55 protein-coding genes, 1 pseudogene and 1 other annotated feature (1 of these 57 cut by a window edge) are annotated in these 57,671 nt (G+C 41.9%); of the genes and pseudogenes, 2 read left to right on the top strand and 54 right to left on the bottom strand.

Annotated elements, in window-relative coordinates:
* Positions 1-54: 54 nt before the first annotated feature.
* Positions 55-243 (top strand): 50S ribosomal protein L28, encoded by a 189-nt coding sequence (gene rpmB / locus ACZ5AE_RS09590; protein WP_007087786.1) that lies wholly within the window; start codon positions 55-57, stop codon positions 241-243.
* A 137-nt stretch (positions 244-380) separates the two neighbouring features.
* Here rpmB and spoVM read toward each other — a convergent pair whose 3' ends face one another.
* The 17 genes from spoVM to ACZ5AE_RS09505 form a co-directional block, all read right to left on the bottom strand.
* Positions 381-464 (bottom strand): stage V sporulation protein SpoVM, encoded by an 84-nt coding sequence (gene spoVM / locus ACZ5AE_RS09585; RefSeq protein ID WP_042356285.1) that lies wholly within the window; start codon positions 462-464, stop codon positions 381-383.
* Positions 465-575: 111 nt separating this feature from the next.
* A complete protein-coding gene (locus ACZ5AE_RS09580; RefSeq protein ID WP_464571682.1) occupies positions 576-1,223 on the bottom strand; it encodes a thiamine diphosphokinase in 648 nt (215 codons plus the stop codon).
* Positions 1,224-1,274: 51 nt separating this feature from the next.
* The gene (gene rpe / locus ACZ5AE_RS09575; RefSeq protein WP_464571680.1) at positions 1,275-1,919 is read right to left on the bottom strand and encodes a ribulose-phosphate 3-epimerase; all 645 of its coding nucleotides are present in this window, start codon (positions 1,917-1,919) and stop codon (positions 1,275-1,277) included.
* 2 nt (positions 1,920-1,921) lie between these two features.
* Entirely contained in the window at positions 1,922-2,803 is an 882-nt protein-coding gene (rsgA, locus tag ACZ5AE_RS09570; RefSeq protein ID WP_464571678.1) for a ribosome small subunit-dependent GTPase A, read from the bottom strand.
* 37 nt (positions 2,804-2,840) lie between these two features.
* On the bottom strand, positions 2,841-4,820 hold the full coding sequence (gene pknB, locus ACZ5AE_RS09565; RefSeq protein ID WP_464571676.1) for a Stk1 family PASTA domain-containing Ser/Thr kinase: 1,980 nt from the start codon (positions 4,818-4,820) through the stop codon (positions 2,841-2,843).
* The gene (locus ACZ5AE_RS09560) at positions 4,820-5,572 is read right to left on the bottom strand and encodes a Stp1/IreP family PP2C-type Ser/Thr phosphatase (RefSeq protein ID WP_464571674.1); all 753 of its coding nucleotides are present in this window, start codon (positions 5,570-5,572) and stop codon (positions 4,820-4,822) included. The genes pknB and ACZ5AE_RS09560 overlap by 1 nt, the downstream gene beginning before the upstream one ends.
* A gap of 4 nt (positions 5,573-5,576) precedes the next feature.
* Positions 5,577-6,665 (bottom strand): dual-specificity RNA methyltransferase RlmN, encoded by a 1,089-nt coding sequence (gene rlmN, locus ACZ5AE_RS09555; protein WP_464571672.1) that lies wholly within the window; start codon positions 6,663-6,665, stop codon positions 5,577-5,579.
* Between the two features lie 3 nt (positions 6,666-6,668).
* On the bottom strand, positions 6,669-8,021 hold the full coding sequence (gene rsmB, locus ACZ5AE_RS09550) for a 16S rRNA (cytosine(967)-C(5))-methyltransferase RsmB (protein WP_464571670.1): 1,353 nt from the start codon (positions 8,019-8,021) through the stop codon (positions 6,669-6,671).
* A 1-nt stretch (position 8,022) separates the two neighbouring features.
* Positions 8,023-8,967 carry a methionyl-tRNA formyltransferase gene (fmt, locus tag ACZ5AE_RS09545; RefSeq protein WP_464571668.1) on the bottom strand — a complete coding sequence of 315 codons (945 nt, stop codon included), beginning with the start codon at positions 8,965-8,967 and terminating at the stop codon, positions 8,023-8,025.
* Positions 8,964-9,449 (bottom strand): peptide deformylase, encoded by a 486-nt coding sequence (def, locus tag ACZ5AE_RS09540; RefSeq protein WP_464571666.1) that lies wholly within the window; start codon positions 9,447-9,449, stop codon positions 8,964-8,966. The genes fmt and def overlap by 4 nt, the downstream gene beginning before the upstream one ends.
* Positions 9,450-9,628: 179 nt before the next feature.
* Positions 9,629-12,040, bottom strand: coding sequence for a primosomal protein N' (priA, locus tag ACZ5AE_RS09535; RefSeq protein WP_464571664.1), 2,412 nt, complete (start codon positions 12,038-12,040; stop codon positions 9,629-9,631).
* The gene (gene coaBC / locus ACZ5AE_RS09530) at positions 12,037-13,251 is read right to left on the bottom strand and encodes a bifunctional phosphopantothenoylcysteine decarboxylase/phosphopantothenate--cysteine ligase CoaBC (RefSeq protein ID WP_464571662.1); all 1,215 of its coding nucleotides are present in this window, start codon (positions 13,249-13,251) and stop codon (positions 12,037-12,039) included. Before coaBC ends, priA begins: the two co-directional genes overlap by 4 nt.
* A gap of 152 nt (positions 13,252-13,403) precedes the next feature.
* Positions 13,404-13,622, bottom strand: a complete 219-nt coding sequence (rpoZ, locus tag ACZ5AE_RS09525) for a DNA-directed RNA polymerase subunit omega (RefSeq protein WP_464571660.1) — start codon at positions 13,620-13,622, stop codon at positions 13,404-13,406.
* Between the two features lies 1 nt (position 13,623).
* Positions 13,624-14,238: a guanylate kinase gene (gmk, locus tag ACZ5AE_RS09520; protein WP_464571658.1), complete on the bottom strand. Its 615-nt coding sequence runs from the start codon at positions 14,236-14,238 to the stop codon at positions 13,624-13,626.
* Between the two features lie 12 nt (positions 14,239-14,250).
* On the bottom strand, positions 14,251-14,514 hold the full coding sequence (gene remA, locus ACZ5AE_RS09515) for an extracellular matrix/biofilm regulator RemA (RefSeq protein WP_213116381.1): 264 nt from the start codon (positions 14,512-14,514) through the stop codon (positions 14,251-14,253).
* Between the two features lie 60 nt (positions 14,515-14,574).
* Complete coding sequence (locus tag ACZ5AE_RS09510) at positions 14,575-15,450, bottom strand: YicC/YloC family endoribonuclease (RefSeq protein WP_464571656.1); 876 nt, start codon at positions 15,448-15,450, stop codon at positions 14,575-14,577.
* A 96-nt stretch (positions 15,451-15,546) separates the two neighbouring features.
* The gene (locus ACZ5AE_RS09505; protein ID WP_464571654.1) at positions 15,547-18,225 is read right to left on the bottom strand and encodes a calcium-translocating P-type ATPase, SERCA-type; all 2,679 of its coding nucleotides are present in this window, start codon (positions 18,223-18,225) and stop codon (positions 15,547-15,549) included.
* Between the two features lie 217 nt (positions 18,226-18,442).
* Here ACZ5AE_RS09505 and ACZ5AE_RS09500 point away from each other — a divergent pair, with 217 nt between their 5' ends.
* Positions 18,443-20,152 (top strand): Rqc2 family fibronectin-binding protein, encoded by a 1,710-nt coding sequence (locus ACZ5AE_RS09500; RefSeq protein ID WP_464571652.1) that lies wholly within the window; start codon positions 18,443-18,445, stop codon positions 20,150-20,152.
* A gap of 432 nt (positions 20,153-20,584) precedes the next feature.
* Here the strand turns inward: ACZ5AE_RS09500 and pyrE are convergent, their stop codons facing one another.
* The 37 genes and pseudogenes from pyrE to ACZ5AE_RS09315 all read right to left on the bottom strand — a co-directional run.
* Positions 20,585-21,217 carry an orotate phosphoribosyltransferase gene (gene pyrE, locus ACZ5AE_RS09495; protein WP_464571650.1) on the bottom strand — a complete coding sequence of 211 codons (633 nt, stop codon included), beginning with the start codon at positions 21,215-21,217 and terminating at the stop codon, positions 20,585-20,587.
* Complete coding sequence (gene pyrF, locus ACZ5AE_RS09490; RefSeq protein ID WP_464571648.1) at positions 21,214-21,930, bottom strand: orotidine-5'-phosphate decarboxylase; 717 nt, start codon at positions 21,928-21,930, stop codon at positions 21,214-21,216. The genes pyrE and pyrF overlap by 4 nt, the downstream gene beginning before the upstream one ends.
* A gap of 1 nt (position 21,931) precedes the next feature.
* Positions 21,932-22,843, bottom strand: a complete 912-nt coding sequence (locus ACZ5AE_RS09485; RefSeq protein ID WP_464571646.1) for a dihydroorotate dehydrogenase — start codon at positions 22,841-22,843, stop codon at positions 21,932-21,934.
* On the bottom strand, positions 22,840-23,613 hold the full coding sequence (locus ACZ5AE_RS09480) for a dihydroorotate dehydrogenase electron transfer subunit (protein WP_464571644.1): 774 nt from the start codon (positions 23,611-23,613) through the stop codon (positions 22,840-22,842). Before ACZ5AE_RS09480 ends, ACZ5AE_RS09485 begins: the two co-directional genes overlap by 4 nt.
* Positions 23,610-26,816 carry a carbamoyl-phosphate synthase large subunit gene (gene carB, locus ACZ5AE_RS09475; protein ID WP_464571642.1) on the bottom strand — a complete coding sequence of 1,069 codons (3,207 nt, stop codon included), beginning with the start codon at positions 26,814-26,816 and terminating at the stop codon, positions 23,610-23,612. Before carB ends, ACZ5AE_RS09480 begins: the two co-directional genes overlap by 4 nt.
* Positions 26,783-27,900 (bottom strand): annotated as a pseudogene (locus ACZ5AE_RS09470) (carbamoyl phosphate synthase small subunit). The gene carB and the pseudogene ACZ5AE_RS09470 overlap by 34 nt, the downstream one beginning before the upstream one ends.
* The gene (locus ACZ5AE_RS09465; RefSeq protein WP_464571640.1) at positions 27,897-29,183 is read right to left on the bottom strand and encodes a dihydroorotase; all 1,287 of its coding nucleotides are present in this window, start codon (positions 29,181-29,183) and stop codon (positions 27,897-27,899) included. The pseudogene ACZ5AE_RS09470 and the gene ACZ5AE_RS09465 overlap by 4 nt, the downstream one beginning before the upstream one ends.
* A complete protein-coding gene (locus ACZ5AE_RS09460) occupies positions 29,143-30,087 on the bottom strand; it encodes an aspartate carbamoyltransferase catalytic subunit (protein ID WP_464571638.1) in 945 nt (314 codons plus the stop codon). Before ACZ5AE_RS09460 ends, ACZ5AE_RS09465 begins: the two co-directional genes overlap by 41 nt.
* A 155-nt stretch (positions 30,088-30,242) precedes the next feature.
* Entirely contained in the window at positions 30,243-31,550 is a 1,308-nt protein-coding gene (locus ACZ5AE_RS09455) for a solute carrier family 23 protein (RefSeq protein ID WP_464571636.1), read from the bottom strand.
* Positions 31,551-31,727: 177 nt separating this feature from the next.
* Complete coding sequence (gene pyrR, locus ACZ5AE_RS09450; RefSeq protein WP_464571634.1) at positions 31,728-32,270, bottom strand: bifunctional pyr operon transcriptional regulator/uracil phosphoribosyltransferase PyrR; 543 nt, start codon at positions 32,268-32,270, stop codon at positions 31,728-31,730.
* 170 nt (positions 32,271-32,440) lie between these two features.
* Positions 32,441-33,352, bottom strand: a complete 912-nt coding sequence (locus ACZ5AE_RS09445) for an RluA family pseudouridine synthase (protein WP_464571632.1) — start codon at positions 33,350-33,352, stop codon at positions 32,441-32,443.
* Entirely contained in the window at positions 33,324-33,815 is a 492-nt protein-coding gene (gene lspA / locus ACZ5AE_RS09440; RefSeq protein WP_464571630.1) for a signal peptidase II, read from the bottom strand. Before lspA ends, ACZ5AE_RS09445 begins: the two co-directional genes overlap by 29 nt.
* A gap of 79 nt (positions 33,816-33,894) precedes the next feature.
* The gene (locus ACZ5AE_RS09435) at positions 33,895-34,188 is read right to left on the bottom strand and encodes a hypothetical protein (RefSeq protein WP_464571628.1); all 294 of its coding nucleotides are present in this window, start codon (positions 34,186-34,188) and stop codon (positions 33,895-33,897) included.
* 216 nt (positions 34,189-34,404) lie between these two features.
* A complete protein-coding gene (gene ileS, locus ACZ5AE_RS09430; protein ID WP_464571626.1) occupies positions 34,405-37,176 on the bottom strand; it encodes an isoleucine--tRNA ligase in 2,772 nt (923 codons plus the stop codon).
* Positions 37,177-37,248: 72 nt separating this feature from the next.
* Positions 37,249-37,488 (bottom strand) — a binding site (T-box leader).
* A 48-nt stretch (positions 37,489-37,536) separates the two neighbouring features.
* Positions 37,537-38,052: a DivIVA domain-containing protein gene (locus ACZ5AE_RS09425; protein ID WP_213116399.1), complete on the bottom strand. Its 516-nt coding sequence runs from the start codon at positions 38,050-38,052 to the stop codon at positions 37,537-37,539.
* 81 nt (positions 38,053-38,133) lie between these two features.
* On the bottom strand, positions 38,134-38,907 hold the full coding sequence (locus ACZ5AE_RS09420) for a YlmH family RNA-binding protein (RefSeq protein WP_464571624.1): 774 nt from the start codon (positions 38,905-38,907) through the stop codon (positions 38,134-38,136).
* A 28-nt stretch (positions 38,908-38,935) separates the two neighbouring features.
* Positions 38,936-39,199: a YggT family protein gene (locus ACZ5AE_RS09415; RefSeq protein ID WP_464571623.1), complete on the bottom strand. Its 264-nt coding sequence runs from the start codon at positions 39,197-39,199 to the stop codon at positions 38,936-38,938.
* A gap of 5 nt (positions 39,200-39,204) precedes the next feature.
* The gene (locus ACZ5AE_RS09410) at positions 39,205-39,657 is read right to left on the bottom strand and encodes a cell division protein SepF (RefSeq protein ID WP_464571621.1); all 453 of its coding nucleotides are present in this window, start codon (positions 39,655-39,657) and stop codon (positions 39,205-39,207) included.
* Positions 39,658-39,667: 10 nt separating this feature from the next.
* Positions 39,668-40,345, bottom strand: a complete 678-nt coding sequence (locus ACZ5AE_RS09405; protein WP_464571619.1) for a YggS family pyridoxal phosphate-dependent enzyme — start codon at positions 40,343-40,345, stop codon at positions 39,668-39,670.
* Positions 40,346-40,353: 8 nt separating this feature from the next.
* Positions 40,354-41,172: a peptidoglycan editing factor PgeF gene (gene pgeF, locus ACZ5AE_RS09400; RefSeq protein WP_464571617.1), complete on the bottom strand. Its 819-nt coding sequence runs from the start codon at positions 41,170-41,172 to the stop codon at positions 40,354-40,356.
* Between the two features lie 81 nt (positions 41,173-41,253).
* Positions 41,254-41,517, bottom strand: a complete 264-nt coding sequence (locus tag ACZ5AE_RS09395; RefSeq protein WP_213116407.1) for a YlmC/YmxH family sporulation protein — start codon at positions 41,515-41,517, stop codon at positions 41,254-41,256.
* Between the two features lie 580 nt (positions 41,518-42,097).
* The gene (gene sigG, locus ACZ5AE_RS09390) at positions 42,098-42,877 is read right to left on the bottom strand and encodes an RNA polymerase sporulation sigma factor SigG (RefSeq protein ID WP_149869517.1); all 780 of its coding nucleotides are present in this window, start codon (positions 42,875-42,877) and stop codon (positions 42,098-42,100) included.
* Positions 42,878-43,046: 169 nt separating this feature from the next.
* Positions 43,047-43,766 carry an RNA polymerase sporulation sigma factor SigE gene (sigE, locus tag ACZ5AE_RS09385; RefSeq protein WP_464571614.1) on the bottom strand — a complete coding sequence of 240 codons (720 nt, stop codon included), beginning with the start codon at positions 43,764-43,766 and terminating at the stop codon, positions 43,047-43,049.
* A 45-nt stretch (positions 43,767-43,811) separates the two neighbouring features.
* Positions 43,812-44,750 carry a sigma-E processing peptidase SpoIIGA gene (gene spoIIGA, locus ACZ5AE_RS09380; RefSeq protein WP_464571612.1) on the bottom strand — a complete coding sequence of 313 codons (939 nt, stop codon included), beginning with the start codon at positions 44,748-44,750 and terminating at the stop codon, positions 43,812-43,814.
* Positions 44,751-45,214: 464 nt separating this feature from the next.
* A complete protein-coding gene (gene ftsZ, locus ACZ5AE_RS09375; RefSeq protein ID WP_464571610.1) occupies positions 45,215-46,366 on the bottom strand; it encodes a cell division protein FtsZ in 1,152 nt (383 codons plus the stop codon).
* 41 nt (positions 46,367-46,407) lie between these two features.
* Complete coding sequence (ftsA, locus tag ACZ5AE_RS09370) at positions 46,408-47,703, bottom strand: cell division protein FtsA (protein ID WP_464571608.1); 1,296 nt, start codon at positions 47,701-47,703, stop codon at positions 46,408-46,410.
* 121 nt (positions 47,704-47,824) lie between these two features.
* The gene (locus tag ACZ5AE_RS09365) at positions 47,825-48,187 is read right to left on the bottom strand and encodes a small basic family protein (protein ID WP_464571606.1); all 363 of its coding nucleotides are present in this window, start codon (positions 48,185-48,187) and stop codon (positions 47,825-47,827) included.
* Positions 48,187-48,903 carry a DUF881 domain-containing protein gene (locus ACZ5AE_RS09360; protein ID WP_464571604.1) on the bottom strand — a complete coding sequence of 239 codons (717 nt, stop codon included), beginning with the start codon at positions 48,901-48,903 and terminating at the stop codon, positions 48,187-48,189. Before ACZ5AE_RS09360 ends, ACZ5AE_RS09365 begins: the two co-directional genes overlap by 1 nt.
* A gap of 57 nt (positions 48,904-48,960) precedes the next feature.
* Positions 48,961-49,677 carry a DUF881 domain-containing protein gene (locus ACZ5AE_RS09355; protein WP_464571602.1) on the bottom strand — a complete coding sequence of 239 codons (717 nt, stop codon included), beginning with the start codon at positions 49,675-49,677 and terminating at the stop codon, positions 48,961-48,963.
* Positions 49,646-50,437, bottom strand: coding sequence for a cell division protein FtsQ/DivIB (locus tag ACZ5AE_RS09350; RefSeq protein ID WP_464571600.1), 792 nt, complete (start codon positions 50,435-50,437; stop codon positions 49,646-49,648). The genes ACZ5AE_RS09355 and ACZ5AE_RS09350 overlap by 32 nt, the downstream gene beginning before the upstream one ends.
* 252 nt (positions 50,438-50,689) lie before the next feature.
* Positions 50,690-51,598 carry a UDP-N-acetylmuramate dehydrogenase gene (gene murB / locus ACZ5AE_RS09345; protein WP_464571598.1) on the bottom strand — a complete coding sequence of 303 codons (909 nt, stop codon included), beginning with the start codon at positions 51,596-51,598 and terminating at the stop codon, positions 50,690-50,692.
* Positions 51,599-51,678: 80 nt separating this feature from the next.
* Positions 51,679-52,770 carry an undecaprenyldiphospho-muramoylpentapeptide beta-N-acetylglucosaminyltransferase gene (gene murG, locus ACZ5AE_RS09340; protein ID WP_464571596.1) on the bottom strand — a complete coding sequence of 364 codons (1,092 nt, stop codon included), beginning with the start codon at positions 52,768-52,770 and terminating at the stop codon, positions 51,679-51,681.
* A gap of 147 nt (positions 52,771-52,917) precedes the next feature.
* Positions 52,918-53,982: a stage V sporulation protein E gene (gene spoVE / locus ACZ5AE_RS09335; RefSeq protein WP_464573584.1), complete on the bottom strand. Its 1,065-nt coding sequence runs from the start codon at positions 53,980-53,982 to the stop codon at positions 52,918-52,920.
* A 96-nt stretch (positions 53,983-54,078) separates the two neighbouring features.
* Positions 54,079-55,431: a UDP-N-acetylmuramoyl-L-alanine--D-glutamate ligase gene (gene murD, locus ACZ5AE_RS09330; RefSeq protein ID WP_464571594.1), complete on the bottom strand. Its 1,353-nt coding sequence runs from the start codon at positions 55,429-55,431 to the stop codon at positions 54,079-54,081.
* Positions 55,432-56,406, bottom strand: coding sequence for a phospho-N-acetylmuramoyl-pentapeptide-transferase (gene mraY / locus ACZ5AE_RS09325; RefSeq protein ID WP_464571592.1), 975 nt, complete (start codon positions 56,404-56,406; stop codon positions 55,432-55,434).
* 1 nt (position 56,407) lies between these two features.
* A complete protein-coding gene (locus tag ACZ5AE_RS09320; RefSeq protein WP_464571590.1) occupies positions 56,408-56,857 on the bottom strand; it encodes a hypothetical protein in 450 nt (149 codons plus the stop codon).
* Positions 56,857-57,671, bottom strand: the 3' portion of a protein-coding gene (locus ACZ5AE_RS09315) for a UDP-N-acetylmuramoyl-L-alanyl-D-glutamate--2,6-diaminopimelate ligase (protein ID WP_464571588.1). 655 nt of this gene lie beyond the right edge of the window; 815 of the gene's 1,470 nt are visible here — the last part of the coding sequence; its start codon lies off the right edge, out of view — the gene reads right to left on this strand; its stop codon occupies positions 56,857-56,859. The genes ACZ5AE_RS09320 and ACZ5AE_RS09315 overlap by 1 nt, the downstream gene beginning before the upstream one ends.

Here is a 57,671-nt window from a genome sequence, read left to right as displayed (position 1 = left end):
ATTAGTATCTTAATGATTACTGGTTAAGCTTTTCGTGTTAAGGAGGGAAATTTAATGCCGCGCAAATGTGTAGTAACTGGAAAGAAAACCACTACTGGTAACGCCCGTTCTCACGCTATGAACGCTAACAAGCGTACATGGGGTGCTAACCTACAAAAAGTACGTATCCTTGTTGATGGAAAACCAAAGCGTGTTTGGGTTTCTGCAAGAGCGTTAAGATCCGGTAAAGTAGAACGCGTATAATTTTTTAATGAGGCTGTTTTGTGACAGCCTCATTTTCTTTTATTTTGTCCTAATTAACGGAAAATAAAAAGCACCCACTTTGGGTGCTTTAAGTTTATGAAAGGTAATAAGCCCTTTTTGGAGCTGAGGCCTGCTTCCTATTCTTTTTTATTAAACACACCAATCATCGCTCGGACAATTCCACCTAAAAATCTCGGCAGTTTAATTGTATAAAATTTCATACTGTCCCTCCTCACAAATCTCACGTCTAACATCTTATTCTAAAACCCTAAATCGTACGCCCTTACCATTTTATTCAAACGAACAAAATCAGTACCGATTTTTCGAGGCTTTTAATCATGGCTTCTTATCACTAATAATATGCCTTCAGAAAATGAAAAAGTACCATAATCGCTAATAAGTTCATTACTTATACATAGTGTGGATCCGAGGGAGATATGACGGTTTTTCAAAGGATATTTAAACCCTTCCAATGTAATGCCATAAACATCAAGCGTTATTGGCACAAAAGAAATATATTTATGGGCTGATTTTTTTTCGAGCTTGTGTTTCCCAGGAGCTTTTAAGAAAGCTATATTGTTACGGTCAATTAGAAATATTTCTGTCTCGCTTCTTGTTTTTAGCGGATGAATCATAAGCTGGACATTTGCAAGTAAATGGTCAAGTCTGCCTCCAGTGGCACCGAATAGGCGAATAATCTGCGGCTTTTGATCTAATGCCCAGTTTAAAGCCAGCTCCATATCCGTTTCATCCTTTTCCGGAATAAATTTTTTCAGTTCAGATACTCCATTTTCAATAAAAGCCAGTTCCGATGTGGAGACTGAGTCAAAGTCACCAAAGGCGATCATAGGTTTCATGTTCCTTGCCAATAAATGAAATACACCGCGGTCAACGCCTACCCAAATCGCTTCTTCTTCCCTATACTCCATTAAATCGGGCAAAAGCTCCTCAGGGCCTCCCGCAAGAATATTAATAATCATCTTCCTAGCTCCTTTTCCATAGCTAAGAAGCCGGCTTTTAAGCCGGCTTCATTATCCCCTTATGAGCGAAATGGCTTTCGCATAATCTTCTTGGTTATAAATGGCAGAGCCAGCAACTAGAACATTGGCACCTGCCTCAATACATAACTTTGCTGTTTCCGGATTAACCCCGCCATCGATTTCAATTTCAATTTCTAATCCTTTTTCCGCTGCCATTTGATTTACTTTCTTGATTTTCGGCAGCACCTCAGGAATAAATTTTTGCCCGCCAAATCCGGGATTGACAGACATTAACAGCACCATATCGATATCCCCGATAATATGCTGTATTGACTCTGCAGGTGTGGCAGGATTTAAAACCACCCCTGCCTTTACACCAAAGGATTTAATGTTTTGAATCGTGCGGTGCAGATGACGGCATGCTTCGACATGAACTGTTATATAATCCGCTCCGGCTTTCGCAAATGCTTCAATATATTGGTCCGGATTTTCAATCATTAAATGAACATCCAGCGGTAGCTTGGTGACCGGACGAATGGCTTCGACGATAAGCGGACCGATTGTGATATTCGGGACAAAATGACCATCCATCACATCTATATGAATGTAATCTGCTCCCCCTTTTTCAACTGCTAAGATTTCTTCCCCTAATTTAGCAAAATCGGCTGAAAGAATGGATGGGGCGATTTTTATCATAATTAGTACCTCGGCTTTCTATCTTTAATTTCCTGGAGGAAATCGACATAATGGTCGTAACGATACGTTGGAATCTCACCAGATTCCACTGCCTGTTTAACACCGCATTTCGGTTCGCTCAGATGAAGGCAGCCGCGGAATTTGCAATTTTCACTTACCCTTAAGATTTCCGGAAAACAGGAGGTTAAATCCTCTGCTTCGATATCCGTGAAATCCAAAGAGCTAAATCCCGGTGTATCCGCTAATAATCCATTGCCGACTTTAATAAGTTCAACATGTCTCGTTGTATGCTTTCCCCTTCCCAAATGGGTGGAGATATCATTTGTTTTCAATTCCAAGTCTGGTCTTAGTACATTTAACAAAGATGATTTGCCAACACCTGATTGGCCGGCAAAAACAGAAATTTTATCCTCGAGATGTGGATGTAATAATTCAATGCCCGTTTCCGTCTCGGAAGAGGTCATAATCACTTCATAACCGGCGGCCTGATAGTGCGCGGCATATTTTGAAATTTTCTGCTGCTCCTCATTATTTGTTAGGTCCATTTTGGTAATACAAATAATCGGCTCAATTTGATTAAATTCGACCAGAACAAGAAAACGATCCAAAAGTACGGTACTAAATTCAGGTTCAACAGCGGAAAAAACCAAAATCGCCAAGTCGACATTTGCAATTGGCGGGCGGACCAATTCATTTTTGCGTTCCTTCACTTCCAAAATGTACCCTTCTTGGTCATTTTCCGCTTGAAAAACAACTTCATCCCCCACAAGGGGAGTGATTTTATTTTTCCGAAACACTCCTCTTCCGCGGCACTGAATTAAGTCATCATTGTAAAGAACATAATAAAAACCGCTCAATGCTTTTACAATTTTCCCTTCAGGCATAGCAGCCCTCCATGTAAAAAGATTTAATATAAAATGGTTATTCTACATCGTTGTAATTAAACGTTTCTTCTGCAATGACCTTAGAATCCCGAAACACCTGATAACTGGCTTTTTTACCTTCCAAAATAATCAATTTAATTTGCTTTGTTGTTGTTTCTGTAATATAGAAGACATCCGCAGGTACACTCATATTGTGATTCATATCATCAATATAAATCCTTACTTCTTGTTTTTGTCCAGGCTGACCTGGTAAAGGAGGCTCGTAATCAATTGTAACTTCCTTCGTTACTTCCCTAGGGGGTTTTTCTTCTTTTCCTTTTGAGACAACTACGGTGACTTTATCACCTTTTTGAAGCTGAGTCCCTTGTTTAGGTTCTTGGGAAATGATCATACCCTTTGGAATGGTTTCATTAAATTGTTCCTGTGAAGCATCTAATGTTAAACCGACCGATGCCGCATAATCCTGTGCAGCTTTTACACTATATTGTGTTAGATCCAATAATACGATTTTTTCCGGGCCTTTACTAACTTCGAATTCCAAAACAGTATCTTCTGGAACCACCTTTTTCCCGCCGGAAGGATTTTGGCTGAGTATCGTTCCTGGTTCGCTGTCATCGTTTTTCTCCGTCTTCATTATATCTTTAAAATTCTGACTATCTAACAAACGAATAACATCATCATATTGCCGGCCCACATAATCGGATAGTTCATATTTTTCTTTTCCTGTACTTATATAAAGTGTTATTTTTGATTTTTCTTTAACGACTGTGGCTGCTTCAGGATTCGTTTTTATAACACTGCCTTTTTCAATTTCATCGTCAGTTAGTTTAATTCTCTTATCAATAATTAGTCCCTGTTGACTTAACTTTGAAATCGCATCGTCTTCCTTCATTCCACTGACATCAGGAATTTTGACATCCTTTGCAGAAATTAATCCCGGAACAAAATAGGCGGATAGTCCAAGCAAAATCAGTAAAACTAAAAAAGAAAGAACAATTGGCCATTTTCTTCGCTTTTTATTTACCCCTTTTCCTTGTTTCGAATCAGAAGTACCACCCGAACCGCCCGTGTTTTTTTCACTGGTGTGAACAATTGTTTCATCCAGGTTTTTTAATGGCTTATCATTTGTGATAATTGGGATGGCCTTTGTCGCTTCATCATCAATCGGAATATTAAATTTTGGTTCAAACAGTCGATCCGGATCTAGCGCTGTCCGTAAATCCTCCTCCATTTCATCGACGCTATTATAGCGATGAAATGGATCTTTCGCCGTCGCTTTTAAGACAATATTTTCTACACTCTGGGGAATGTTTGGATTCCATCTTCTGACGGACGGAGTTTCAGATTGCAAATGCTTAAGAGCAATTGATACAGCAGATTCTCCGGAAAAAGGAAGTCTGCCGGTCAATAATTCGAACATTACAATCCCCAGTGAATATATATCTGACTTTCGATTGGCCATACCGCCCCGGGCCTGCTCTGGCGATAAATAATGGACAGACCCAAGAACTGAATTAGTCTGAGTAATACTAGTGGCACTTAAAGCCATGGCAATACCAAAATCCGTGATTTTAACATTCCCATCATGGTCTACCAAAATATTATGCGGTTTAATATCACGGTGAATAATATGGTTATTATGAGCATGAGAAATTGCCGAGGTCAACTGTTTCATAATTTCAATTGCCTCTTCCACTTTAAGAGGAGACTTTTGCTGTATGTATTGTTTCAGTGTATTCCCATCTACAAATTCCATAACGATATAATATAAATCATCTTCTTCACCAACATCAAATATATTGACAATGTTAGGGTGTGCAAGGCTTGTAGCAGATTGTGCTTCTCTGTGAAACCTCCGAATAAACTCTTCATCATTTGCAAAATCAAGCCGGAGCATTTTAACCGCAACGTCCCGGTCAAGGATCATATCATGTGCAAGGTAAACATTGGCCATGCCGCCTCCGCCAATCATATCAATGATTTTATAGCGGCCGCTTAGTCTTTTACCAATCAACATTACATACCACCCTCACTGGCTTCCAGAAACTCTACTATAGCCAATGTAATGTTGTCTTCTCCGCCATTTTCATTTGCAAGTGAGATGAGGGTTTTCGCTTTCTCCTCGAGAAGGCCGCTGCTTAACAGCGTATCTTTCATCTTTGGTTCACTAACTTTATTGGAAAGACCGTCAGAACATAAAAGGAGAAAATCGCCTTCTTCGAAAGTGATTGTTTTAATATCCATTTCGACTGTTTTTTCAGTTCCCAATGCCCTTAGCAATACGTTTTTACGAGGATGATGCTCCGCATCCTCTTTGGAAATTTGTCCAGTTCTGACTAGTTCATTAACAAGAGAATGGTCTTCGGTAATTTGCTTAAAACCAGATTCATTCAGAATATAACCGCGGCTGTCGCCTATATTTGCCATTGTCGCAAACAAACTCGTGGCGATGGCAGCGACAATCGTCGTCCCCATCCCGTCACATTCCGTATGGCTTAGGGCATGTTCAAAAAGAATTTCATTTACCTTTTTAATTTGCTCCTCGAGCCACGTTTCGGCCATCTCGGCATCTTTTATTCCGGTTGTTTTTTCCCATGCTTGTTTTAAATGCGATACGGTCATTTCACTTGCTACATCACCCGCACGGTGGCCGCCCATCCCATCGGCTACGATGGCAAGACGGTCCCCGTCAAGGTTAATAAAAACTCCGCCGGCATCCTCATTGTGAAGACGCACTTTCCCTCGGTCTGTTTGAAATACTGCTTTCATACCTTTACATCGTCTCCTCTTTTCGCTCCTTTGCACGAAGCTGCCCGCATGCTGCATCAATATCATGGCCGTGCTCCCGGCGAATGGTTACATTTATACCATGCGTTTTTAGCGTTTTCTCAAAAGCAAAAATCTTTTCTCTAGGCGTGCGGACGTAATCCCTTTCCGGAACGTAGTTAACAGGTATCAGATTCACATGGCATTTAAGCCCTTTTATCAGTTCTGCCAATTCCTCGGCATGCTCAACTGAATCGTTAACGCCGCCAAAAAGGCCATACTCAAAACTTATTCTTCTGCCTGTCTTATCGATATAATACCGCACTGCTTTCATTAAGTCATCAAGTTTAAAAGCTCTATTTATCGGCATTAACCTTGACCTTAATTCTGTATTAGGAGCATGCAAGGAAATGGCAAAATTAATTTGCATATTTTCATCGGCAAATTGATAGATCTTCGGGATAATACCACTTGTTGAAACAGTGATATGACGGGCCCCGATATTTAACGCCTTATCGTGATTGATAATTTTTAAAAACGACAGCATATTATCGTAATTGTCAAACGGCTCGCCAATACCCATAATGACAACGGAGCTAACTCGTTCATCTGATTCATCAAGAGCTTGCTGAACCTTGACCACCTGGGCAACGATTTCACCAGCTTCTAAATGTCTTTTTAAGCCGCCAAGAGTGGAAGCACAAAAGGTACAGCCAATTCTGCAGCCAACCTGAGTCGTTACACAAACTGAGTTTCCATAATCGTGACGCATTAAAACAGTCTCTATGGAATATCCATCATGAAGCTCAAACAGAAATTTGATGGTTCCATCCGAGGATGTTTGCTGAATAACTGTATTTAAGGTAGTAATCTGAAACGCCGCGGCCAGTTTCTCTCTTAATCCCTTGGACAAATTGCTCATATCCTCAAAGGAAGTGACCCGTTTTTTATAAAGCCAGTCAAAAATTTGTTCAGCCCTGAATGGTTTTTCGCCATTCTCTTTCAGCCATTCCTTTAAATCTTGAAGCTCAAGTGAGTAAATCGATTTCTTATTGTTCAATGTTGTATTCTTCTCTGCTGTATTTAGTTGTTCCAATCGTTACACCTTCCTTTTTAAAGCGGCTATATAAAAGCCGTCTGACCCAAAATCCTGCGGGAATATTTGTAAATCAAAACCGGTAATGAGAGGTTGAACCGCTTCTGGCATCCTATTTATAAATGATAAATCTCCCTCAAACTCCGAATTGTTGGCTAAAAATGTCTTTACTGTATATTCATTTTCCTCTTTATCTACTGTACAGGTACTATATACAAGAGTGCCGCCTTTTTTCAGTAAAGGAGCAACAGATGTTAATAGACTTTGTTGAATACTGCTTAAACGCTCTAGATCCTTTTCGGTCTTGGTATATTTCATATCAGGCTTTCTTCTCATCACCCCAAGCCCTGAGCATGGTGCATCAAGCAGAATGTGATGAAATGATTCCGGCTCGAACTTTTCCTGAAGCAATCTTGAATCAGAGACATTTGTCTTTATATTTGATAACCCTAATCTGCGGGCATTTTCATTGATTAGTCTTACTTTGTGCTGGTGAAGGTCAACGGAAATCACTTCGCCGGTATTTTGCATCTTTTCAGCTATATGAGTGCTTTTACCTCCAGGGGCTGCACAAGCATCAAGGACAAATTCATTTTTTTCCGCGCCTAATGCATAAGCTACAAGCATCGAACTTTCATCTTGAATTGTGAACATTCCATATTTAAAGGCAATGCTGGAAGCCAGATTTCCCTTTAACGACCTAATCGCCTCTGGAATAATCGGGCTTTTTTCAATTTGAAACCCCTCTTCTTCCAGCACCTGGGCACATTCCTCTCGAGAAATCTTGGTGAGATTGACTCTGGCAACTTGCATGGGTGCTGTTAGATTGATCTCACACATTTCTTTTGTTTTATCATAACCAAATTGGCTGGCCCAGCGACTAACAAGCCATAATGGATGACTTGTTTCCAGTGATAATCTTTCAATAGGATTAGAAATTTCATTTAAAGAGGGGAGTCCTTCTCTTTGAATGCTTCTAAGCACGCCATTAACCAAACCTGCAATTCCTTTATGTCCGCGTTTTTTGGCAATTTCTACTGCTTCATAAATAGCAGCACGATCAGGAATTCGGTCAAGATAAACCATTTGATAAACCGTAAGTCTAAGTAAATGAATAATCCAATCCGCCAATTTTTTATGGTCTTTTATAAAAGGCTTAAGAAAGAAATCTAAGGCCATTCTTCTTTGTAATGTTCCATAGGTTAATTCCGTTAATAAGCCGATATCCTTTTTCGGAATTTGATTATTATTGATTGCATGATTAAGCAGCAAATTGCTGTAGGATTGATTTTTTTCTATTGTAACAAGAAGGTCCATTGCCGCTTCACGCACATTCGTTCTCGCTTTGGTTGTCATTTTATTCTCCTAATTTACTGCCTGTTGAAATTTTCGAACCAGCTCCCCGCAAAAATTGCTCACTGGCCATTTTTGTCTTTCCGGATGGCTGCAGTTCTATAATTTTAATCGCCGTATCATCTCCGGTACTGACCGTTAAGCCGTCCGGCTCAATGTTGATTATGGTCCCGGGTACGTCCTTCTTGACATTTCTGATTTTCTCCGCTCTCCATATTTTTAACACCTGGCCATCTAACATCGTAAAAGCAACAGGCCATGGATTTAAGCCGCGAATTTGATTATATATTTCTACGCCTGTTTTGGCCCAATTGATTTTTTCCTGTTCCCGCTTAATATTAGGAGCAAAGGTCGCCTCACTATCATTTTGAGGCATTGGGTTTACTTTGCCCTCGAGGAGCCTGGGCAGCGTTTCTGAAAGCAGTTTGGCACCTGCAGCACTAAGTTTTTCATGAAGTGTACCAACGTTATCATCTTCGGCAATTGACACTTCCACTTTTGATATCATATCACCGGCATCTAATTTCTCGACCATATACATAATGGTAACCCCAGTTTTCTTTTTCCCCTGCATAATAGCATAGTGGATTGGCGCTCCGCCACGTAATTCCGGAAGCAAGGAAGCATGGACATTGATACATCCAAATTTTGGGGCATCCAGCAGCTCCTTTGGTAAAATCTGGCCAAAGGCTGCCGTTACGATTAAGTCCGGATTCAAAGCGAGGATTTTACTGAGCTCATCTGAGTGACGAATTTTTTCCGGCTGTAAGACAGGAATCCCCTGCTTTACCGCTTCTACCTTAACGGGGGGCGGTGTTAAAACCTTTTTTCTGCCGACAGGCCTGTCTGGCTGGGTTACCACGCCAATTACCTCGTAGCCATCTTCAATGATTTGTCTTAAAATAGGCACTGAAAAATCGGGTGTACCCATAAAAACAATTTTCGTCATTCAGCCTCTACTCCTTTTAACTCATCTTCCTCGAGATATCGCAACACCTTTGAAGTAAACAAAATCCCATCTAAATGGTCAATTTCATGTTGAATAGCCCGTGCCAGAAACCCTTCAGCCTCCACTACATATTTTCTGCCTTTTCGATCCAAGGCCTCAATTTTCACAAAATTTGGTCTAGATACTTCCCCAAACAAATCGGGAAAGCTTAAGCAGCCCTCCGGTCCCGTTTGTTCTCCGGCTGTTTCAAGTATACGCGGATTTATCATTTCGATTGTCCCTGTTTCATCATCAATGTCGACTATCGCCACGCGGGCGTCGACACCAATTTGTGGAGCTGCAAGCCCCACCCCATCAAATTCAATCATGGTGTCATACATATCATCTAGCATTTTTGCCAGTTTTTTATCAAACTTTACTACCTCTTGGCATTTTGTTTCCAGTATTTCCGCAGGGTAGTTTACAATTTTACGTATCGCCAAAACGGTTCCTCCAGTAAGCTTTTTAACTTGTTTGATCTCTCGCTGCAGAGCCTGGGGGCCGAAAGGTCTACAGCCATATCCGACAAGAAGGCTAAAGAACAGACTTCTCGGCCGGCTCGACTTATTCCTGTCGCCCCTGATCAAGGCGCTTTCTGCTTTAGTATTCATTTTCACCCAGTTTACATTAAGATAAACGGATTTACGTCAACGGACACAAGAAGTCCATTTTTCACTTCATTTTGATGCTGATCAATGATTGTTTTCAATGTTTTTGTCAAGTTCGGTTCCCGCTTGTATTTTATCAGACATTGATAGCGATATCTATTATTAATCCTTGCGATTGGCGAGACTGAGGGGCCAAGAACAACCGCCTGGTTAGAAACCTGTGTTCTCAAGAAACGGGCAATTTTCTCTGTAGCGGACATGACTGTCATCAACTGCTCATGACTGACCGTGATAAGAGCAAGAAAATAAAAAGGCGGATAATGGTGCATTTTCCTAACAAACATTTCCCGCTGATAAAAAAGGTCATAGTTCTGTGTTCCGGCCAGCTCGATGCTGTAGTGTTCCGGAGTATAGGTTTGGATAATCACCTCTCCGGGAAGCTGATGACGCCCGGCCCGGCCGCTTACCTGTGTTAATAATTGAAAGGTTTTTTCTGATGACCGGAAGTCTGGCAAATGAAGCATCGTATCAGCGGAAAGCACACCGACAAGAGTAATATTTGGGAAGTCCAGCCCTTTTGCAATCATTTGCGTTCCCAATAAAATATCCGCTTTGCCGTCCTGAAACTCCTTAAGCAATCTTTCGTGTGAACCTTTACGGCCTGTTGTATCCACATCCATCCGAATGACCCTGGCCTCGGGCAAAATTTTTCCAAGCTCGTCCTCAACCTTTTGCGTCCCTGTTCCAAAGTAGCGGATATATTCGCTAGAACACTCAGGGCATATCTTTGGAACTGGGCTTTCAAAACCGCAATAGTGACATTTCATTTGAACTCCAGCCCGATGGTAGGTAAGGGAGATGTCACAGTTAGGACAGCTTACAACATAGCCGCAATCCCTGCACATGACAAACGAAGAATGTCCGCGTTTATTTAAAAATAAAACGGACTGCTGGTTTTTTTCGAGCCTGTCCTTAAGCATTTCAAAAAGTTTCGTGGAAAACATGGAACGGTTCCCGGCGCGAAGCTCTTCACGCATATCGATAATTTCCACGGACGGCAGTGCTTTATTATTCATTCGCGCCGGCAAGGACAATAGATGGTAAACATTCTTTTGCGCTCTCGCAAACGATTCTAAAGATGGAGTGGCACTGCCTAGCACAACCGGACAAGAATAGGTCTTCGCTCTTTCAATCGCCACATCTTTAGCATGATAGCGCGGCATTTCCTCCTGTTTATAACTTGTCTCATGCTCTTCATCAATAATAATAATGCCAATATTTTCGAACGGGGCAAAAATAGCGGATCTTGCTCCAACCGCTACCTTAACCTGTTTCCGTTGGATTTTCCGCCATTCATCGTACTTTTCACCAGCCGATAAACCGCTGTGGAGCACCGCAACCTGGTCGCCGAATCTCCCTTTAAACCGATTGACCATCTGCGGTGTAAGGGCAATCTCCGGGACAAGGACGATCGCTTCCTTGCCTTTTTCAATAACCTCCTGAATGGATTGCAGGTAAATTTCTGTTTTACCGCTGCCAGTAACTCCATAAAGCAGAAAAACCTCATGTTGATTTCCTTCAATAGAATCAAGAATCGGTTTAATGGCGGTGGTTTGGGCCTCAGTTAAAGGAAGCGGGGTGGTTCGTTCGAAGATGCGGTTTTCATATGGGTCCCGGTAAACTTCTTTTTCCGCTTCCCACAGCAGTTTCTTTTCAACAAGGGCTTTGACTGTGGTCGAGGAGACTTTAATTTTTTCAGTCAATTGCCGCAATTCAATTTCGCAGTGATGTTTTATAAAATACGACAGCACTTGCTTCTGCTTTTCCGCATTTCCAGGCAGCCTCTCCAGCTCCAGCTTCATGTCCTGGACACTAAGAGCGGGACCAATCACATGGACATGTTTTTTCCTAACCTTTTCCTTCACTTCATAAAAGACCTCAAGAAGCCCTTCGGCCGAAGCCCGATGCAGATAGGGAACAAGGCCATTTTTTAATGCTATTTCCCATTGGAGCGTGCTGCTGTTAGCAAAGTATGGCTGGAGCGGTAATTGCAAATCCGCAGCAGCAGCTCCTGGAGCAAGTTTTACCTTTTTTTCGTACTTAGCTTTTAAAGCCGCGGGAAGCATGACCTGAAAGGCAAAAATCTTAAAGCATAGGGTATGGTCTGTCAGCCAAGTTCCAAGCTTTAATAATTCATGATTCAAAACCGGCTCAAGGTCCATCGGTTCAATAATTTCCCTTAATTGTTTGAATTCGGACTCACACTTCACCTCAATAACAAACCCTTGAATTTGACGCGGGCCAAACGGAACGACGACTCTCATTCCCGGTTGAATAATCTCCACCCATTGGTCTGGAATCAGATAATCGAATGCTTTATCTGTTTGTTTCGCCGGCACGTCTACAATAACACTGGCAATGTTCATTTTTTCTCCAAATCCTTTAGAAGTGCAGCAATTTCTTCAATAATTTTCCCGGCGACGTCAGCTTTAGACATCAAAGGCAAGTCAACTATTGAGCCGTCACGTTTGTATAGGGTGACGATGTTTGTATCTGTGCCAAATCCTGCTCCTTCGGCCTTCACATTGTTAGCGACAATCATATCGGCATTTTTTGTTAGCAATTTTTTCCGAGCATATTCATCGACATTATTTGTTTCTGCCGCGAAACCGATCAACACCTGATTTTTCTTTCTTTTGCCAAGTTCAAATAATATGTCTTTTGTCCGTTCAAGCTCTAGTGAGGTGCCGCCAGGCTGTTTTTTCACCTTTTCATCAAAAGCAATTTTGGGACGGTAATCAGCAACAGCCGCTGTTTTTATCACAATATCCGCCTTATCAAAAACTTCTATACACGCGTTAAACATATCTTCCGCGCTCTCAACCTTGATTAGCTCAACACCTGAGGGGGCGGTTATTTGCACTGGACCGGAAATCAACACAACATTTGCCCCTTGTTTCCTAGCTTCTTCTGCAATGGAATAACCCATTTTTCCGCTTGAATGATTCGATATAAAACGGACAGGGTCAATTTTTTCCCTTGTAGGTCCTGCTGTTATTACGACTGTTTTCCCTTTAAGTGGTTTAAGTTCCCTGTGGACAAAAAAATCTTGAATTAACTCAACAATCTTCTCCGGTTCTTCTAAGCGGCCTTTGCCAACATAGCCGCAGGCAAGATAACCCTCGCTTGGTTCGATGAATCGGTATCGGTAGTCCGCCAAAGTGGCAAGATTCTTTTTAACCGCCGGGTGGTCATACATGTGGACGTTCATGGCCGGTGCAATCCAGACTGGTGCCGTTGTCGCAAGCAGCGTAGTAGTGACCATATTATCAGCAATACCGCTTGCCAGTTTGGCAATCGTATTGGCTGTGGCAGGTGCCACGAGAACCAGATCGGCCCAGTCGGCTAAGTCGATATGGGCAATGACCTGCGGATTTTTTTCATCAAATGTATCTGTATAAACTTCATGGCGTGAAAGTGCTTGGAAGGTTAATGGGGTTACGAATTGGCTGGCTGATTCGGTAATTATAACCTTAACTTGGGCACCGGCTTGAACGAGTTTGCTTGTCAAGGCCGCTGCCTTGTAAACAGCAATCCCACCTGTTACGCATAATAATATTTTTTTATTGGTTAGCATACTTTCCCCCCGCTTTATTTAACACTTTTTCCTCTATTATGATTGAATTTTACTTATTTTTCACCTTTTACTATTTGAATTCGACAAAATTCTATTACAAAAAATAAAAAGGCTGACTGTTACGTCAAGCCTTCATTAAACGGTTTCTACATTTATTCAGCAGGAGTTTCTGCTTTTTTGGCAATGCGGTAGGTTAGCTCGCCACTGTAAATTTCTTCAAGCGCTTTTCCAACATATTTGTAGGAAACGTATTTTGGCAGTCTTTCGTCTTTTGCCTGTGACATGGCGCGGGCACGCTTAGCCGCCACAGATACCAAGGAATATTTTGAATCAATTTTTTCCAGCAATGAATCGATAGAAGGGTATAGCATCCTAATCAACCTCCAGCAATTTTTTATATCGTACTTCTACTCGTTCCCTGCGGCAATGCTCTGCAACTACAATCGCTTTTATGCGTTCACAGGCGAGTTCAACTTGGTCATTCTCAACAACGTAATCGTATAATTCCATCATTTCAATTTCTTCACGAGCTGTCAGCATCCGATTATGAATAATATCTTCTGTTTCCGTTCCTCTTGTCACAATTCGGTTTTTTAATTCCGAAAGACTTGGCGGCATCAGAAAAATAAATAAACCTTCAGGGAATTTTTCACGAACTTGGCGGGCACCCTTGACCTCTATCTCGAGGAAAACATCTTTGCCTTCATCCAGGGTTTGCCGGACGTAATCAACTGGCGTGCCATAATAGTTACCAACAAATTCAGCATACTCAAGCAGCTTGCCGTGCTTAATCATTTCCTCAAACTCTTTGCGAGTTCGGAAAAAATAATCCACTCCATCCACTTCCCCAGCACGAGGCTTTCGGGTTGTAACCGAAATGGAATATTCAAAGGCCGTATCAGGCTGTGAAAAAATCTCTTTTCGTACAGTTCCTTTACCCACCCCTGATGGACCGGAAAGTACAATTAACAATCCTTTTTCTGGCATATTACTAAAATCCTACCCTTCTTCAATAGTATCCTCACGGTCCGTTAAGCGGTGTGCCACTGTCTCAGGTTGAACGGCGGAAAGAATAACATGATCACTATCCATTACAATAACAGCACGAGTCCGTCTTCCGTATGTAGCATCGATTAATGATCCGCGGTCCCGGGCATCTTGGATAATTCTTTTTATAGGAGCTGATTCGGGACTTACGATAGAAATAATTCGATTTGCCGATACAATATTACCGAAACCAATATTAATTAATTTAATTGCCATGAAAATCATCCAATCATTAATAATATATTTTGACCGTGTCTATGCATTTCTAAACAGATTCTATTCGATATTTTGAACCTGCTCCTTCAGTTTCTCAAGCAAGCTTTTCATCTCAACTGCCTTCTTGGCAATTTTTGCATCATTAGCTTTTGACCCAATGGTATTGACCTCTCGATTCATCTCCTGAACGATAAAATCAAGCTTTCTTCCAATCGGTTCAACTTCATTTAATGTTTGCACAAACTGATCCAAATGGCTTGTCAATCTGGTAATCTCTTCATTTATATCGGCTTTTTCGGCAAAAACAGCCACTTCTGTCAAAAGCCTTGTCTCGTCCACCTGACCGCCAGTAAACTCCTGCATTCTCTTTAAGACCCGCTCCTTATAAAGCTGAACCACTTCTGGCGCATAATTTTGAAGCTCCTCAACATGAGTTTCCAACTGGGCAATAATGGCAAGCAAGTCTTTCTTTAAAACAGCGCCTTCCGCGAGCCTCATTTGTTTTAATTGGATGACCGCTTCCTCGGCAGCGGATAACACTAAATTTTCAAGCTCTTCATTGCCGGCTTCATTTTCTTCAATATGTAATAGGTCTGAACGAAGGAGCAAATCCTGAAGGGTTGCTTTTCCATCAAATCCATATCTGCTCTTTGCCTGTTCGATAAACTGATAATATTCATCAATCAATTTCCAATCAACTTGAAGTGTCCGGGTAATTAGACCTGTACCTTCAATATTGATATATACCTCCGACCGGCCGCGGCGGATATACTGATTCAGCTTCTTTTTAATTTTATCTTCTATTTTTAATAGCTGTCTTGGCATTCGAATATTTATTTCAGTAAAGCGATGATTAACCGATTTCACTTCGACATTCACGGTAAAGAAATCCGATTCTGCCCGGCCTCTTCCAAAGCCTGTCATACTTACAACCATTCTAGGCGCACATCCATTCTTTGAATTTATGCTATAAGCTAAAAAATCCAAAAGGTAATAGAATGGATTCTATTACCTTTTGGATTATATCACACTTTATTTTGTTTTTCTTAATAAAAATGAGCCTGCTAGTAAAAAAGTTGGGATAGAGGATAATCCGATTATCAACAGCCAGTCCTTCGCAGTGATTGGAAGGGTGTGGAAAATCGGCTGCAGCGGCGGATAATAGATCACTGCCAATACCATTAGCAATGATGATATAACTGACCATACAAGGTATTGGTTACCAAAAGGGTTTCTTGACAGTACAGATTTCTCACTGCGGCAATCGAAGACATGAATCAGCTGCGCCATAACAAGGGTGGCAAACGCAACAGTCTGAGCATATTGCAGCTGTGATGGGTCATTATGATAGACAATCATAAAGGCTAAAAGCGTCACCAGTCCGATTAAAAAGCCGCGGGATACTACCTTCCAGCCAAGTCCACGCGAGAATACTCCTTCATTAGGACTTCTTGGTCCACGTTTCATAACGTTTTCCTCTGGCCGATCTAGTCCAAGTGCCATCGCCGGCAGTCCATCTGTCACCAAATTCACCCAAAGAATCTGGATTGGCACGAGCGGTAAAGGAAGACCCAGAAGCATGGCAAACAACATTACCAAAATTTCACCAACGTTTGAAGCTAACAAGTAACGGACGAACTTGCGGATATTTTCATAAATATTTCTGCCCTCTTTGATGGCAGCTTTAATGGTTGCAAAATTATCGTCTAGTAAAACGAGTGCCGATGCTTCTTTAGCTACATCCGTTCCGGTGGTACCCATGGCTACCCCAATGTCTGCTGCTTTGATGGCAGGTGCATCATTGACGCCATCCCCTGTCATCGCTACAATATGGCCTCTATTCTGAAGGGCTTTAACAATTTTCAGTTTATGTTCGGGTGATACCCTGGCAAAAACCGAAACATCCTCAACCACATTTTCTAAATCCTCAACCGTCATTTCAGATAATTGCTTGCCGTCAAGAACCTTGCTTTTACTCGTTAAAATTCCGAGCTGGGCTGCGATAGCTTTAGCGGTGATGGCATGGTCGCCGGTGATCATGACAGTCTTAATGCCCGCCTCCTTACACTCTTTAACCGCTAGCTTTACTTCAGGTCTTGGCGGGTCTATCATCCCTTGAACGCCAATAAAGGTCAATTTGTTTTCGGCTTCTTTTTCACTTAAAATATACGTATTTGCTGGTATTGGCTTAAAGGCAATCGCAATCGTCCGTAATGCCTGTGCTGCCAGATTGTCAATCGCAGATTGAACCTTTTTGTTTGTTTCCTTGTTTAAATATTGGGTTCTCCCGTCCCAAAGAATCGATTCACTGATTCCCAATATAACATCAGGGGCCCCTTTTGTGATGATAAAATGTCGACCCTGCTTGTCTTTTACATGGATGCTCATCATTTTTCTTGAGGAATCAAAAGGAAATTCATTCATAATGGTAAATTCCTCAAGCAGCTTCGGACGATTAAAGCCTGCCTTCATGGCACTTACCAAAAGCGCGCCTTCCGTTGGATCACCATCAAGAATATAGTCCTCGCCTTTAAGGCTTATATCAGAATGGTTGCATAACATCCCAAAAATCAGCATTTGTTGCAAGGCTTTTTCATCCTTAGGTTGAACCTTTCTTTCATTCCGGAAAAAATCACCCTTCGGCTGATAGCCGCCACCGTCAACAGTCCATGTTTGTCCGCCGCTCCAGAGATGGGTTACCGTCATTTTGTTTTGCGTCATGGTTCCGGTTTTATCCGAACAAATAACCGATGCACAGCCAAGTGTTTCAACCGCTGGCAGCTTCCGGACAATCGCCTTTTGCTTGATCATCTTTTGGACTCCCAGGGATAAAGCTACCGTCACGATCGCCGGCAGCCCCTCAGGTATTGCGGCTACTGCTAAGGAAACTCCTGCCAAAAACATTGTATAAATATCATGTCCCTGAATCACACCGACCACTACTACAAGAAAGGTCAGAAGGAGTGCCACTGTAATTAGAATTTTCCCTAACTGTTCGAGCCTCCGCTGCAGCGGTGTTTCTTGGGATTCAGCCGTTTGCAAAAGTCCGGCAATCTGACCCATCGCAGTTTTCATACCGGTAGCAATGACAACACCCACACCGTTGCCTCTCGTCACCATCGTTCCCATAAAGGCGGTATTTTCCATATCTCCAATGCCCGGATTTTCATTCGTCAGCTTCTCCGTAATTTTCGAAACAGGTACCGATTCACCGGTCAGCGCTGATTCTTCAATTTCCAAACTTTTTGATTCAATCAGACGAACATCCGCACCAATCCTGTCGCCGCTTGCAAATTTCAAAATATCGCCAACAACGATTTCCTTTGACGGAATCTTCAACCATTTTCCATCTCTTAACACTGAAACCTGTGGAGCAGATAACTCCTTTAATGCCTGAAGTGACTTTTCCGCTCTCCGTTCTTGGAAAAAGCCAAGGAATCCATTGATAATGACAATGGCAATGATCGCAATTGCATCGATATATTCACCAAGCAGCCCCGATATCAACGTTGCTGCAAGGAGCACCAACACCATGAAATCTTTAAATTGGCTAAAAAATAAGAGTAAAGCCGATTGCTTCTCCCCTTCTTCTAGTTCATTTAAACCAAATTGCTTTACCCTTTTTTTCACTTTTTCTGCTGATAATCCAGATGAAAAGTCGGTTTCTAGAGCCTTTTCAACTTGTTTTATCTCCATCTCATGGAACTTCATCCGACCATCTCACTTCCCCCTTAGCTCTAATTCTAATGACTAGCCTGTAATTCTCTGCATTAAACATTAGTTGGAGCATGCAAAGCACCCACAAGCAAGAACTCTATAGACAGCTTATTCAGGGTCGTCCAAAAAAATGCTATGATAAAAGACAGATTCTCAATTGAAAGGTTATACTTATATAGAAAACTATTGTTAATAGAAAAGGATGTTCACCATGTCATTTGATGGTTTATTTACAAAAGCAATTAGTCATGAACTTTCCCGTTCCCTAAAAGGCGGGCGGATTAATAAGGTTCATCAGCCTTATAAAAATGAAATTATTTTAACGATTCGTGCAGGAGGGGTAAATCACCGGCTGCTTTTATCCGCCCATCCGAGCTATGCAAGGGCACAGCTCACCACCGAAACCCACGAAAACCCGAGTGAGCCGCCAATGTTTTGTATGCTGCTTAGAAAGCATATTGAGGGCCATATTTTAGAGGATTTATATCAAGTTGAAACCGACCGAATGATTATTTTTGAAATCAAAGGCCGGAATGAAATTGGTGATATCAGTTATAAGCAATTAATTATTGAAATTATGGGCAGACACAGTAATATCATCTTAGTTGATAAAACCCGGAATATTATTTTGGACAGTATCAAACATGTGTCGTTTGCTGTTAACAGCCACAGGGCCATCCTGCCAGGTCAGAAGTATGTGTTTCCGCCTGAGCAAAACAAGCAAAATCCGTTTAAAGCAAATGAAGAAGATGTCGTTAGAGGCCTTGATTTTAATGCTGGACGGCTTGACCGCCAACTTGTCGAACAGTTCGCTGGCATCTCGCCGCTATTTGCGAAGGAGGTCATTTTTCAAAGCGGGCTTGCCAATCGGACGACTGTTCCCAAAATATTTTTAAGCCTAATTAACAAAATCCAAGCAGGGACGATTTCACCGTCAATCATCACTACTCCCGAAAAGGAAGCCTTTTATTTGTTTCCGCTTGAGCACCTGAAAGGTGAAGTGAAGAGTTTTTCCAGCCTTAGCGAATTGTTGGAGCGTTATTATTTTGGCAAGGCGGAACGTGACAGGGTCAAACAACAAGGGAATGATATTGAGAAGCTTATTGCGAATGAAAAAGAAAAAAATGAAAAGAAAATAGAAAAACTTGAAGCGACCTTAAAGGAAGCAGAAAAAGCCGATGAATATCAGCGTTATGGCGAATTGTTAACTGCCAATCTTTATGCCACCAAAAAGGGAATGAAAGAAATTGAGGTTCTTGATTATTACGATGAAAACGGCGGAACGATTGTCATTCCGCTGGACCCTCGGAAATCTCCTTCTGATAATGCGCAAAAATATTTTTCCAAGTATCAGAAAGCGAAAAACGCTGTTTCAATTGTCATCGAACAGATTGAAAAAGCTCGAGTTGAAGCAGCCTATTTTGACAGCCTTCTGCAGCAGGTCCAGTCTGCTTCCCCTAGAGATTTGCAAGAGATACGCGATGAGCTTGTGGAGGGCGGATATATTCGCGACCGTCAGAAGCGAAACGGCAAAAAAATGCAAAACGCCAAGCCGGTTCTTGATTTCTATCAGTCCTCAGATGGAACTGAAATTATCGTTGGTAAAAATAATAAACAAAATGACTATTTGACAAATAAGCTCGCGGCAAGGGATGAAATTTGGCTGCATACGAAAGACATTCCTGGTTCACATGTCGTTATTCGAAGCAAAGAGCCTTCTGATGGGACAATTCACGAAGCTGCAATGTTGGCTGCCTATTTTAGCAAGGCGAAAAATTCCAGCTCAGTTCCGGTTGATTTTACAAAAGTGCGTTTTGTCAGGAAACCGAGTGGTGCCAAGCCAGGATTTGTCATCTATGACCATCAGCAAACGGTATACGTGACACCGGATGAGGAAATGGTACTGAAATTAAAGAAATAATGCTATAAATGCGTAAAGCCCCGGAGTTGCCCGGGGCTTTTTTTATTATTAGATCAACAAAACGACTTGTTAATAATGGTTATCGATACTTTTCAGAGATATATCGACACAAATTTAAATTATATCTACAATTTTTGAGGATATATCTACAAATTCCAGAAATATATCAAGGCTCTTTTCGTAAAGTTTGTTGTTTTTGGAAATAACACTGTCCGTTCCTTTCCGCTACAGGCGCTCAGCAAACCCGCGGGGAGGAAGTCGAGCCTCCTCGACGTTCCGTCTGCGGGGTCTCGACCTTTCCTCTATTTCCCGCAGGAGTCAAGCGCCTTTCGCTCCAATCCACTCGGTGTTTTCAATATAGTTAAAAGCAACATCTCTCAGAAAAGAGCCTATATCAACAATTTTTCAAGTTTATCTACAAATTCACTAAAATTACTCGAACCTCTTGCTCCACTCGCCAGGGTCCTTGCTCCATGCAAGCAGACTTTCTTGGTCATCCTGGCTGATGTAGCCTTTTTCAATGGCCGTCTCAACAAGGGAAGGAAAATCAGTCAAGGAGTAGCTTGTAATTCCTTCCGCAGCAAAAGCTTCTTTCCCTTTTTCAAGACCGTATGTAAAAATGGAGACGACCCCAAGTACCTCACAGCCTGCCTCTCTAAGAGCCTGTACCGCTGTGATGACACTTCCGCCGGTGGAAATTAAATCTTCAACGACAACCACTTTTTGTCCTTGCTCAACTTTTCCTTCAATTTGATTCCCCTTGCCATGGCCCTTTGCTTTGGAGCGGACATAGCACATTGGCAAGTCCATCAGCTCACTGACCCAGGCCGCGTGAGGAATCCCGGCAGTAGCTGTTCCCGCCACCACTTCAGCACCAGGAAAATTCTCAGCGATTAGTTTTTGCAGCCCATTGGCAATAGCCCTGCGGACGGCCGGATAGGATAAGGTTAGCCGATTGTCACAATAAATGGGGGAACGAAGACCTGAAGTCCAAGTAAATGGATTTTGCGGGCGTAATCCTACCGCGTTAATGTCTAGTAATTTTTCAGCAATAGTGTGTTTCATTGGTGTACTCCCTTCCATGATTCCATCCAGTGTTCATAGCTTTTCAGAGGATCTGCCGACCTTGTGATCGAACGCCCGACAACAATCGCACTGACACCTGCGTTTCTCGCAAATTCAGGTGTTGCTACCCGTTTTTGATCCCCAACAGAATCCGTAGCAAGCCGGATTCCCGGACATACAGACAAAAAGTCAGCGCCAATCTTTTCACGGATGGACGCTGCTTCCCATGCTGAACAGACGACGCCATCAAGACCGGCTTTTTTTGTCAGGGAAGCATAGTGCAGCACTGACTCTTCAAGCGAAGCTGCGATTAGCTGTTCATTTTTCATTTGCTCCTCTGATGTACTTGTCAGCTGGGTAACGGCAATGCAATACGGCCTTTTCTTTCCGGAAGCAGTACCAGCCTCCAGACCCTCTACCGCTGCTGCCATCATTTCTTTTCCGCCAGCCGCATGAACATTAACAAGGTCACAGTTCATGCGGGCAAGTCCCTTCATCGCACTATAAACAGTATTTGGTATATCATGAAGCTTCAAATCCAAGAAAATGCGATGTCCTGATTCCTTTAAGCGGTGAATGATGGATGGCCCTTCTTGGTAAAAAAGCTCCATTCCCACTTTTACAAAAAGTTCTTTGCCGGCAAATGGTTGTAAAAATTGATCTACTTCAGCCGAATTAGCAAAATCAAGCGCAATGATAAGCGAGTTGTTCATCCTATTTCCAGCTCCTTCCCGTACATTCACTAATATGTTCAAATCCCAGTTGATTTAGCAGCACCGGCAGCTGTTCGATAATCTCGGGGCAGACAAACGGGTTCACAAAATTTGCTGTACCTACAGCGACCGCACTTGCTCCCGCATAGAAAAATTCAATGACATCCTCAGCAGATTCAATGCCGCCCATTCCGATAATCGGTATATTTACTGCTTGACTTACTTCGTATACCATTCGAATTGCTACAGGTTTTACAGCTGGGCCAGAAAGGCCGCCAGTTCGGTTCGCCAAAATTGGCTTGCCTGTTTTTAAATTCAGCCGCATCCCTACAAGCGTGTTAATCATTGTAATACCATCGGCACCGCCATCCTCCACCGCCTTTGCCATCTCGACAATATTGGTGACGTTTGGTGACAGCTTTACATAAACCGGAACCTCGGAAACTTCCTTTACTTTTCGTGTTAATTGCTTTGCCACTTCTGGGATGGTCCCAAAGGCAATTCCACCCGTTTTAACATTTGGACAGGAAATATTTAATTCCAGTGCATGGACGTTGGGCGCTTTTGAGATTTCTTTCGCAACCTTAACATAATCCTCTTCCAGCGACCCAGCCACATTAGCAATAATCGGTACATCATATTGGGACAGCCATGGCAGCTCTTGGGAAACAACCTTATCCAATCCGGGGTTTTGCAGCCCGATGGCATTTAGCATCCCTGCTGAAGTTTCGGCAACCCTTGGAGTTGGGTTTCCAAACCGAGGCTCTGCTGTTGTTGCTTTGATCATGATCGCACCAAGAATGCTTAGATCGTAAAATTGGCTGTACTCGCGGCCAAATCCGAAGCAGCCTGAGGCCGGTATGATAGGGTTTTTCAAGCTTAATCCTGGTAATTCAACATGTAATCGGCTCATATTAACACCTCTCCGGCACGGAATACAGGTCCGTCACTGCAAACTTTTTTATAGGAAGCGCCCGACGGGTCATCTGCACGTTTGCATACGCAAGCAAAGCATGCCCCGACGCCGCAGCCCATCCTTTCCTCTAGTGATAAAAACATTTTTTTATGAGAGTACTGCTGTTCAAGTGCTCTTAACATCGGGGTCGGACCACAAGAATATACACAATCAAACTGTAAATCCTTTATGACATCCGTTACAAACCCTTTAACTCCATAAGAACCATCCGCCGTGGCAACATATGTTTCGCCCAGTTCCGAAAATTCTTGTTCGTAGAAGACGGCTGATTCAGCTTGGAAGCCCAGGACATTAATGACCTTAACGCCTTTTGCTCTCAATTGTTTCGCAAGCTCATAGAGGGGAGGAACACCTATTCCTCCACCCACGAGCAAAGCAGTCTCACCAATACTGGCTTCATTTATAGGGAAGCCATTGCCAAGGGGTCCGAGGATATCGAGTTCCATCCCCGGTTCCATCGATGCCAATAGCGTAGTTCCTTTTCCATCTTTTCGATAGATCATCGTAAACTGCTCTTCGGTTACATCATACGAGGAAATGCTGATTGGTCTTCGCAAAAGCGGATCCAATCCATTTCCTACCCGAATATGAACAAATTGTCCAGGCTCGGTAATGTCATGAACCATCTCAGCCTTAACGGTAAGCTCATAAATGTTTTCAGCAATCAACTTTTGACTGATGATTTTGCAAATTTCCTTCCGTATCATGCAAAAACTGCCTCCCTGCTTGGTACACTCATCGCTTCAGCGGAAAAGTTCATGGACTCCACCACTTTTAAGATAGCATCGGCAGTATCTAATGAGGTCAAACAAGGTACTCCATTTTCAACTGCTTCGCGGCGGATTCTAAAGCCGTCCCGTTCAGGCTGCTTTCCTTTTGTCAATGTATTAACGATTAATTGCGCTTCGCCATTTTGGATAATATCTAATAATGTTCTACCTTCTGCACCAATTTTGTTGACTACCTCAACCGGAAGGCCGGCAGATTTTAATATGTCTGCTGTTCCGCTTGTGGCCACCAGACGGTAGCCAATGCCGGCAAACCGTTTCGCAAGCTTAAGTGCTTCTTGTTTATCTTTATCAGCGACTGTAAACAAGACCGTCCCAAACGGCTGTATATTCATTCCTGATGCGACTAATCCTTTGTAAAGAGCCTTCTCAAGTGTGATATCCTTGCCCATTACCTCACCAGTTGATTTCATTTCCGGTCCAAGCGTGATATCAACATCTTTTAATTTAGCAAAAGAGAATACCGGTACTTTTACATAAACACCTGATTGTTCAGGCACTAGTCCGGACTGATAGCCCTGTTCAACGATTGAGACCCCAAGAATAGCCTTTGTTGCAATCTTGGCCATCGGAACATGGGTGATTTTACTTAAGAATGGCACTGTCCGGCTGGAACGTGGATTAACTTCCAATACGTAAATCTGGCCGCCCGATAACACATATTGGATGTTGAGGAGACCTACGATGTTCAAGCCCCTCGCTAATCTTTCTGTATATTCAACAAGAGTCTTCTTAACATCCTCAGATAATGTTTGCGGCGGATATACGGCAATTGAGTCACCCGAGTGCACCCCTGCCCGCTCAATATGCTCCATAATGCCTGGAATCAAGACATTTTGACCGTCGCAAATGGCATCTACTTCAATTTCTTTACCGGTTAGATAACGGTCAATTAAGACTGGATGATCAGGATTGATTTTGACGGCATTCTCCATATAATGGAGCAGTTCTTCCTTGCGATACACAATTTCCATCGCCCTGCCGCCAAGCACATAGGATGGACGGACAAGGACCGGATAGCCGATTTCCTCAGCAATTATGACTGCTTCTGCGACTGAAAGGGCGGTCTTTCCAAGCGGCTGCGGAATGTTCAACAATTCAAGCGCCTGTTCAAATTTGTCCCTGTTCTCTGCACGGTCTAAGTCCTCTAAGCTTGTTCCTAAAATGTTAACACCATTTTCCTCAAGCTTCGCAGCAAGGTTAATCGCTGTCTGCCCGCCAAATTGAACGACTACTCCGATCGGCTGTTCCAGATCAATGATGCTCATGACATCTTCAATTGTCAGCGGTTCAAAGTACAGCTTGTCAGAAATACTGAAATCTGTCGAGACTGTTTCTGGATTGTTGTTAATGATAATAGCCTCATAGCCTGCTTCCTTAATGGCCTTTACAGAATGGACAGTCGCATAGTCAAACTCAATCCCCTGGCCAATCCGAATTGGGCCTGATCCGAGAACGATGACACTTTTTCTATCTGACACAAGAGATTCGTTTTCCTCTTCGTAAGTTCCATAGAAATATGGAGTTTCTGACTCAAACTCCGCAGCGCACGTATCTACCATTTTATAAACCGGGAGGAGACATAAGTCTTTCCGAAGCTTGTAAATCTCGCCTTCTGTTTTATCCCAAAGCTCAGCAATTTTCTTATCGGTAAACCCTTTTTGCTTTGCTTCTTTAAGAAGTTCGTTATCAAGCTGGTTGTCAGCCAATTTTGCCTCCAGCCTGATAATGCCCTCCATTTTCTTCAAGAAAAATAAATCAATCTTGCTCCAATCATGAATCGTATCTATCGTAATGCCGCGTTTTAGCGCTTCAGCAATGTAAAAGAGGCGCTCATCACCGGCTTTTCTGATCCGTTTTTCAATAAGGTCGTTATCAATTTCAGCGGCACCGTTTAGTTGGAAATGATAGACACCCGCTTCAAGGGAACGAATTGCTTTTAACAACGATTCTTCAAATGTACGGCCAATTGCCATAACCTCGCCAGTGGCCTTCATTTGTGTTCCAAGCGAACGGTTTCCGGACTCAAACTTGTCAAATGGCCATCTAGGGATTTTTGTTACAACATAATCAAGGGCCGGCTCGAAGCTCGCATACGTTTTTCCGGTAACAGGGTTCAGCATTTCATCAAGTGTCAATCCAACTGCGATTTTTGCTGCAAGTTTGGCAATCGGATAACCCGTTGCCTTTGATGCTAAGGCTGATGAACGGCTTACCCTTGGATTCACTTCAATGACATAATAATTAAAGCTGTATGGATCAAGGGCAAGCTGAACATTACAGCCGCCTTCGATACCCAGCGCACGGATAATTTTTAAAGACACATTTCTTAATAATTGGTATTCTCGATCACTTAATGTCTGACTTGGCGCAACAACAATGGAATCACCCGTATGAACACCAACTGGATCGATGTTTTCCATGTTACAGACCACGATGGCATTGTCATTTGCATCGCGCATCACTTCGTATTCAATCTCTTTGTAACCTGCGATGCTTTTTTCCAATAAACATTGATGAACAGGGCTGTTCTTTAGTCCGCTTGTTACGATTTCCTCAAGCTCGGCGTCATTATGGCAGATGCCGCCGCCTGTTCCACCCAGCGTAAAAGCCGGACGGACAATCACCGGAAAACCTACCCTTTCCACAAAAACTTTGGCTTCATCAAGCCCATGGATAATTTCGCTGTCTGGTACCGGTTGATTCAATTCATTCATAAGAGCACGGAACAATTCACGGTCTTCAGCTTGATTAATAGCAGTTAGCTTAGTTCCCAGAATCTCAACGCGGCACTCTTCAAGAACGCCCGAATTTGCCAGTTCAACAGTCAAATTCAGCCCAGTCTGACCGCCTAATGTTCCTAAAACGGCGTCAGGACGCTCTTTACGGATAATTCTTGAGACAAAATCCAGTGTCAACGGCTCGATATAAACGGCATCAGCAATTTCTGAATCTGTCATAATCGTAGCGGGATTGGAGTTAACTAGAATTACCCGGTATCCTTCTTCCTTAAGCGCAAGACACGCCTGCGTTCCGGCGTAATCAAATTCTGCTGCTTGCCCGATGACGATTGGACCTGAGCCAATCACTAGAATGGAGTTGATATCTGTACGTTTAGGCATTTGCTGCTACCTCCTGTTTTTCAGCTTCAATCATCGCAAGAAATTGTTCAAATAATCCGTTGGCATCTTCTGGACCAGGGGAGGCCTCAGGGTGATACTGTACTGTAAAAGCCGGGTACTCTGTATGCTTAAGGCCCTCTACAGTTCCATCATTTAAAGCAATATGGGTCACTTCTAGTCTGGTATTTTTAACTGATTTTTCATCTACTGTATAACCATGATTTTGAGAGGTAATTGAAACCTTTCCTGTCGATAGTTCCTTTACCGGATGATTCGCACCACGGTGACCGAACTTCATTTTAACGGTATCAGCGCCGCATGCCAGGGCAAACAGTTGATGCCCAAGGCAAATTCCGAATAGAGGCACTTTTCCCAAGATGTCCTTTATCATTTGAATTCCTTCTGGAACATCCTTTGGATCCCCAGGTCCATTGGAGAGCATGACTCCATCAGGACGCAGCTTTAAAATCTCATCAGCTGTTGTATGGTAAGGAACGACGACAACATCACAACCGCGTTCATTTAATTCCCGCAAAATTCCGTGTTTCATTCCGAAATCGACTAGCACAATTCTTTTGCCGCGTCCCGGGCTTGGATAAGGGTTCTTTGTGGAAACCCTTCTTACTTGATCAATTGGAAGGCGTGTCTTCCTTAACTGTCTTAACACCTCTGAAGCATCGTTTTCAATGCTGCAAATCGCTCCCTTTAACGTGCCGTGCTGGCGGATAATCCTTGCCAGTTTTCGAGTGTCGATCCCGGCTATCCCAGGGATTTTTTTCATTTTAAAATATTCATCTACAGTAAATTCACTTCTCCAGTTGGAAGGAAAGTCACTGACTTCTTTAACAATAAAACCTTTTACGGCAGGAGTAATGGATTCAAAATCATCGCGGTTAATGCCGTAGTTCCCGATTAACGGGTATGTGAGCATAACGATTTGTCCGCAATAGGATGGGTCGGATAGAATCTCCTGATAGCCTGTCATGCCTGTATTAAACACAACTTCACCAATTGTATCAACATGACTTCCAAAGCCATCACCGATAAAAACAGTTCCATCTTCTAATATTAGCTGTGCCTTCATGCTGTAACACGTCCTTTTTCCCAAACTATTTGACCTGAAGCAATTGTTAATACCGGCCAACCTTTGCACTTCCATCCGGCAAATGGGGTATTTTTTCCTTTTGATAAAAACTCGTCAGGATTGATTTCTTTCTCTTCGTTTAAGTCTAATAACACGATATCCGCTGCCGCTCCCTCTTCAATTCTTCCGAAAGGAAGTTCAAAGCAATCGGCAGGCTTTGTCGTCATATAAGCAATTAACTGTTCGAGTGTGATAATGTTTTTCAAAACAAAATGGGTATAAAGAAGTGGAAAGGCAGTTTCCAGACCGACAATTCCAAATGGCGCCAGCTGCATTCCTTCAGCTTTTTCTTCGGCCGTATGCGGTGCATGGTCTGTAGCAATAAAATCAATCGTACCATCCAGCAGTCCTTCGATTAACGCCTTTTTATCGTCTTCACCCCGAAGTGGAGGATTCATTTTAAAGTTAGCATCAAGTCCAGGAATATCATTTTCTGATAATAAAAGATGGTGCGGAGTTACTTCCGCGGTAACTTTAATGCCGGCCCGCTTGGCGTCCCGGACGGTCCTCACCGATTCCTTTGTGCTGATATGGCAGACGTGATAATGGCAGCCTGAAGCTTCAGCAAGAAGGACATCTCTGGAAATTTGAACGGATTCGCAAACAGACGGGATCCCGTTTAACCCGTGCTGCTTGGAGAAAGTTCCTTCATGGACACAGCCTTTGTGAATCAACGTATTTTCCTCACAATGGGCAACGATTGCCATATTTACTTCTTTTGCTTTTTGCATTGCCTGAAGCATCATATCAGCCGATTGGACGCCTACACCGTCATCTGTAAAGGCAAATGCTCCAGCCTCTTTCAGTGCTGCAAAATCAGTTAACTCCTGTCCGAGCTGTCTTGTAGTAATGGAGGCATATGGCAAAACGCGTACGCTTGCTGTTTCCTTAATCCTGTCCATCACCCAATTCATTTGCTCCTTGGTGTCAGGCACCGGTCTCGTATTTGGCATTGCCGCTATTGTCGTAAAACCGCCGCGTGCTGCTGCCATCGTTCCAGTTGCGATGGTTTCCTTTTTCTCGCCGCCAGGTTCCCTTAGGTGGACGTGAAGATCAACAAACCCTGGTGACACAAGCAATCCTTGTGCATCTACAGTTCTTTCAGCCGATTCTGTTAAACCAGGTCCCAGTTTGCTAATAATTCCATTTTCTATTAAAATATCCGATTGTTTCATTTCTCCATTAGATGCTATATATTTTGCGTTCTGAATAAGCAGCTTCATATTGATTTCCTCCTCCTAAGCTTTCAAGTGACCGCTTCAAGGCAGCCATTCTTACATAAACTCCGTTTTGCATTTGTTTAAAAATTCTCGACCGTTCGCATTCAACTAGGCTGTCTGCGATTTCAACGTTTCGGTTTACCGGGGCCGGATGCATGATAATGCTGTGCGGCTGTAATTGCTTTTCTCTTTCTAGGGTTAGACCATATTTTTTATGGTACTCAGAGGCTGTAAAGCTTCCCTTTTTCTGATGGCGTTCATGCTGCACACGAAGAAGCATGACAACATCGGCTTCTCTAAGAGCCTCATCAACTGGTTTAAAACGGGAAGTACTTAAACTATGATAGTCAAACCATTCTTCCGGCCCTGAAAAAATGACCTCCGCCCCCAGCCTGGTCAATGCATCAGCGTTGGAACGCGCTACCCGGCTATGACTGATGTCCCCAATTATTGCAATTTTCAAGCCAGAAAAACTCCCAAACTCCTGCTTTATCGTTAGCAAATCAAGAAGGGATTGTGTCGGGTGGTGTCCGCATCCATCGCCTCCATTTAATATTGGAATATTGATATTTTCAACCAATTCATCAAAATAGCGATCCTGGCTGTGGCGGATAACAACAGTATCAACACCGATTGATTCCAGCGTTTTTACAGTATCATATAATGTTTCACCTTTTTGAACGCTAGAGGTTTGGACTTCAAAAGGAATGACGCTTAAACCTAACCTTCTTTGAGCCATTTCAAAGCTGCTTTTTGTTCGGGTGCTAGCTTCAAAAAAGAGGTTTGCTGTATACATTTGCCTTTCCGGTTTCCAAAACTGTCCTCGTGAAAACCTTTCAGCATCTTCAAGAATTTGATAGATCTCCTCAACTTTTAACTCGTTTGTTGTTAATAGGTGCTGTAACATCCTTTTTCCCCACCTTCTCTAATTGCTTAAAAAAATCACCCTGACTAAGTGGTCAGGGTGCTAAAAGTTTAACTTAAGATTCGGACGAAACTGCCGCCCATATCCAAGTTAACACACCCTTCCAAGTCTCACTGTACTTATTTTAAAAGGCATTTTTATGCTGTTTTTTTGTTAGTTGTTTCTTCTGACTCAAACATATTTTCACTGACTTTCGGCTTTCCAGGAAGGATCAGGTTTAATAATACTCCCGAAATTGCCGCCAGTGCCATACCTTGGATTTCGATATTAAATGGCAGCTTGACAATCGCACCACCGATACCAATGACAAGGATTACCGATGAAATCACGAGGTTGCGTTTGTCTCCAAAATCAATTTTACTGTCAACCAGCATTCTTAATCCTGATGAAGCAATAATTCCGAACAGGAGAATGGAAACTCCCCCCATTACAGGTGTTGGTATGGTTTGGATTAAAGCTGTTATTTTTCCAATAAACCCGAAGATGATGGCTAAAACCGCCGCACCTGCGAGGACATATACACTGTAGACTCTTGTAATTGCCAAGACCCCAATATTTTCACCATAGGTGGTTTTTGGAGGTCCACCTACTAGTGCAGAAATCATTGTTGCTGTTCCATCACCAAGGATTGATCGATGTAAGCCCGGCTCTTTTATGTAATCACGGCCGACAACCTTGCTAAGAACAAGCTGGTGTCCAATATGCTCAGATAGTGTAACAATGGCAACAGGCACCATTAACCAGAAAATATTCCACGTAAACTTGACATCATAGCTGACAAACGGAATTAAGAAATCTGGAGCGGCAAACCACTTTGCCTCTAGTACAGGTTTGAAATCAACAATTCCAACAATCACCGCATACACATAGCCGACAATAATCCCGGCTAAGATAGGGATAATGCTGAGCAATTTTTTAGCATAAATTGAGAAAATAATGGTCGCTGCCAGCGTCACAAGTGCCACTGAGAAGTGAAGCATACTATACTTTCCGGCCGGGTTGTTCATTGCCATTCCTACCGCAGTTCCAGAAATGGCGAGGCCAATTACAACTATGACCGGTCCAACAACAATTGGCGGCAGTAAGTTCATAATCCACCGATGCCCCGCTCTGCTTATAATTAAAGCAACAATTCCATAAACAAGGCCAGCTAAAAATGTACCCACCATCGCGGCTGCAGGTCCGCCAGAGGCTTTTGCGGCAATTATCGGTGCAATATAAGCGAAAGATGAACCGAGATAGGCAGGAACCTGAAATTTCGTAATCAATAGGAATGCCAACGTTCCGAGTCCGCTGGATATTAGTGCTATCGCTGGTTCTAACCCAACCAAGTATGGTACCAGGATTGTTGCCCCAAACATCGCAAACAAATGCTGCAAGCTTAAGGTCAGCCATTGGGCCGGTTTTGGTCTATCTTTAACATCTAGGATTGGTTGATTACTCATTTTCTGTTCTCTCCTAATTTATTTATTGTTTTCTTTATTTTCTTCATTTGTTCAAATAAAAAACCCTCTTTGCCGTGTAGTTGACAAAGAGGGGTGAAAGGCACACCAGAAAATGATCCAAGGTTTGCGCTTTTCCCTTTGTCAGCCTCACTGGACTGAAATTAAAAGGGCTGCTATTTATTTGTCATATATACTTACTTGATCAACATTATCTACTTCCAGCAGCTCAACGACAATTTTTTCATTGTTTGAAGTAGGGATATTTTTCCCAACATAATCTGCTCTAATTGGCAGTTCCCTGTGGCCGCGGTCGACCAGGACAGCAAGCTGGATGGAAGCTGGACGTCCAAGGTCCATAAGGGCATCAAGCCCAGCCCTAACTGTTCTTCCTGTATAAAGAACATCGTCCACAAGGACTACTTTTTTGTCACTTATGTCAAACGGAATATCCGATCCTTTTACGAGTGGTTCATGACTTTCCGTTTTCTTTGTTAAATCATCCCGATAAAGAGTGATGTCTAATTCACCGACTTGAATCGGACTACCTTCAATTTGGGCTATTTTTAAAGCGAGTCGTTTTGCTATATAAATTCCTCTGGTCCGAATTCCTACAAGCACGCAATCTTCGATTCCTTTGTTTTTTTCGATGATTTGATGGGCAATCCTTGTCAACGCCCGCCCGATTGCCTGTTCATCCAGAACAAGTGCTTTTTGGCTCATAGTCTCACCTTCTTATTATACTGATATAAAAAAACCTCTCGCCAGTGGTGGCGAGAGGGAAACAGTTATTCCTTAGGGAAATAACTTATTAACCGTTCCTTCTCGGCCTCACGGGACCGACTTAAAGGCTTATTAAACTATAGTAAGCATACTTTAATTTATTCTTCCTGTCAACGATTATTTCTTAACCGGTCAAGAAGCTCTTCAAAATCTTCCGGAAGCGGGGCTTCGAATTCTAGATACTCATTAGTTCTTGGATGTATGAAACCGAGCAGACCGGCATGCAATGCCTGTCCATTTAAATCAAGTGTTTTTCTTGGTCCATATTTAGGATCACCGGCAAGCGGATAACCGATATATTTCATATGGACACGAATTTGATGGGTCCTGCCTGTCTCCAATTGACATTCCACGAAGGTAAAATCATTAAACCGCTCAAGGACACGAAAATGAGTAACAGCATGCTTGCCGTTATCTACAACCGTCATGCTTTGCCGGTCTTTTTGGTCTCTCCCAAGCGGAGCATCGATGGTTCCATATTCATGCGGGATCACTCCATGAACAATCGCCTTATACTTCCGGGTCACAGACTTTTCCACCAATTGGTTGACAAGGCTTTCGTGGGCTAAATCATTTTTCGCTACCATTAACAGCCCTGATGTATCCTTGTCAATCCGATGCACAATACCGGGTCTTAATACACCATTAATACCAGATAAATCTTTACAATGTGCCATTAATCCATTAACAAGTGTCCCTGTAAGGTGCCCAGGTGCAGGATGAACCACCATACCTTTTGGCTTATTTACGACCAATACATCCTTATCTTCGTAATAAATATCTAAATCCATTTCCTCCGGAACCACGTCCAATTCTTCCGGATCTGGAATGGTAATAATGATTAAATCATTTACACTGCATTTGTAATTTGTTTTTACAATTTTTCCATTCACAAGTACATTGCCTTCTTTTATCCATTCCTGCACCTGTGTTCTAGACCATTCTTCATTCAGGCCGGAGATTACTTTATCAATCCTGTCTCCTTTTTGTTCCTCAAGAATGGTGTGTTCCATTTTCTCCATAAGACTTCTCCTTTGACGACTTCTCTTCAAACAGCATTTGAATCATTAATAATCCAACACCAATAACTAATGCTGAATCGGCAATATTAAATACAGGGAAATTATAGCCAAAAATAAAGGTATGAATAAAATCAACAACCTCTTTACGAACAACTCGGTCAATAAAATTCCCGATCGCACCTCCAAGCATTAAAGCAAGAGATACCCCTAACAGCCATTTTCCCTTGGCTGCTTTGTAAAGATAATACATAATCGCAATAATAACAATAACCGTAATGACATAAAAAAGCCACATCTGCCCTTGAAGGATTCCCCATGCGGCCCCGCGATTCCGGTGAGAAGTAATATATAAAAATTTATCAATGATGGGTATACTTTCACCGATATACATATTTTTTTCAATAAGCCATTTAGTAATTTGGTCGAGCACAATAACGAATAGGGCGATTAAGTAATAATACACTTAGAAATACCTCCAACATAAGCTAAACTTGCTCCCTTAGTTTAGCATACTTAATCGCTATATCACAATGAAACAAAAATTATGGTGTGGGGAAGATCGGTTTCTTGCAATAGCCGCCAAGCAAGCTGGAATCATTGACTGTTCTAACGGTTGGAATCAAATTTAACAGGTCGAGGGGTAATAATTCACCGGAAAGTTCACATTGTCCGAAATTTCCTTCTTTGATTTTTTTCAGCGCCAAATCGATGTCCGCCATTTCCTCTTCTAAGATTGTTGTAAACCAATTCTTTGTTTGTTTGTTGTTTAATGACTTTTCGATTTCTGTTTTTGTTTGACGGAGTTCTTGAAACAGCTTTTCCTGCATTGCATTCATAGTGTTAATACCTCCGTTATGTTATTTGTTTTATTATTACCGATCGTTTTCCATTGACCCGGATAATAATTTGACATCAGCAACAACAATTAACGGAGGTGGAAATAAATGAAAACCCGCCGATTGGCGAGTCCATAGAACGGATCATGAGGCTAGTTTAATTTTTACTTTTTTATTAGCAAAATGAAAGAGGCTGACAAGTCAGCCCCTTTCATTTTACGCTAAGTGTGAATAATTTTCTTTTACAACTTGAGAACAGCGTGGACAAAGAGTTGGATGTTCCTCATCTTGGCCAACATCAGGCGTCACAACCCAGCAGCGATCACAAGTTTCACCTTCTGCTTTTGTCACCACAATGGCCGCTGTATCCAATTTCAAGGCATCTATAGGCGCCTCATCATAGCCACCAGCCACTTCAAAACCAGATACGATAAACAATTGCTTCAAGTTCTCTGAAACAGAATCAAGCAGCGCTTTTGTATTATCATTTACGTATAAGGTTACTTTCGCTGTTAATGACTTACCGATAACCTTTGCATTCCGTGCTTCTTCAAGTGCCTTTAAGACATCATCGCGCAACTTTAAGAATGCAGACCATTTCTCCTCCAACACTTTAGCACCAGGAAGTTCCTGATATTCTGGAAGGTCTGTCAACTGAACACTTTCTTCCTGAACCTTCGGAATATATTTCCACACCTCATCTGCAGTGTGAGAAAGGATTGGTGAAACCAATTTGGTAAGAGCAAGCAATGCTTCATATAAAACGGTTTGAATTGCCCGGCGTTCTGGATGATCAACAGCTTCAATGTACAGAACATCTTTTGCAAAATCTAGGTAAAACGCGCTTAAATCAAGCGTACAGAAATTATTAACAGCATGGTAAATGCCAGCATAATTGTAATTTTCGTAATCATTACGAACACTGTTAATTAGTTTATTCAATTTAACTAGCATAAACTGATCCACTTCACGCAGGTTTTCGTAACCAACTTTATTCACTGCTGGGTCGAAGTCCGCTAAGTTGCCAAGCAAGAAACGGAAGGTGTTTCGGATTTTACGATATACCTCAGCAACCTGTTTTAAAATCGCGTCGGATACACGGACATCCGATTGATAGTCAACGGAAGCCACCCATAAGCGTAAAATATCTGCCCCCATTTGATTCATAACTTTAGCAGGGACTACAACATTTCCTAACGATTTACTCATTTTTCTGCCTTCCCCATCAAGGGCAAATCCATGGCTTAATACTCCCTTATACGGTGCCTTGCCTGTTACGGCTACTGCAGTTGACAAGGAGGAGTTAAACCAGCCGCGATATTGGTCAGAACCTTCAAGATATAGGTCGGCAGGCCGCACCAAGTCTTCTCTTTCAAGCAGTACTGCCTGGTGGGAAGAGCCAGAGTCGAACCAAACGTCCATAATGTCGGTTTCCTTCGTAAACTTTCCGTTCGGGCTGCCAGGATGCGTAAACCCTGCCGGCAGCAGGTATTTTGCCTCACGCTCAAACCAAATGTTTGAGCCATGATCGCGGAATAAATTAGAAACATGTTCGATTGTTTCGTCAGTAATGATTTCTTCGCCATTCTCAGCGTAGAATACCGGAATAGGTACTCCCCAGACACGCTGGCGGGAAATACACCAGTCGCCGCGGTCACGGACCATATTGAACAGTCTTGTTTCACCCCAGGCTGGCACCCATTTCGTTTCTTTAACCGCTTCAAGCAATTGGTCGCGGAAATCTTTAATGGACGCAAACCATTGCGCAGTTGCCCGGAAAATGACCGGCTTTTTTGTTCTCCAGTCATGTGGATAGGAGTGTGTAATGAATGTAAGTTTTAACAAAGCTCCTTTTTCCTCTAGGGCTTGGGAAATCGGTTTGTTGGCCTCGTCGTAAAATAACCCTTCAAATCCAGGTGCTTCACTTGTCATATTTCCTTTATCATCAACCGGACAAAGAACATCCAAACCGTATTTCTGGCCAACATGGAAGTCATCTTCCCCATGACCAGGAGCAGTGTGAACGCAGCCAGTACCAGCATCGGTTGTAACATGTTCACCTAACATAACAAGTGAATCACGGCCATATAATGGATGACTGGCAACTACATATTCAAGCTCAGCCCCTTTGACCTTGTTTAGAACGGCCGCTTCTTCCCAGCCAATTTCATTCGTTACACTTTCCAATAAGCTTTCAGCCACAACATATTTTTTATCATTTACAGATACTACCACGTAAGTAAGCTCAGGATGAACCGAAATTCCCAAGTTGGCAGGAATGGTCCATGGGGTTGTTGTCCAGATGACGATTTCCGTATCCGTATCAAGAACTCCCTTGCCATCCTTCACCGGAAAACCAACATAAATGGAAGGTGAACGTTTATCTTTATATTCAATTTCTGCCTCAGCCAAAGCGGATTCACTTGACGGAGACCAATATACTGGCTTCAATCCTTTATAGATATAACCTTTTTTCGCCATTTCTCCGAAAACCTTGATTTGCTGGGCTTCGTATTCTGGCTTTAAAGTGATATATGGATTCTCCCAATCACCGCGGACACCAAGTCGTTTAAACTGGGTCCGTTGATTGTTAATCTGTTCAAGCGCATATTCTGTACAAAGCTGACGGAATTCAGCTACGGACATTTCCTTCCGTTTAACCCCTTTATTCGTTAAAGCCTGTTCAATCGGCAGACCGTGCGTATCCCAGCCTGGCACATATGGGGCATGATAGCCGCTCATTGACTTATAGCGGACAATAAAATCCTTTAAGATTTTATTTAGGGCGTGGCCCATGTGGATATCACCGTTTGCATATGGAGGCCCATCATGCAAAACAAACATTGGACGCCCTTTTGTGCGTTCCTGCACTTTTTGGTAAATATTCATTTCTTCCCATTTTGCCTGCATATCCGGTTCTCTTTGCGGAAGATTGCCGCGCATTGGGAAATCTGTTTGCGGCATTAATAACGTGTCTTTGTATTCCATTTTATTTCCTCCAATACCTTTCTATTGAACAGAATTGACATTCTTGCAAATAAAAAAACCTCCTCATCCCAAAAAAGGGACGAGAAGGTTTTATTCCCGCGGTACCACCCTGATTGATAGAAATATCTAATTCTATCCTCTTGCTTCATTCATAACGTGAATACACGCCTTAGTCTACTGTTCTAAATTTAGAAGTTCGACTTCGGAACTCAAGGGTGATTTTCCAATCTTTCGGCTTTATCGGGCTTCCACCATCCCCGACTCGCTAAGAAGCATCTTGAAAAATTGTACTGTCCCTGTCTTCGTCAATTTCATTCGATTAATCTGTTAAGAAATTATATGCTACGAAAGAGTTGTTCGTCAAGCTAATGAATCCTCTTCTTCGTGGATTTTCAGCTCTGTTGCATCAAGTTCGTACTCTAAGAGGTGATCCCAATCGTCAGTATTCAGCATATCGAGCTGTGCCTCAATCAGCATTTTGAAACGAGTACGGAAAATTTTTGACTGCTTCTTTAAATCCTCTATCTCTAGAGCAATCTTTCTGGCTTTAGATAGGGATTCGTTTACGATGCGGTCTGCATTCTTTTCCGCTTCCTTGACGATTAGCTTCGCTTCCTTTTGGGCATTGCGTTTTACTTCTTCCCCTGCCTCCTGGGCAATCACAATCGATTTATTAAGTGTTTCTTCAATACTTGTAAAATGCCCTAAACGCTCCTGCAGATCAGTTAAGCGCTCTTCCAATTCTTTTTTCTCTCTAAGGACAAGCTCGTAATCCTTGATAACCTGATCAAGAAATTCGTTTACTTCATCCTCGTCATACCCTCTAAATCCTTTATTAAATTCTTTATTATGAATATCTAACGGCGTTAACGGCATGATGCCACCTCCAACAATCTGTGCAATGTATGTAAATGTGAATATTCGACAAGTTTTTCGAAAATCCTGCAAGAAAATAAATTATTTTTGTCTTCCTACAGAAATTCGCCATTTATCTTTCTTTGTCTTTCCGTCTATACTGGACAATCTCACCCTTCCATGGCCCCGGACTGACAGCATATCGCCAATTTCACAAATAAAGGCCGGGCTTTCAATCTGAGTCCAATTAACCTTAACAAGGCCCGCAGCAATATAGTTTTGCGATTTTTGCCGGGAAAGATTATAAACACCAGAAATAACAGTATCCAGCCTTAATGAAGATACTGTTAATTCATGCTCCTCCCATAATTCTTTAGGAGAAATTATATTTTCGGGCGGCTTCTCCAATAAATGAACCGTTGTTTTACCGATTGATTCAAGATTACTACTGATATAACCGCTGATTTCCTTTGCTGCCAAGAACTGGATTTGCCCATCATCGACAAGAATATCGCCAAATTTCCCACGTTTTAGCCCCAACGACATCAATGTACCCAAGACGTTGGGATGTTCAATTTTGACAAACTTCTTTGGATAGTCAATTTCAAACAAGCTGATTTGAAAGTCCTCTTGAACTGGCACTAGATATTCTGGAAATAGAAGCGCCCTTTTTCGTTCTGCTCCGGGCCAGCCGCCAAAGAATTGATATTTTACATCACCATTTTCACCGATGATCGTTTTTAAGATATGCTGTTCTCTTGGGTCAAGGAAGTCCGTTAATTTCGGGGCATACTGAAGTTCCACAGTGTTTTTCCACTGCGTGACCTGGTCAATATAATCCCGTTCTTCTGGACGAAAATGCTGATATATATTCATGCTCTAAAAACCAACCTATTTTTAATTATTAGGAGAGCCAGACAGCTACATAGCTTAAGCCCCGCGATGCAAAGTTGAGCACAAGAAATGCAACAATCGGAGAAATGTCAATCATCCCGATTGAGGGAATAATCCTTCTGAACGGATCCAAATATGGCTCACAAATTCTTGCTAAGAATTGACCGATCGCGGATTCTCTGGCACCCGGAAACCAAGACATCAATATGTAAATAATTAATGCCCACGAGTACACCCAAATGAGTTTTTGTATTAAACCAATAACAAAAAACATCTCTTCTACCACCTCGTATTCATATTATCGTGGTCAGGGAGCAGTTCCGAAATATTCCCTGATACTTCCATATTATCCGGGGTGCACAAGAAAATATTGGCGCCAATTTTCTGGATTTCCCCACCGAGAGCATACACTACTCCTCCTAAGAAATGAACGATCTGCCGGCCTTCTTCTTGATCAATCCGCTGCAAATTCACCACCACCGGACGGCGGCTTTTAAGGTGGTCGGCAATCTCGGTTGCCTCAGATTCGGAATTCGGTTCCGCCAAAATAAGCTTTGAGGGCTTTACCTGGGCAGGAGGCTTTTGCACACTTTGCAGGCTGACTACATTATGACTTTTTAATGGCTGTTTTTTCTGCTTTATCGGTTCCTTCGGCTCACTGTAATCTTCAATTTGCTCATCGTTTTCGTCGTCTAAAAAGAAAAATGTTTTTAGTTTAGATTTAATTGTCATATCAACTCTCCTAACCAGCTTCACCAACAAGCGCTGTACCTATTCTTACCATCGTAGCCCCTTCTTCGATGGCGATGGCAAAATCATTAGACATCCCCATTGAAAGCTCTGAACAAGGGGCATAGTCTAAGTGACAGGATTGAACTTGAGTACGAAGTTCTCTAAGTTTTTGAAAACAATCACGCAAGACTTCTTCATCGTCCGTGAATGGGGCCATTGTCATTAAACCAGCAACAATAATATTTTCTAAGGAGCCAAGTGATTTAATAAAGTCGATCACTTCTTCGACCGCTAAACCGTGCTTTGAGTCCTCCTCTGCCACATTAACCTGTACCAAACACTTTACCTTTGAATTGGCACGTTTATTTATTTCTTGTGCCAAAGAAAGACGGTCAAGTGAATGAATGTACTCCACTTTATCGATAATATTCTTTACTTTTCGTGTTTGCAGGGTTCCAATAAAATGCCAAATTGGCTTGTCCTTAAGAACTTCCCATTTTTCAAGCATTCCTTCATCCCGGTTTTCACCCAGATGCTGAATGCCGGCATCAAGCGCTTCCTGCGCTCTTTCAGTACTGACGTATTTTGTAACGGCAATTACAGTTACTTCATCAGGTTTCCTGCCTGTCTTTTCGCACGCTTCATGTATTTGCTGTCTAATAAGTTCATACTTTGCTGCTACTCTCATAAGCGGTTCTAATTCTCCTTCCAGCCAATAAAGCTTAACATTCTTCCGGCTTTGCCGTGGCTCTTCCGGTGGGAAAAAAACAAATCGTTATTACAGCTTGAGCAATAATCGGTGACGGTTATATTTTCCGTTGGAACTCCTGCCTTGACAAGAATCCGCTTGTTCAATTCCCTTAGGTTTAATGAATATTGACCTTCACTAATTAAATTATAGGGTTTTCTATCGACATCTTCTAGTATATTTTCAACTAAGTTAACGACACGTTCATCCACAATATAACATTTTTCGCAAATCGATGGACCGATTGCAACAAAAATCTTCTCAGCCTTGATGCCTTCCTCTTCCCATTTTTTTATCATCTCACGGGCAATTTGTCCTACCGTTCCCTTCCATCCAGCATGTGCCGCACCAATCATCCTGTGTTCGGGAGATATAAAAAGGAGAGGAACACAGTCCGCAAAACAGAGCGTTAACAATATTCCCTCTTCACTTGTATAGAAACCGTCCGTTCTTTTAAAAGACTGTTCGTAGGAAATCGACCCTCGCCCGCGATCTGCTTTTGTTATTTTTTGCAGGAAAATATCATGTGTTTGCTCAGCGCCTACCCATGACGCTAGTGGAAAATCAAGCAGTTCGGAAACTTTCATTCTATTTGCGCAAACATCGTTGAAAATATCGCCAACATGAAAGCCGAGATTAAGGGCTTCAAAGTCGCCTTTACTTTGTCCCCCCAGCTTGGTTGTTATTCCGGCAACAAGGCCAGGATTGCTATTCATCCAACCTTCGATAGTTAATAAGGAGTCATTCTTTATAATAAATGGTTCCATTCCATTACCTCTAAACTTTTTTCTATAGTTTACCATGAAACTGGGCATTGGTCACCGAAGCTGATATATTTCCTTTCACGACTACTCTTCTTCCGTTATTTTTTCATCGCTGATTTTATAGCGGACCAAGATGACATCCTGGCCAATTTTGATAATGTTTTTCCACGGGATCACTATATCTTCATCCTTTCCAAAAAAGCCAAGCACGCGCCCATTTCCGGAAATGACAACCGCTTCTATTTTCCCCGTTGTTAAATTTATTTCTATATCTCCAACATTCCCAAGTCTTTTGCCATCAGATACATTCACAACATCCTTAATCTGAAAATCGGAAATTTTAACCATTAAACCACTCCCAATCGTACGATACTATAAGAAATATATGTCTGTATTTGGGAAAATAGAAAGGAAAAAATAAGCTGCCCTTTTGTTAGCCTTTTATTTCACAACAGGTGTATTCAATAAAGGCCTTCAACTCACAATACATAAATACAATGAGGAGTTCTTCTTTTAAAAGTTCGGATTATGGGGGCCAATTTCCCCATAAAAGCGATGAAGGACAAAATTAAAGGAATCCGAAAAAGAAATGTCTCTTATAAAGCTTTTGTGAACAAAAATGGGGAATTGTAGGATGCAAGTGATTAGATAAATTGTGTGGCAAATCTTTATATTGTTTTGCCTCCCTGTTGATTGGAGCGGAGGGCACTCGACTCCTGCGGGATAGAGAGGTCACTGGAGACCCCACAGGCGCTTTCAGCGCCGAGGAGGCTCCAGGACCTCCCCGCAGAAAGCGAGTGCCCGGAGCGGAAATCAACAGGCCCATTAGCAGAAACAATCAATTAACAAAATTTGTAATTATAATGAAAAAAATTGCCGAGAAAATACTCTTTCCCGGTAATATAATAAGCTGCCCTTAACAGGCAGCTTAGCTTTGGATATTCTTATTCATTTGTCTGATGGCTGCTTTTTCTAAGCGGGATACCTGTGCTTGGGAGATGCCAATTTCGTCTGCAACCTCCATTTGTGTTTTCCCCTGAAAGAAACGCTTTCTCAAAATCAATTTTTCTCGTTCGTTTAATCTTCGCATTCCCTCTTTAAGGGCAATTTCTTCAATCCAATGGATGTCTTTATTTTTCTCATCGCTTAGCTGGTCCATTACATAAATTGGATCCCCGCCATCATTATAAATCGGTTCAAAAAGTGATACCGGGTCTTGTATTGCATCTAGCGCAAAGACAATTTCTTCATGGGGTACTTCCAGGACCTTCGCGATTTCTTCAGCAGTCGGTTCCCGAGAGGTTTCACTCATTAGCCTTTCCCTTACCTGGAGGGCTTTGTAAGCAATATCCCTAAGGGAGCGGGATACTCGGATCGGATTATTGTCACGCAAATAGCGCCGTATTTCGCCTATAATCATTGGCACGGCATAAGTGGAGAACTTAACGTTTTGACCCAAATCAAAATTATCGATAGACTTCATAAGTCCAATACAGCCAACCTGAAACAGGTCATCAACAAACTCGCCCCGGTTATTAAACCGTTGGATAACACTTAATACCAGGCGTAAATTGCCGTTTACTAGTTTTTCTCTGGCGGTTATATCGCCCTCTTGCATTTGCTTGAAGAGTATTCTCATTTCTTCGTTTTTCAGTACAGGAAGTTTTGAAGTATCTACACCGCAAATTTCTACTTTATTTCGAGTCAATTCTTTTCCCTCCTCGAGAGAGCTGCTGTACAAAAAACAGTATCTCCTTGAGGAGGAAAAATATGCACTTGGTGAATGGAAGGAAAAGTCAGCTATTGTCGAAAAATGCATTAGAGGCAATATTTATCAAAGCTTTTTTGTTAAAAAAATTTTTTCTATTCCCTGTCTTTTAGACCATTTTATTAAATTCCTTGCGGAGCCTTTTAATGATCCTTTTTTCAAGTCTTGATATATAGGATTGGGAGATGCCAAGCATATCAGCAACATCCTTCTGCGTCTTTTCTTCTCCATTTGTCAGGCCGAACCTTAACTCCATAATTTGCTTTTCCCGGTCGCTAAGCTGATGCAGTGCTTTAGTTAACAGTTTTCGGTCCACATTTGCTTCTAGATCTTTGGTAATGATGTCGTCATCCGTTCCCAAAACATCCGACAAAAGCAGTTCATTGCCGTCCCAGTCAATATTAAGCGGCTCGTCGAAGGAAACCTCTGACCTAATTTTATTATTGCGTCTAAGGTACATGAGAATTTCATTTTCAATACATCTTGAAGCGTATGTAGCTAGTTTAATTTTCTTTTCTGGATTAAAAGTATTAACAGCCTTTATTAAGCCAATGGTCCCAATGCTGATTAAATCCTCAATATTGATGCCGGTATTTTCGAACTTCCTGGCGATATAGACTACGAGTCTGAGATTTCTCTCGATTAATATTGATCTTGCCGCTTTATCGCCGCCAGGTAGTTTCTTTAATAATATTTCTTCTTCGTCTTTTGTTAAAGGAGGCGGCAGGGCTTCGCTTCCGCCAATATAATATATTTCATCTGTTTTTAGACCTAATTTTATTAATAGTTTATACCAATAATAGGATAAGCGAAGTCTCCATTTTTTCATGTGTATTCCTCCTTCTAAAATTTTGTTTTTCTGAGTATAGTAATATTAACTTACCTTCACTGTTTCCCCATTCTGCCTTGGCCCGGTTAGCATTTTTGGATGAACAATGCACTGAAAGGCATCATCAGCAGAAAGCTGCTGAAGTGTAAATGTTACCAGCCCCTTTTCACATAAGTATTCGAAACCATTATGTTCAATCAATATCCTATCGGGTTTAACTGCAATAATGAGCTGAGAGGTTTGGCCAACTACTTGGTAAGGGATAATTCTCATCCTGCTCTGCCATTCTTCAGGGAACTCAGAATTGCCTAATACAAGTGCTTCAGGGTCTGCAGCCATTTTCTTGATTGGGTCCAACATGTTATCAAATTGATTCTTAATAGAAACAAACATGACTGGCAGCTTTGACAGCGGGTCATAAAGCTGATTGCCACTATCAACTAAGCCCTTCAAATATAAAGTTTGTTCTTCAATTTCTACCATTACTGTTACAATTTGATCGTATTGAATTTTTGTCATTTCCATGCTATCAATATTTTTTCTTGAAAAGTGCCAGGCAACAGGAAATCCGATAAGAACAAACAGCCAGCTAATCGGATCGCCAAATCCCAACACGCTCGACTTTAGAACACCGACGGTAAGTTTTGGGTCATATTGGATAAAAAAATGAACGCCCATTAATGCGCCGCCAATTAAAAAAGTTGACACATATAACGTCATCAATGCCTTTATAAAAAAGGGCAAGCGCTTATACCCAAAGGCTATTAAGACCATCATAATCGAAAATAACAGCTTTGAAAGCGGGTGACCGGAGATGGCATTTACCGGCGTAAAAGATAATAGAATGATCAGTGAACCAATAAATCCCCCGGCAAAGATTCTCCACAGCTTAATCCTTCTCTTTAAAATAATAGCTGTTAAAAAAAGGAGAAGACTATCAAATAGCAGGTTCAGAGCCCAAATCACATCCAAATAGACAATCAAAAAACGCTTCCTCCTTCTTCAAGGCCCTTTCTATTATTCTGATTATGGAAAAGTATACCTTAGATGTATGTCTGAAGTGTGTCACTTTCTGTAATCAAAAAATCAGAAATTTTCCCTATTCTATTCGGATTTTGTCAAATAGATAATAGAATAAAAACTGTCTTCAAACATATTGGTTGATGGCAACTCCATAAGGAAGGCTTCGGCAGCTTAGGCATCGCACGACTGAAAGCGTGAGCTTATGGAGGAAGCAATTCGCATTGCTGCGGACGGTTCTGGGACCCTTGTCGGCTCCGGAGGCGCTTGTGGGGTTTCCCTGTCCCATACATCCAGCAGGAGTCTTCATGCCTGCCTCTGTCATCAACCAAGTGAGATTAGATTATCGGATTTAACATTTCAAATAAAAAAGGTACAGCCTTAATTTTTTCAGGCCATACCTTTTTCATATATTTAATATAAGATTTTTATCGTCTTCTGTTGCGGTTGCGCAGGAAGGTTGGGATGTCTAGTGTGTCTTCCTGGTAATTGTTATTGTTGCGAACTGGCTCTTGTTGTGGAGCCTGCTGTTGTGGTGCTTCTTCGCGTTTTGGTTCTCTTTTGACGCCGCCCACTTGAGGTTTCGCTTGTCCAAACGTTGGACGTGTTACCTTCGGCTGGATAACCTCTTCCTTAAAACCTGTTGCAATAACGGTTACGATGATCTCATCTTTAAGGTTCTCGTTGATGACAGAGCCGAAGATCATGTTAACTTCTTGATCGGAAGCAGAAGCAACGATATCTGCAGCTTCTTGAACCTCATAAAGGCTTAGGTTTGTTCCGCCAGTAATGTTCATTAGGACACCTTGAGCACCGTCAATGGAAGTTTCCAATAATGGAGAGCTGATTGCTTTCTTCGCCGCCTCAGCAGCACGGTTTTCACCTGCAGATACACCGATACCCATTAAAGCAGAACCTTTATTTGACATAATCGTTTTAACATCGGCAAAGTCCAAGTTAATAAGACCAGGAACAGCAATCAAATCGGAGATACCCTGAACACCTTGGCGAAGAACATTATCCGCTTCACGGAATGCTTCAAGCATTGGAGTGCTCTTGTCCACAATTTCAAGCAGGCGGTCATTTGGAATCACAATTAGTGTATCCACCGCCTCTTTCATTGAGCCGATTCCGCCGGAGGCTTGTGTAGCCCGCTTTTTACCTTCAAACGTAAACGGACGGGTTACTACACCTACAGTCAAAGCTCCTAAGTCACGGGCAATTTGAGCAATTACAGGTGCAGCACCAGTTCCAGTGCCACCGCCCATACCGGCTGTAACAAACACCATATCGGCACCGCGGAGTGCTTCCTCAATTTGCTCCTTGCTTTCTTCAGCAGCCTTTTTGCCCACTTCAGGGTTTGCCCCTGCCCCTAGACCACGAGTCAGCTTGGCGCCGATCTGCATTCTTACTTCTGCTTTTGACAGATTTAACGCTTGTGCGTCTGTATTCACTGCAATAAATTCAACACCTTGCACACCATGCTCAATCATTCGGTTTACTGCATTATTACCGCCGCCGCCAACCCCGATTACCTTTATTGTGGCAAGAGAATCTAAATTTGTATCAAACTCTAACATGAAAAATCCTCCTAATTCTTCGATATCCTTTTCAATTTAGCTTATTCGAAAAAGTATCCAAGGAATTTTTTTACTCTTGAAGTCATTTTTTCTTCCGGATGCTTTTCTACTTTTGTTTTTGGCTGCTGCTGCTTCGGAGCCTTCTTTTCGACTGGCTCTGAAACTGCGGATTGCGGGCTCGCCACGTTCCCTGGTAATCTAGCATTCTTGTAAGCATACTTTATCAAGCCAACCGCTGTTGTGAATTGAGGTTCTCTCACACCTATATAATCAGGACGGGCAATGCGTACGGGATTTTTAAACATATCCTGAGCAAGCTCCAGTAACCCCTGCATATTGGCTGTTCCGCCTGTTAACACGAAACCGCCTGGGAGGTCGGAGACGCCCATTCGTTTTAATTCTTTTGCTATAAGCTCAAAAATCTCTTCCATTCTGGCTTCAATAATCTCTGATACATAAAGCTGATTAAATTGCTGATGTTGATCGCTTCCGATAATCGGTACACTGAAAAATTCATCCTCAGATGCATGATCATAGAATGCATGCCCATATTTTAATTTTATATTTTCTGCATCCTCTGTGGATGTATGCAGCACTTTTGATAAATCATTCGTGATCAAGTCCCCGCCTACCGGAATGACACTTGTGGCTTTTAAATAGCCTTCCTCATAAACCGCTATTGTAGTCGAGCCGCCGCCCATATCAATCAAGGCGACGCCAAGATTTTTTTCATCTTTTGATAAAGCGTAATCTCCCGCTGCCAAAGGCTGAAGAATTATATCTGAAAATTGAAGTCCTGCGCGCTCAACGCAGCGAATGATATTTGCCAGAACTGAATTTGATCCGGTCACAAGTGTTCCATCCATCTCAAGGCGGACACCTATCATCCCGCGAGGGTCATTGATTTCATCTTTTCCATCCAAAATAAATTGCCTTTGGATAACCCCCATATTCACTCTCTCAGGTGGAATAGACCCAGCATAGGACGCTTCAATAACACGAGCAACGTCATCGTTCGTAATTTCACGGTTTTGACCAGAGACAGCTACAATCCCGTGACAGGGCTGCAACATGATATTATGTCCCGGTATCCCGACAACAACCTCATGAATTTCCATTCCAATCATTCTTTCCGCTTGTTCAACCGCCCTTTTAATAGAATGAACGGTGTCGTCCATATCGACGATTGAGCCTTTGCGCAAGCCTTCAGATTTTACATTGCCAACACCAATTATATTTAACGAGCCTTTTCCTGAGTCATTGACCATTTCACCAATGATTACTTTTACACTGGATGTACCGATGTCAAGACTTACGTATATTTCATTGCTGTTCATTCTCTGGCACCTCCTTTAATTTCCCATTTATTGAACAACAATTTATTTGTTCAAATCCATTATTCATAGTCATATCTTATAAAAATATTCGTCAAAACTGAATGATTCCCTTTAAAAATTTTCAACTTTTTTCTAATTTTTCTTTCTTTGTTGACCATTTCGTTAACAAAATTCGACGAATTACAGCAATATTTTGAAAAAGTCTTACTCCAAATGCAAAAACCGCTGCTAAATACAAGTCTACACCAAGATTAACACCGAGAAAAGCTAAACTTGCAGCAAGTATAATATTAAAAAAGAATCCAGAAACAAAGACCTTTTCATCATAAATATTTTGTAAATAGGCACGGATTCCTCCAAATAATGTGTCGAGTGCCGCTAAGACAGCAATCGACAAATAATTAGAATATTCATCAGGAATCCGAATTTCTGTCAGCAAACCCAGAATAATGCCAATTATTAATCCCATGACCGGAAGCCACATTAGGAACCGCTCCCCTCTTTAACCGGCTCCATATACCGGATGCGAATTGGATTCTGATAAGCAGGGACTGTTATTTCCGGATTTGGAGCATTTACATCAAGTCTTAAGTTCTCCGTAAAAAATTCGTCTCTTGCTTTGGAAACTTTCATTCGGTTATATAATTTTTCAGCCGTACTAAGATCATTGACGACTACTTTTACCTCGATTGGCAGTTCCTTTATGGTATGACCATCAATTTTGGTTTCGGTATTGATATCCCTGATAACTGTCGTATTAATAACTCTTTGGCCATCAATTGAAACATATTTGGCTTCATACATGTTTAACTCATTTAACAGTCTTTTCAAAAGTTCCGGTGAGACAATATTGTTTGTTGTTTCACCAAGTTGAATATTTTCCATAACGGGTTCAATCATTAAAGTAATTCCTGGGCCAGTTACTTCTGTTAAGCCCGCTTCTGTCTTCAACTCATTTAGGGTGTCACGCAGGGCCTTTTCTTTACTTTGATCTCTTTTAGATTTATAGGCTGATAGTTTTTCTTCATTTGAACGTATTTCATTCAACAAATTAGAATGCAATTCCTTTTCCTTTAATAACGCTTCTCTAAGCTGCCAAATATCCCTTGTATCCCTATCCTCGGGCTTTTTAACCGTTTGAAATTGAACTGCTATCATAAAACCAATTATCGCCGCAATCAGCGTAAAGTTAATTTTCATTTTCCGTTTGTCCACTTTTTTCACCCAGCCTTCTTAAATATAATCGTGGACACAATATTAACCGCCAAGAATAGGGTTTAAAACAATTTCACTTTCTTTTTCTAATGTGAAAATGATATTATCGTTAACCAGCTGGTCCTTCACCCCGCCGACTAAATTAATAGATGAACCAAGGACCTCAGGATCTCCGATAGCTGTAATGACAAATGGGGCTGGATGCTGCACCCCATCAACCGTTATGACAGGGCCCTCACAGTTAATATAAGAATGGCTCGTTAATCTTTGGCCATTTATCGCAACTGCAGCCGCCCCTGATATGTAAAGCTCATTGATCACCTTGAAAACATGATGTTCATGAACCAAATAACTGTTTATATTCTGTTCTTTCGGATCATAAGCCCCATCAGTCAGAGTAATTTTTACTCCCTTTCCCGATACCTTTACCTTACCTAAAAACATCCTGTATTTTTCTGCATCCTCGGCAAGGTTCGTAAACACCTGTGCTTCCTTTGCCAGACTTTTTTCATATTCTGAAACACTGGCCTGTTTTTGCCGCAGTTCCTTTTGCAATTTTCGATTCGCCTCTTCCTGAGAAATTAACTGATTTCGTAAGGCAAGGGTTGTTTTATATTGGTTATCGGAAAGGCTTGTCCTTTCCGATTCATGTTCCAATTGCGTTAAATGATAAGAGAATGCCATTATGAACCCCAAAACTAAACAGACAAGGGATAAGACGAGATGATTACCCTTCACCTTCATGATTTTCAACTTCATTTTCCTCCACTTCCGTATCAAAAGCCTTAAAATATGAACCTACCTCTAAATCAATAATGCCCTTTTTATTTGGGTCCAACTGGCTGATTATGGAAGGATAATGGACCATCTTTTCAGCAAAGCTTCTAAGTGTGGCACTTACCTCAAAACCATCATTCATAAAAAGAGTAATATGGTATTTATCGGTTTTTTTCGGAGTGTAATGAATTTCAGAAATGGAGTTCACAATTTCGACCGGAAGATTTTTTAACCCTTCAACCATTTCATCGAGGACTGGCCCTTCTTTGAATTTAACTAGAATCGGAGAATTGCTAGGAAGCAAATCAGTTTTTTTATTGGTTAAGATTTTTCCGTTCTCCATCACTGGTAGGTAGGCACTGTCCTGATATAGGTAAGCCGCCCTTTTATGTTCTTTTACTTTGATCAAGATTGAATTCGGCCATACAACCTTAACTTCTGCAGTATTAATTTCAGATAGCCGTTTTAGGTTGGCGGCTATTTTATCCTTACTGACTTCCCAAATGTTCGTGCTGTTCGTAAGGCCGCTTGTTTTGATGATTTCAGCTTGGGAATATACCTCGTTTCCTTTTATGGTAATCTTTTTTATATGGGCTAACGGTGATTGCGTATAAGCAACAGCTGCTATCATCGTAAAAAACAAAAACAATAAAAGCACAAGCCTTTTGTTTGCCTTTTTCCGCCTTTGTTCTTTTAATTTAGGAATTCGATCCTCTAGAGCAACTATTTTTCCATTTTCCATTTATAATTCCTCCACCATAAAAAGTGGTTTCCCTTGATGTTTTATCCTGCTAGTCCAAAAGATTGGAAGACGCTTCTAAGAAAGAGAAACAACGGCACGAAAAGTCATGCCGTCATTCATTTTCTACCGCATTTTCCCTATAATATTACCAGTAATTATATCACAATATTTGTCATTCGTAAGACATTTCTTGCTCAAAATAAGGGTAAAATTTTGGAACTAATGTCAGGCAAATACCATAGGCGGCCTTGCTTATTTTCTCCCGATGATTTCAACTTCCGTTTCCATTTTTATTTGATATAAATTGTAAATCGTATCTTTAACATGCTGAATTAAGGCAAGCACATCCCCTGCCGTGGCATTGCCGGCATTGACAATAAAATTCCCATGCATTTCGGAAATCTTTGCACCGCCTATACTAAAGCCCTTAAGGCCAGCTGCTTCAATTAATTTTCCGGCGTAATCAGGCAGCGGATTCCGAAAAATACTGCCTGCACATGGAAAATTCCATGGCTGTGTTTCCTTTCTGTAATCTTTGTTCTTTTGCATCTGGGCTACAATCGAGGCCTTTTCTCCCTCTTCGAGTTGAAATACAGCTTCAACGACGATACCTGGACGTTTATTCTGCAGGATGGAGGTCCGATAAGAAAACTCTAGCTCATCATTGGAAAGCCACTCCATTGAACCATCCAAAAATAGGATATGTGCTTTCGAAAGAACTCTGCTTATGTCAGACCCGTGCGCTCCAGCGTTCATGTACACGGCCCCGCCGACAGAACCAGGAATTCCACTAGCGAATTCCAAACCGGATAGACCTTTTTTACTAATTAGGGTAGAGAGACTAACAAGGGAATGTCCGCCGCCAACAGTTATTTCAGTTCCATTAATTTCAAGCGAATCGATGCCATTGCCCAGTTTCAGGACAACCCCCTCAATTCCTTTATCTGACACTAAAAGGTTGGAGCCTCTGCCGATGGCCCGCCAATTTAAGTGATGGTTATTAATGACTTCCATTACCTTTTGCAAATTCTCAACAGAAGAAGGTTCAATAAATAAATCAGCGGGTCCGCCGATTTTAATTGTGGTGTGATGGGCAAGAGGTTCATTTATCTTCACTTTTCCGACATTTAATTCTTGCAATTCTTTTACAGCTTCAACCAATTTATACCACCTAGCTTTCCTAACTTACATATCGTTTTAGTTTATGCCAAAAAAATAATTTGGGCTACTAATGATCACCATTATTTCATCAGATTCCTCATCACTTTGTAAAGTCTAACAGCTGAATCCGGAACACCCATTTCCCTTGATTTTTGCTTCATTTCCTTTAGGATGTCTTTATTTAGCAGAATTCGATCTATTTCCTTAACAAGAGCAACGCTGGTTAAATCTTTTTCCAGTAAGACTTGTGCTGCTCCATGGCTGCTAAGTGACCTGGCATTTTTCTCTTGATGATTATTCGTTACGTACGGACTTGGGATTAAAATACTAGGAATTCCAAGCGAAGTGAGCTCTGCCAATGTGGTCGCCCCTGCTCTTGCCACTACTAAATCAGTACCTGCCAAAACTTCGGGCATATTATGAATAAACGGTTTGATGACGACATTTTTGGGGCTTCCAATCAATTCAGCCTCTTTTTTAACATCTTCAAAATGCACTTCACCAGTTACATAAAGCACCTGATAGGGTTTACCAGCAAACTCAGGAATTGCCTTAATAACGGCTTCGTTTATAGGCCTCGCTCCTCTCGACCCGCCAACAATTAAGACACAAGGCTCAGTTGTGCTCAAACCCGCAGAAAGCCTCCCCTTAATTCCATCCGTACCAATGACCTCGGATGCGCGGGGGTTACCTGTAAAGATTACTTTGTCTTTAGGGAAAAACTCTTTCGCTTCATCAAAACAGATGGCAATTTTGCTGACGTAACGGCTCAAGAACTTGTTTGTTAAGCCGGGAACACTATTTTGCTCATGGATAATCGTAGGGATATGCAGTTTGGCAGCAGCATAGACAACCGGTCCGCAAACATATCCGCCTGTCCCAATCACTATGTCCGGTAAAAATTCTTTTAATATTTTTTTACTGTCTCTTACTCCTTTAAGAAACCGCCAAATCGTTTTCACATTTTCAAAGGATAGCTTTCTCTTAAAGCCTGTAATGTGGATGGACTTAAAAGAGATATTTTCCCTGGGAACAAGTTTACTTTCCAAACCATTATTTGTACCTATGTATAGAAATTCGGCCTGATTATTTTCCTTTTGGATCTCTCGTATAAGTGCAAGTGCAGGGTATATATGACCGCCTGTACCTCCGCCGCTTACCGCTATTTTCAAATTTCTCACCTCGTAAAAGTCAGCTAAACACATTCTACTATAAAAATTATATGAAAAAAGCTATCGAACAAAGAATGTTATCTATTTGTAATGAAAAAAGAAAATTAGAAACAAACAAAAAGACCCTGTCAACCAACAGGGTACTCTTTAATATCTCGAATAGCGGCTTATATTCAGGAGCACACCAATCGCCATTAGCATAAGTGTCAAGGAAGATCCTCCATAGCTTAGGAAAGGCAGGGTAATCCCCGTAACTGGCATCAGTCCAGTAACAACACCTATATTAATCATAACCTGAATCGCAACCATTGCGATAATTCCGACTGCTAGAAAACTTCCATATAAGTCAGGTGCCCCTAAGGCAATACGGATCCCGCGCCATAATAAAAGCGCAAATAAAAGAATGACGAATGATCCACCAATAAACCCCAGTTCCTCAGAGAGAATCGCGAAAATAAAATCGGTTTGCGGTTCAGGCAGGTAGAAAAACTTTTGCCGGCTTTCACCAAGACCAAGTCCGAACAAACCGCCAGGGCCTATAGCATAAAGCGATTGAATGATTTGAAATCCGCTTCCCAAGGGGTCAGACCACGGATCTAAAAACGACGTAATCCTTTTAATCCGATAGGGAGCAGAGGCAATTAAGCCGACAAATCCCGCTACTCCCATGAGTCCTAGAAAGGCAAAATGGCTGACGCGGGCCCCCGCGATAAAGATCATTACAACGCACGTACCCATCATGACGGTACCAGTCCCTAAATCAGGCTGAAGCATAATCATCGCAAACGCAACGAAAGCGAGGCCCAATGAAGGGACAAGTCCTTTTTTAAAGGAAGTAATCAATTTTTGCCGTTCCGAAAGATATTTTGCCAAAAAAGCAATCATTGCAAGCTTCATAAATTCTGACGGCTGAATTGAGAACGCCCCTACGCCAATCCAGCTTCGCGACCCGTTCCGAACATTTCCGATTCCCGGTATTAAGACGAGAATTAATAAAACAAAGCAAACAATTAAAATAGTTTTAGACCACGTCCGCCATGTCCAGTAGTTAATATTCATAATAAAAAACATAGCTAGTATGCCTACACCCGCGAATAAGGTTTGCCGTTTTGCAAAGAAAAAGGAATCTTCAAATTTATATTCAGCCCAGATTGCACTCGCGCTGTACACCATAATCAACCCTACGGCAAGCAAGGTAAAGGTAACGATCATTAAAATAAAATCGGGAGTTGTTCTCTTTGTCGGCACCACAAACACCTCAACTACAAGTTTTGGGGGCAAGGCGCTTTTGCTTTTCGTACAAGCCCCCTACTTAAGTCTATGCACCGCTTCGATAAAAATGTCTCCCCTGACTTCAAAACTTTTATATTGATCCCAGCTGGCGCAGGCAGGAGATAACAAAATAACATCACCCGGATCCGAAAATCCGAATGCAGCAGGTACAGCCATGTCAACATTATCGACACGCTTTATGCATTTTATTCCCGCAGCTTGCCCCGCGCGTTCGAGCTTGGGCGCTGTTTGACCGAACGTAATCATTGCTTTTACATTTTTAAAGTAAGGAATTAACTCATCAAACTCATTCCCCCGATCCAGACCGCCTGCAAGCAGGACAATCGGACCATCAAATGCCGAGAGTGCTTTGATTGTTGCCAACGTATTCGTTGCCTTTGAATCATTGTAGAATTTTCTCCCATTCACTTCAGCAACGTATTGCAATCGATGTCTAACTCCAGTAAATGTAAGAAGCACCTGTTGAATCGCATGATTTTCAACACCTGAAAGCTTGGCTGCGGCCATGGCCGATAAGATGTTTTCTAAATTATGCCGGCCCGGCAGAACAATTTTCTCAATTTCCATGACTTTTTCTTGATTAAAACAAATCCAGCCGTCCTTGATGCAGGCCCCTTCCATCAGTACTTTTTTGGTAGAGAAAGGAATGATTTTCGCTTTGGAATGGCGGGCCAATTCAAAAGTCTCTTCCTGGTCGGCATTTATGATCAAATAGTCATCCTCTGTTTGGTTTTTCGTGATGTTTGCTTTTGCCCTTTTATATTCCGCTCTAGTCCCATGATAATCAAGATGAGCATCATAGATGTTAGTAATAATAGCAATTTTGGGTTTAAAAGTCTTTATCCCCATTAACTGGAAGGATGATAATTCAATAACAATGGTATTGTCTTTCTTCGCAGTCTCAGCAACACCTGATGCTACTGTCCCGATATTCCCCGCAATTAACGGCTGCTTTTCACCTTCATTCAGCATTTCATAAATGAGGGTTGTCGTGGTGGTTTTCCCATTCGTTCCGGTAATCCCGATTAGTGGAGCTTCGGAGATTTCATAGGCAAGCTCCACTTCAGTTATGACAGGAATACCTTTTTCAATTGCGCCTTCAATCATTGGGTTGGTATATGGAATCCCGGGATTCTTGACAATCAACTCAAATCCCTCATCAAGCAGTTCAACAGGATGCTCTCCGCAAATGACTTTAATTCCTTGTTCCAACAGCCCTTGAGCCTCGGGGTTTTCCGACAATGGTTTTTTGTCATTAACAGTTACAAAGGCTCCAAGCTTATGTAAAAGAGCGGCGGCCGTTACTCCGCTTTTGGCTAACCCTAAGACAAGAATTTTTTTATGGCGATAAGATTCAATCTGCTTCAATTACAACCACACCTCGATATAGATTCCAAGAATCGCAAAAATTAAGCCGACACTCCAAAAAGTAACAACTACTCTCCATTCAGACCAGCCGACAAGTTCATAATGATGATGCAAGGGGCTCATTCGGAAGATGCGCTTTCCAGTTGTTTTAAAGGAAGCAACCTGCAGAATGACTGATAAAGTTTCAATTACAAATATTCCGCCAATGATCAGAAGCAATACTTCTAACTTCGTTAGGATGGAAATGGCGGCAATCGCCCCTCCCAGCGCAAGCGAGCCTGTATCCCCCATGAAAACCTTGGCCGGATGGGCGTTAAATACCAAAAAGCCAAGTACAGCACCGACAATGGCAACAGAAAAAATCGCAATTTCCATTTGCGACTGATTCCAGGCAAGGACGGCGAATGCGCCAAAAGCTATAGCGGCCGTACCGGACACCAAGCCATCTAGTCCGTCTGTTAAATTGACAGCATTGGAAAAACCAACAAGCCAAAAAACAATAAAAATGACAAAAAACCAGCCCAAATCAAGCGACTTGTCGGTAAATGGAAGGATGATTTCGGTTGAAAAGCCGTTTTGTTTGTACACCAAGTAAAATATAACGGAAATAATAATTTGTCCTAAAAACTTTTGCTTGGAGGTCAATCCAAGATTTCTCTTCAGGACTACTTTAATAAAATCATCTAAAAATCCCAATAAACCAAAACCAAGCGTGACCAAAAGCAGCAAATACGTTTTAACTGTTGGTTCGGAAAACTTGCCGGTCATCACCAATGTTGTTATGACAATCGCAAATAAAATCATGATGCCGCCCATCGTAGGTGTTCCTGATTTTTTCTGGTGGGATTTAGGTCCCTCCTCCCGGATGCTTTGTCCAAATTTCAACCTTCGTAAGAAGGGAATAAAAACTGGTGAGAGCAGCACCGAGATTAGAAACGACATGATGATTGTGAAAAATATAACTTGCTCCAGCATATTATCCCCTCCCCCCTTGTATCTTTTCTTGTTTTTCGATTATTTTTTTTAGCATTACAGCAATATCATATGATTTGTTATTTTTATTAAGAAGTTTTTTATTTGAAAATTTAAAGTTAGTTGTCTCCATTTTTGCAGTTGTTTCTCCATCCAATTTTTCAATATATCGTGTTAAAATCTGTACAATAGCATCCACTGAATCATCTGTAAAAAATACCGGAAAATGATTTGGAGTGTAATTCGGCAGTTTTTTTCGTTTGTCCCAAAGAACCGCAATAGCACCTTGAGCAATAGCGTCGGATAGACTGCCACTATCTTCGCTTATAGGGATAAACAGTCCCTTTGGCTGTATACCCTCCGCCATATCAGTCACCGTATAAAAAGCAAAATCGCCTTGGACTCCTTGTTTTTCTGAAAAAATTTCAGCCAAGTCCCTATAGGTCAAAACCATTATTTTCTCTCCTCAATTGCTTCTCTAGCGACAAGCCGGTCATCGAAATCATAAACTTCACCGCCGATAATCTGATAGGTTTCGTGTCCCTTACCGGCAATTAAAATGACATCACCTGCTGTTGCCTGCTTTACAGCCTCACCAATGGCTTCTTTACGGTCAGGAATCACCCGATAGATATAATCCCTTCCTTGAACCCCAGATTCCATTTCCTCTAAGATTTCAAGCGGATTCTCACTGCGTGGATTATCTGACGTGAAGATCGGATCAGTTGCATATCGGCAGGCAATTTGCGCCATCAGCGGCCGTTTCGTCCGGTCCCTGTCACCACCGCACCCGACCACAACAAAGATTTTTTTCTTGGCAAAATGCTGAATTGTCTTCAAAACATTTTCCAAGCTGTCCGGTGTATGGGCATAATCGACAATCACGGTAAAATCTTGGCCTGCTTGCACCAGCTCAAACCTTCCCGCAACTCCCTTCATACTTTCAAGAGAGCGAATAATCGTCTCTATTGGGAGCCCAGAAACCAATGCGGCCGAAATACTGGCCAAAACATTATAAACGCTGAATTTGCCTATAAACTGAATGTTTATGGGATATCTAAGATTGCCAAAAACAACTTCAAATTTGGTGCCTGATGCGTTCATCTTGATATTTTCCGCTTGAATGTCCGCTTTCGAATCGATACCGTAGGTCACAACATGGGCAGCCGTTGACCGTTTAAACATACTCGACGCAGGGTCATCAGCATTTAACACGGCAAATTTAGGCTTTTGCTGGTTAAAGGTGTTGCCAAGCTGAGCAAATAATA

Source organism: Neobacillus sp. S1227, assembly GCF_055385255.1.
The sequence above is the reverse complement of the archived record's forward strand: the minus strand, read 5'-3'. Positions and strand labels throughout refer to the sequence as shown.

What these genes read in the sequence shown, in the direction of transcription:
- ACZ5AE_RS09580 (WP_464571682.1), bottom strand. Translation starts at nt 1,223, where the DNA reads ATGATTATTAATATTCTTGCGGGAGGCCCTGAGGAGCTTTTGCCCGAT.
- ACZ5AE_RS09320 (WP_464571590.1), bottom strand. Translation starts at nt 56,857, where the DNA reads ATGGTTTTGACCTATAGGGACTTGGCTGAAATTTTTTCAGAAAAACAA.
- ACZ5AE_RS09485 (WP_464571646.1), bottom strand. Translation starts at nt 22,843, where the DNA reads ATGAGCCGATTACATGTTGAATTACCAGGATTAAGCTTGAAAAACCCT.
- ACZ5AE_RS09420 (WP_464571624.1), bottom strand. Translation starts at nt 38,907, where the DNA reads ATGAATATATATCAGCATTTTCGTCCAGAAGAACGGGATTATATTGAC.
- ACZ5AE_RS09445 (WP_464571632.1), bottom strand. Translation starts at nt 33,352, where the DNA reads ATGGAGAAAATGGAACACACCATTCTTGAGGAACAAAAAGGAGACAGG.
- gmk (WP_464571658.1), bottom strand. Translation starts at nt 14,238, where the DNA reads ATGCCAGAAAAAGGATTGTTAATTGTACTTTCCGGTCCATCAGGGGTG.
- ACZ5AE_RS09360 (WP_464571604.1), bottom strand. Translation starts at nt 48,903, where the DNA reads ATGAAAATTAACTTTACGCTGATTGCGGCGATAATTGGTTTTATGATA.
- ACZ5AE_RS09435 (WP_464571628.1), bottom strand. Translation starts at nt 34,188, where the DNA reads ATGAATGCAATGCAGGAAAAGCTGTTTCAAGAACTCCGTCAAACAAAA.
- remA (WP_213116381.1), bottom strand. Translation starts at nt 14,514, where the DNA reads ATGGCAATTAAATTAATTAATATTGGTTTCGGTAATATTGTATCGGCA.
- ACZ5AE_RS09560 (WP_464571674.1), bottom strand. Translation starts at nt 5,572, where the DNA reads ATGAAAGCAGTATTTCAAACAGACCGAGGGAAAGTGCGTCTTCACAAT.
- sigE (WP_464571614.1), bottom strand. Translation starts at nt 43,766, where the DNA reads ATGAAAAAATGGAGACTTCGCTTATCCTATTATTGGTATAAACTATTA.
- rsmB (WP_464571670.1), bottom strand. Translation starts at nt 8,021, where the DNA reads ATGACAACCAAAGCGAGAACGAATGTGCGTGAAGCGGCAATGGACCTT.
- ACZ5AE_RS09500 (WP_464571652.1), top strand. Translation starts at nt 18,443, where the DNA reads ATGTCATTTGATGGTTTATTTACAAAAGCAATTAGTCATGAACTTTCC.
- pknB (WP_464571676.1), bottom strand. Translation starts at nt 4,820, where the DNA reads ATGTTGATTGGTAAAAGACTAAGCGGCCGCTATAAAATCATTGATATG.
- ACZ5AE_RS09460 (WP_464571638.1), bottom strand. Translation starts at nt 30,087, where the DNA reads ATGTTACAGCACCTATTAACAACAAACGAGTTAAAAGTTGAGGAGATC.
- rpe (WP_464571680.1), bottom strand. Translation starts at nt 1,919, where the DNA reads ATGATAAAAATCGCCCCATCCATTCTTTCAGCCGATTTTGCTAAATTA.
- fmt (WP_464571668.1), bottom strand. Translation starts at nt 8,967, where the DNA reads ATGACGAAAATTGTTTTTATGGGTACACCCGATTTTTCAGTGCCTATT.
- ACZ5AE_RS09480 (WP_464571644.1), bottom strand. Translation starts at nt 23,613, where the DNA reads ATGATACGGAAGGAAATTTGCAAAATCATCAGTCAAAAGTTGATTGCT.
- ileS (WP_464571626.1), bottom strand. Translation starts at nt 37,176, where the DNA reads ATGGAATACAAAGACACGTTATTAATGCCGCAAACAGATTTCCCAATG.
- ACZ5AE_RS09350 (WP_464571600.1), bottom strand. Translation starts at nt 50,437, where the DNA reads ATGGAAAATGGAAAAATAGTTGCTCTAGAGGATCGAATTCCTAAATTA.
- ACZ5AE_RS09410 (WP_464571621.1), bottom strand. Translation starts at nt 39,657, where the DNA reads ATGACAATTAAATCTAAACTAAAAACATTTTTCTTTTTAGACGACGAA.
- priA (WP_464571664.1), bottom strand. Translation starts at nt 12,040, where the DNA reads ATGAACATTGCCAGTGTTATTGTAGACGTGCCGGCGAAACAAACAGAT.
- rpmB (WP_007087786.1), top strand. Translation starts at nt 55, where the DNA reads ATGCCGCGCAAATGTGTAGTAACTGGAAAGAAAACCACTACTGGTAAC.
- coaBC (WP_464571662.1), bottom strand. Translation starts at nt 13,251, where the DNA reads ATGCTAACCAATAAAAAAATATTATTATGCGTAACAGGTGGGATTGCT.
- ACZ5AE_RS09395 (WP_213116407.1), bottom strand. Translation starts at nt 41,517, where the DNA reads ATGGTTAAAATTTCCGATTTTCAGATTAAGGATGTTGTGAATGTATCT.
- spoVM (WP_042356285.1), bottom strand. Translation starts at nt 464, where the DNA reads ATGAAATTTTATACAATTAAACTGCCGAGATTTTTAGGTGGAATTGTC.
- carB (WP_464571642.1), bottom strand. Translation starts at nt 26,816, where the DNA reads ATGCCTAAACGTACAGATATCAACTCCATTCTAGTGATTGGCTCAGGT.
- ACZ5AE_RS09355 (WP_464571602.1), bottom strand. Translation starts at nt 49,677, where the DNA reads ATGAAGTTGAAAATCATGAAGGTGAAGGGTAATCATCTCGTCTTATCC.
- pyrR (WP_464571634.1), bottom strand. Translation starts at nt 32,270, where the DNA reads ATGAGCCAAAAAGCACTTGTTCTGGATGAACAGGCAATCGGGCGGGCG.
- pyrF (WP_464571648.1), bottom strand. Translation starts at nt 21,930, where the DNA reads ATGAACAACTCGCTTATCATTGCGCTTGATTTTGCTAATTCGGCTGAA.
- rpoZ (WP_464571660.1), bottom strand. Translation starts at nt 13,622, where the DNA reads ATGCTATACCCTTCTATCGATTCATTGCTGGAAAAAATTGATTCAAAA.
- mraY (WP_464571592.1), bottom strand. Translation starts at nt 56,406, where the DNA reads ATGCTGGAGCAAGTTATATTTTTCACAATCATCATGTCGTTTCTAATC.
- pgeF (WP_464571617.1), bottom strand. Translation starts at nt 41,172, where the DNA reads ATGGAACCATTTATTATAAAGAATGACTCCTTATTAACTATCGAAGGT.
- pyrE (WP_464571650.1), bottom strand. Translation starts at nt 21,217, where the DNA reads ATGAAACACACTATTGCTGAAAAATTACTAGACATTAACGCGGTAGGA.
- ACZ5AE_RS09425 (WP_213116399.1), bottom strand. Translation starts at nt 38,052, where the DNA reads ATGCCGTTAACGCCGTTAGATATTCATAATAAAGAATTTAATAAAGGA.
- ftsZ (WP_464571610.1), bottom strand. Translation starts at nt 46,366, where the DNA reads ATGTTAGAGTTTGATACAAATTTAGATTCTCTTGCCACAATAAAGGTA.
- ACZ5AE_RS09365 (WP_464571606.1), bottom strand. Translation starts at nt 48,187, where the DNA reads ATGTGGCTTCCGGTCATGGGATTAATAATTGGCATTATTCTGGGTTTG.
- ACZ5AE_RS09465 (WP_464571640.1), bottom strand. Translation starts at nt 29,183, where the DNA reads ATGAAGCTGCTTATTCAGAACGCAAAATATATAGCATCTAATGGAGAA.
- spoVE (WP_464573584.1), bottom strand. Translation starts at nt 53,982, where the DNA reads ATGATCGTTACCTTTACCTTGCTTGCCGTAGGGTTGATTATGGTGTAC.
- rsgA (WP_464571678.1), bottom strand. Translation starts at nt 2,803, where the DNA reads ATGCCTGAAGGGAAAATTGTAAAAGCATTGAGCGGTTTTTATTATGTT.
- ACZ5AE_RS09415 (WP_464571623.1), bottom strand. Translation starts at nt 39,199, where the DNA reads ATGTTTTTTGTTATTGGTTTAATACAAAAACTCATTTGGGTGTACTCG.
- ACZ5AE_RS09405 (WP_464571619.1), bottom strand. Translation starts at nt 40,345, where the DNA reads ATGAGAGTAGCAGCAAAGTATGAACTTATTAGACAGCAAATACATGAA.
- ftsA (WP_464571608.1), bottom strand. Translation starts at nt 47,703, where the DNA reads ATGAACAGCAATGAAATATACGTAAGTCTTGACATCGGTACATCCAGT.
- ACZ5AE_RS09505 (WP_464571654.1), bottom strand. Translation starts at nt 18,225, where the DNA reads ATGAAGTTCCATGAGATGGAGATAAAACAAGTTGAAAAGGCTCTAGAA.
- ACZ5AE_RS09455 (WP_464571636.1), bottom strand. Translation starts at nt 31,550, where the DNA reads ATGAGTAATCAACCAATCCTAGATGTTAAAGATAGACCAAAACCGGCC.
- ACZ5AE_RS09510 (WP_464571656.1), bottom strand. Translation starts at nt 15,450, where the DNA reads ATGGTTGTAAGTATGACAGGCTTTGGAAGAGGCCGGGCAGAATCGGAT.